The organism is Paenibacillus sp. EKM301P (assembly GCF_011800295.1).
GTDB lineage: Bacteria > Bacillota > Bacilli > Paenibacillales > Paenibacillaceae > Paenibacillus > Paenibacillus polymyxa.
The window spans coordinates 1-57,671 of record NZ_JAALFM010000001.1; the positions used below are offsets into that span (position 1 = coordinate 1).

Here is a 57,671-nt window from a genome sequence, read left to right on the forward strand (position 1 = left end):
GCATGCTCATTTTAACTATACCACATGATTTAGAATCACTTTACTGGTAATCTTGACAAGCTATTAGCTGGTATAGCTTAATGAAGCATCGTCAGACTATTACTTTGTTTTACAGTCTAGAACTTTAGACAATACAAATATGACCGCAAAGGCTTAAGCCTTTACGATCTTATTTACTTCTGCATTTTTAGTCCAATTTCACCTTCCTCGTTTCGTCCCCGTCCATAGTCGGTCGTGACAAAATCTAAGGTGCAATTGATCTTCAAACTGTTTGCTATGTTCGCAATTGCTCTGCGCCGCTTATCCGCGAATGTAGTAGCTTAAATACCCGGTATGTCTTTAGCGCTGGTCTTTAACTAGAGCGGTGTTGGCTGTCACATCTGCTGTCAGTTCTTGACCAGAAACTCGTTTGACAACCGATCCTTCCGCCGAAAGCAAATCATATGTAGTCATTCGGTTTTCCAACTGTTGAAGTGAGTATTCGTAATTTTTTATTACACCAATTAAGTCAGTATACTGTCATTCATCATTCATCATTCATCATTCATCATTCATCATTTATCATTTATCATTTCTTTATATGATGTGATTATTTGGTGAAATCGTTATTTTTGGCAGATGAATGTAAATCTAAGCACTATAATTACCTTACCACCATAGTTTGCATACGAAGATAAACAAACTAAGGAGGCTTTACTTTTGAAAAAATCTATTATCGCTTTGGCTGCTGGCACCGTTCTTCTTGGGGCATTGTCTGTACCGTCTTTAAGTTTTGCAGAACCAGTCCCAACTTCAGCAAATATTTCTTCTGAGTCACCATATACACCGCCTCAAGGGAACAAAAAATGGGTAAGTGGCATCAGAGGTGCAACGGTTAAAGAGGATATGAAATCGACAGTTCCAACTCAAAAATTTTACATGACAGGAGGCTTTGGAGGGAATATTTCTTTATATAAATGGCAACAAAAAGGCAACAATAAAGTATGCCCATTATATCAAGGCTACATTTACAAAATGTTCCCTTAATAATAAAATTAACCCTAAAGTAAGCACTTTTTTTTCATAGGTGCTTACTTTTTTTATCGTTGTTATCTACCATATTTAATCCTCACCTATCTATACTTACTACACCCACATATAACGGTACAGCGCATAGTATAGAGGTATAGGCTCTTACCATGGGGTGCCCTCCGCTATCTTTTGGAGTTGATTTACGTACATTTTATAAGTCTCGTCACTATAAGCAAGCACGGCAACTCTACCAACACGATGAATCTCAATATGATTAACTTTCATAAAAACGGAAACTCTGTTCTGTCATTGATGTTCCTCCTTAGAGATCAAAAACCAGAAGCTTAGGAAATTCTCTGCCGTCGTTGATTAACTCACGGTATGTTTTATAGACATGGTCATCCAGCTACTCGCACTCATCGCATCCATCTTAACAGCACGATACAGTTTCGTAATCAATCTCATTTTCCAAATGCTCGTAATAGGCTTGCTCCAGATTTTCAGTGACATTGTAATTCCGTCCAATCCTGTAGCATATTGAATGGTCGTTGCTCCCCATCTTAATTTACATGTTTTTCCACACTCATCCGCCATCTTGGCCCCATCCACTCTTTGCAGCATAAAAGAACATTTTACGGGCGTATACAATTAAAAATTCCTTTCCGCACTACTGTAAGTAGGGTGCCCGAATGCGTACCCGCCTTTTTTTTCATCCGTGGAGTATTTTTTAAAATCGAAATCAACATTTTCACAGAGGAAGAAACCTTTGTATCCGGCAGCATTACAACGATTGTTTCGATGAACATTGTATAAGGCTGTTTTCTCCTTCTTTACTCCCTATAGGCTAAAATATGTTTATTCTCACTGCCCTCAACAATGAATATGTTCTGCATAAACTATCAAAAAGGAGATGAGAACATGACTAGATTGTTAGATGCTCGAACATCTCAAAACGCAAGTTACGGTAATACGATCTCAATTCCCTTGCCAGCCAATACTGCTGTTGCCATCGCGGAGCTTGGTTTAGAAGTAACGGGTGCAGGGGAAAACATGCGTGTACAATTAACAGGGATAGCCGAGCTTGCATTTCCTACCACTCCACCATTTGACTCCGTAATTTCTTTTTCCATTGTTAGAGGCGATGTCGATTCGCTCGTTGCTTACGCCCTTTACTCCGTGAGTGTCTCCGAAGTAAACCCAAACGCTGTACAAGTTGTCACCATCAATGCATCCGATTACAATATCCCTCTACCACCATCCAATGAATTGGTATATACCTTATATATATTTTGCACAGCAGATGCTACCCGAATAGGAATGGAAAGCTTTAATGCTGTTGCTTATTCAGATTAAAATACTACCGTAACATGGAGGGCAAAGCCCTCTTATTTTTGTTTCATCTGCTCTTGGGGACAATGCTTTCTATCTGTCGTTCATTTTTGGTATAATTTACCCAAAGGAGGGTGATCAAATGGGGATCATGCTTATTCTTATTGCTATTATTTTTTTCTCGCTTGGTATTTTAAGTAAACGAAATCCCACTTGGGGATGGCGTGCAAACGAAGCCTGGAAGATCAAAGGTGACTCAGAACCAAGCGATGCTTACATTGATGACATGAAATTTAGGGGCTCTGTATCTATTCTCTTTGGGTTCTTCTTCTTAGCATGTGGACTTTTGGTTATCTTACTGTAAGCGCACTTCCTTAAACTTCAGAGCTCGACCAGCGAATGTAGTAGCAGTTCCATAACTGGCTTCATAGATTTCACACTTTTCTTTTTTTGTTTCTAAACACTTCTTCGCGCCCTGCTCGCGTTTGTATTCTTCCCAGTCTACTTCGTATTGTGGGGGAGTACTACGTAGTCCAAGAAAATGATGCATTACCCACAAAACAAAAAATCCCTCAACGCTTAGAGCGCCAAGGGATTCCACATTTTAGTAAAGCGTCAGATATTGATCACGTTCCCATTGATGTACTTGGGTGCGATACATATCCCATTCAATTTCCTTGAGCTCATAGAAGTAAGCCAGAGCATGATCACCCAGTGCATCAGAGATAACCTCGCTCCGAATAAGCTCAGACAAAGCTTCTTTCAGGTCTGCAGGCAGACTTGGAATGCCTTCTTCAATTCGCTCTTCCTCGGACATCACGTAGATGTTGCGATCAATTGGGGCTGGCAGAGCCATCTGACGTTTGATACCATCCAAACCTGCTCTCAGCATTACGGCCAGGGCTAGATAAGGATTCGCTGCCGGGTCAGGGTTCCGAACTTCAACGCGAGTGCTCAGGCCACGAGATGCGGGGATCCGAATCATCGGACTCCGATTGCTTGCAGACCAAGCGACATAACAAGGCGCTTCATAACCTGGTACGAGACGTTTGTAGGAATTTACTGTTGGATTCGTGATCGCTGCCATTGCACGTGCATGTTTAAGAATACCTGCCATATAGTGGCGAGCTGTCTGGCTTAATCCGAGTTCATCCGTCTCATCATAAAATACGTTTTCATTGTCCTTAAACAACGATTGGTTGCAGTGCATACCGGAACCATTCACGCCGAACAAAGGTTTTGGCATAAAGGTTGCATGCAAACCATGCTGACGAGCAATTGTCTTAACAACAAGCTTGAATGTTTGAATCTGATCGGCAGCCTTAACTGCATCTGCATATTTAAAGTCAATCTCATGCTGACCAGGTGCAACCTCATGGTGGGATGCTTCAATTTCGAAGCCCATTTCTTCAAGCTTAAGAACAATTTCACGACGGCAGTTCTCACCCAGATCCATTGGAGCCAGGTCAAAATATCCACCTTGGTCATTCAGTTCTGTGGTCGGGTCGCCTTTTTCATCGGTTTTGAACAAGAAGAATTCAGGTTCTGGTCCGACATTCATCGAAGTGTAGCCCAGTTCTTCGGCTTCTTTAAGTACACGTTTCAAGATTCCCCGCGGGTCACCTGCAAATGGAGAGCCGTCTGGCTTGTAAATATCGCAGATCAAACGAGCTACACGATCCGAAGTTACCCAAGGGAAAACAACCCAGGTATCCAAATCCGGATATAAGTACATGTCAGATTCTTCGATGCGTACGTAGCCTTCTATCGAAGAACCGTCAAACATCATTTTGTTATCTAACGCTTTTTCCAGCTGGCTAACCGGAATTTCAACGTTCTTAATGGTACCCAGCAAATCTGTGAACTGCAAACGAATAAAACGAACATTTTCTTCTTCCGCAATCCTAATGATATCTTCTCTGGTATAACTCACACTAACCTCTCCCTTTCTGTAACGACTATATGCAAATCGGCTGTATCATAAATGACATAAAAGACTTAAATGATGAGACCGTTTTTAAGTAAAATAACCTTATGCCAAAAGGTAAGTCCAAGCATTATCTATTGTTGAAAAATCGTGATAATTCGCCTTGGATCAAAGATACCTGTCCTGGTCTTTTGCCTGCAACAAGTTGTTGTTTCAACAAACGATGAAGCTGAGTATCGGACATTTCACGGCGTTTGACTTCCGTATCTGCAGTAATAACTGTAGCTTCCTCCGATTCCTTGGTAACCGGATTCATGACTTGTTTAATTCCTGCAATGTTAACACCCTTTTCGATCAACGCCTTAATTTCAAGCAGACGCTCTACGTCATTGAATGAAAAAAGACGTTGGTTACCTGATGTACGGGCAGGAACTATCAAATTATGCTGCTCATAATAACGAATCTGACGTGCTGACAAGTCCGTTAGCTTCATGACAATACCTATTGGAAATAAGGCCATATTTCTGCGAATTTCGTCGCCCATTTGTCATCAACCTTCCAGTGATCTATTATTCACCTTATTGTACATTTAGCTGATGCAAAGTGTCAATGATATGTTAGAAAAACTCACAATAATTTACGTTCTTTCATCGTTTGCAGAGCCATAAGTACTCCATATTTGACATGAGAGTAGGTTAAGCCCCCTTGCATGTAACCAATATAAGGCTCCCGAATCGGAGCATCTGCGGATAGTTCCAAGCTTCCACCTTGTATAAACGTACCTGCGGCCATAATAACCGGATGCTCATAACCCGGCATATCCCACGGCTCTGGCACCACATGGCTATCCACGGCGGCTGCGCGCTGAATGCCCTGTACAAAAGCAATTAGATGTTCTGGTCCGCTAAAAGAAATGGCCTGAATCAAATCCGTACGCTCTTCATGCCAAGCAGGTTTGGTCTCAAACCCCATTTCTTCAAAGACTGCAGCAGCGAATATGCTTCCTTTAACCGCTTGCCCCACCAATGTAGGAGCAAGGAATAGCCCCTGGTATATGCCCCGTGTAGTGCCTAGCATGGCTCCTACTTCTCCACCAATACCAGGTGCTGTTAATCGGTAGGATGCCAGCTCTACATATTGATGTTTACCGCAGATATATCCACCCGTTTCTGCAATACCTCCACCAGGATTTTTAATCAACGAACCTGCCATCAAATCGACACCGACCTGGGTAGGTTCCAGCTTCTCAGTAAATTCCCCGTAGCAATTGTCCACAAAGACAATAACATCAGGCTTTATCTTCTTCACTCGTGCCGTCATTTCTTCAATATCTGCCACACTAAAGGAAGCTCTCCAATCATAGCCGCGTGAGCGCTGGATACCGATCACTTTGGTGTTCGCATGGATTGCGGACTCCACCGCTTTCCAGTCCACCTTACCTTCTGCTGTCAGCGCTGTCTCTCCATAAGTAACACCAAAGTCCTGCAATGATCCTGTTCCATCGCCAGGCTTACCAATCACTTTGTGTAAGGTATCATAAGGTCGCCCTGTAATGTATAACAACTCATCCCCTGGACGCAGCACACCAAATAAAGCCGTAGCGATGGTATGCGTTCCCGAGGCAAAATGCGGACGCACCAACGCTGCCTCCGCACCGAACACATCTGCATAGACCTCTTCCAGCACTTCACGCCCCCGGTCATTGTAAGCATATCCCGTTGAACCTGCAAAATGAAAATCGCTCACTTGCTTGCGCTGGAAGGCCTGAATGACCTTCCACTGATTTGCATCCACAATATGATCTATGTGCTGGATACGTTCTTGTATTTTAAGTTCTACTAATTCCTGAATTTGCTGAATTTCCGGACTAAAAACTACCATTTACCTTCTTGACCCTCTCTCTTCCGCAGCCTTAGGCTAATCATGTTATATTGTTATTCAATTCGAACGATGAGCATTATCATCTTATGGACCCAAAAACATCATTAGATGTTAACTTTCTGTGAACTCACTAAGCGCATGACCATACTTTTCGTATTCTCCTCTTTGAATTTCTACCTCATAAATGACATCATTGCCATCATACTCTGTCAGCAGTACATCTCCAATTCGATAAAGCACCGATGTTAAATCCCCACGTTCCGCAGGAATACGAAATCTCAGTGTGTCACCGCTCAGATGCTCCTGAACCAGTTCGCGAATGCGTAGCAAATCTGCTTCATCAAAAGCACTGATTTTCAAATAGCCTTCCCCAGAAGGGAGCATTTCCAATTGCTCAGGGGTGCAAGCATCTTTTTTGTTAAACAATACGATCTGAGGCTTGTCCGCAGCCCCAAGCTGTTGCAGGATTGACTCTACAACTTTCATTTGTTCGTCACGCATGTCTGAGGAGGCGTCCACGACATGTAAAATGAGATGAGCCTCATTGACCTCCTCCAAAGTGGCCCGGAAAGAGGCTACCAAATCATGAGGCAAATTTTGAATAAATCCTACTGTATCTGTGAGAATAACTTCTTTTCCACTCGGCAGTTCCATTGTTCTAGAGGTAGGATCAAGCGTCGCAAATAATTGGTTCTCAATATATACATCGGCAGCTGTCAGTTGCTTCAACAGTGTTGATTTGCCGGCATTTGTATAGCCAACGAGTGCCACCTGCACGATGCCAGCCTTTTGTCTACGCTCCCTGTGTAAATACCGATGACGCGTCACTTCCTCAAGTTGGCGTTTCAGATCACTGATTCGGTCACGAATGTGACGACGATCCGTCTCTAGCTTGCTTTCACCAGGACCACGTGTTCCGATTCCGCCACCGAGCCGCGAAAGATTTTTACCGTGTCCAGACAGTCGAGGGAGTAAGTATGACAACTGCGCCAGTTCAACCTGGATAATACCTTCCCGTGTCTTTGCACGCTGAGCAAAAATGTCCAGAATTAACTGTGTCCGGTCAATTATTTTGAGATCCAGGCTCTCTTCAAGATTTCGTACTTGAGCTCCCGATAGCTCCTGATCAAAAATAGCTGTATTCGCTCCCAATTCTTCAGCAACTGCACGCAATTCATCTACTTTTCCTTTGCCAATAAACCATTTTGAGTCCTTGGATTCCCTATTCTGTGTGAGGACGCTCAGCACTTCAACTCCCGCTGTTTCAGCCAGCTTCACCAGTTCTTCCAACGAATATTCCGTATTGATGCCAGATCGTTTGACTTCATCCGTAATTAGACTGACCAGTACCGCCTTATCCTGCATTTCGGTTTGTGTATCATGAGTGGAGTTCGCCATATTGTTTGCTCCTTTATTTTCATGTCAACTCTCGAACAGAAACCGACCTGATGTCAGGCCGGCCCTCGTTCGATGTCATACAATTCGATATGATTCAGATTCCTATTATCGCCTATCTTTTGTCCATTTTCAAATCCTCTGGTCGCAACGTCATCAATTCCTGCTTGCCGGGTTGCCCACTCCTGTATTGATTAAGCAGCCTGACGGCTTGGTGCCGAATCGCTTTTTCAATCACATTACGAACATAACGTGCATTACTAAATGCATGGAGACTGTCATTCCGCTCATTTAGCAAATGCTCCTTCATTTTGAGTATAGACTGAGGCATGAGAATATAATCCCGTTCCTTAGCCATCATCTCCGAAATTTGAATGAGTTGATCCACAGTGTAGTCAGGAAAATCCAGTTGGATTGGAAAACGAGAGGGAAGACCAGGATTTGTCCGTAAAAAAAAGTCCATTTCTCCCGAATACCCTGCGAGGATCAAAATAAATTGGTTTTTTTGGTCTTCCATGGCCTTTACCAGGGTATCAATCGCTTCTTTTCCGAAATCCTTTTCCCCTCCACGTGCTAAACTGTAAGCCTCATCAATGAACAACACGCCGCCAAGAGATTTCTTTACCAGGTCCCGCGTTTTTTGTGCGGTGTGGCCGATATACTCACCTACCAGATCCGCTCTCTCCACCTCAATCAGATGGCCCTTGCTCAGTACCCCCATTTTTTGCAACATTTTAGCGATAATGCGGGCTACTGTCGTTTTCCCCGTACCTGGATTTCCTTTAAAAATCATGTGATATACGTGTGCGTTGCTCAACAGACCCGCATCAGTGCGCATGTGGGCGATTTGCAAAAAGGCATATACCTCAAATACCAGTTCTTTGATGTTATCCAAGCCGACGAGATGATCGAGTTCTTTCTGAATTTCCTGATAAAGACTGAGATACTGCGGTAGCGCCTGCGACTTGGTCGAAGCCACTGCTTCCGTCTCGTCCACAGTCACCGAAGCGATCGGCTCCGGGCTACGCAGCACGACATTGATTTGTCTGGAAGGTCTCTCCTCCGACCGCTTGCCCGCGGCGATTCCCCGTCCGTTCATGCATCCATCACCTCAACATTTCTTCAGGCACAGCTTACCCTATTAATGTATTCGGTCCAGCATGTCCTTATTAGCATAAAAGCAACGAGAACGCGTACAAAGCCTTCCCTCAATTCAGGCAATCCAAATTTGAGCACTGATCCACCACCGTTGTAGCGTCCATTTTGCGTAAGCCAATACTTCTCTTGATTGATGAATTGGCATATTCAGCACTTTGGATTCGGTCAGAGCCAGCTGGGGATGATCAAAATTCAAAAATTGAGCAATCTCCAACGCGCGAGGACCGTGATAGCTATGTGTGATGATTACGGTGGAGTGCCAGCCATATTCCTTCATGATACGCTGGCTGTAGAGCAAATTTTCGTAAGTACTGGTTGCCTGGTTTTCTAACACAATATGCTGTACAGGGACTCCTCTATCTACCAAGTAGCGTTGCATCCCCTCGGCCTCCGTATACGGAAAATCAGGTTGATCCAGTCCTCCACTTACAATTAGTCGCTGCACCATCCCGTTACGATATAACCGCAAGGCTTCTTCTAATCTCTCTTTTAAACCAGGACTGGGCTCAGCTCCCCACATAGAGGCACCTAGTACGATACCAATTTGTGCATGCTGAAGCGGAGTGGTAGAGGCAGCTGTATTCATATTCCATACTCGGATACCTGCCCATACCAATCCGACCAAAATGAAAATCATCAAACCAAGTATGAGACGCTTCGATACCATAAATATTTTCCCATTGCGACTTTGCCTGTTTTTTGGCTCATGGCGTTGGGTCCCAGTACTTTTAATCCACTGCAAAAATTTCACCGTTCTCTCTTGAAATCACCGTTATGAAACCATTCTGCCCGGTGTTTCAGCGACATTTTAAAATAGGGGAACATGTGAGCATCGATCTGATGTAGCAGGTCAGCCGCTGTTCGGTTAGCCAATTCTGCTTCTTGCGTAGAAATATGCCCCCGTTGTAGCGCCTCCTCCAGCTCATCCTCATCCACCAGAAAGATTTCACCGTTTTTAAGCACGACCACATCCAAATACAAATCATCAAACCAAGGAACTCCTTGATCGGTTACTCCTTGATTTCGGCAGGTATCAATGTACCATTCGACGATTTGCTCTCGATTGTCAAACATAGCAGTCACCACATAATGCTTACCTTTGGGATAATATTGCAACCAGGAATAACCTTTATCGGCTATGCAAAACGTATGACCACCATAACTTTTCCATAATGGCTCCTTGAGACTCAAAATAGTATACAGGGTCACATATCCTGTAAACGCATCACTTTCTACATACCGGCAAGCAAACTTGCGATTGGTGATTCTTCGCCAGTTGGCCCGGTCTCCGAATTTGCGCTTCATAAATGATGTTCCTCTCCAACATTGGTAAAACCAGCTTACCATATTTAAACTATACACTCAAAAATAACCCCTGTATTACAGCAAAAAAGGTATTTTCAGACTGTCAAAACAGTCCGAAAATACCTTTGATTTAAAACCAATATCATCTTACATAAAACATACTTGCTAATCCCGGTTGTGACGTCCACGATTGAAGTTGGAATGACCGTTGGATTTGCCTTCCTGATTTCCATCCATTATAGCACCTGTGGTAGATGCATCTGTATTTTCTGAATTGGTCATAGTATTTTCATCAGTTATACCTGAATCCGGTGTAGTCGTCTGACCATTCCCCTGATTTGTATCGTTTCCGTTACCAAAATTGTCGTTACTGTTTCCTGTACCTCCAGTACCATTTCCATTGTTAACTCCAGGAGACGTTGGAACTTGTTCAGAACCAGTACCGTTATCGGTGCCTCCAGGAAGTGTATTCCCCTGGTCCGTGCCATTCTGACCGTCTATATTCTCGCCATTATCCGGTACGGTTCCATCCTGATTAGGATCGTTTCCTGGCTGCGGATCTATCGGAGTAGTTTCTGCTGGAATTTCTACGCTAATCGTGTTGGAAGCTGCGGATTCTTTACCATCCGCTCCATAAGCTACGACATAGTATTGATACGTCTTTCCAGCTACAGGAGACGTATCTTCACCACTCGTGCCTCTCATCGCCTCCATAATCGTCCGGAAGCTTCCTTCGGAAGACTCTTTACGATAAACACGGTATTGTACATTGTCTCCCTCTGCCGCATTCCAAGACAACGATACAATTTGGGTATCCTGACTATACGACCCGCTCAGTCCGCTTGGAGCGGTGGCCTGAACTGGCTCTTCTGGCTTCTCCTCAACGGGTGGTTCATATCCCTTCGGCTCGCTAAATTGCGTCACTGGGTGTCCCTTGAGTGCTTCACCCATAACCCTTCCGAAGAAGGCTGCCGACTGGCCGCTGTAGTTTCTCAACATATGCTTGCTATCTGGCTTGTCATACCCCATCCATACCGCTCCGGTATATTCCGGCGTATAACCGACAAACCAAATGTCCCGGTTACCACTGTTGCCGCTGATTCCACTTTGGGTCGTACCCGTTTTACCAGCTACAGGCCAGTCGATACGTGCTTTGCGACCTGTACCGCTATTGACCACATTTTGCATCATTTTTGTCATTTCATAAGCCGTTTTCTCACTCATAACAGATTTGGATTCCTCATTATGAGTATAAACCACTTGATCATCACTATTGTTAATTTGCTTAATGGAGTAAGCTTTTTGGAATTGTCCTTTATTGGCAAAAGCGCTATAAGCCTGCGCCATTTCAAGAGTATTTGTTCCTTTGCTTAATCCCCCCAATGCGATAGCAAGCGAGTGATCATTTTTGTCCATCGGTATGCCTACGCTCTCGGCGAATTGAACCCCTTTTTCCACACCGATTTGGTTCAACAACCATACAGGTGGTATATTTTCAGACTTCGTAATGGCATCCATCATGCTGATGGTGGAAGAGTAACCATGCAAGTTTTTCGGACTGTATCCGTTAAAACTCTGCCGTTCGTTACTCAAAGGAGTATCTATCGTAAATTTACCGGATTCAAGAGCTGGCGCATAGGCTACAATCGGCTTAAAGGCCGATCCTGGCTGTCTGCGGCTCTGCGTCGCACGATTAAAGGTTCCCTTTTTGTAATCCCGTCCGGGTGCCATCGCGGCAATACCACCTGTCTGGTTATTGATAATAACCATTGAGGCTTGGACAGGCTGATCGTCGGGACTTTTTTCGAACATATCATCATCCGCCATCGCTTGATCCAACGCATTTTGAGCCTGAGCATCCATTGTCGTATGAATTTTATAACCGCCAATAATCAGATCATTGCCGCTGACTCCTGGCAAGGCATCCTCTGCCTCATCCATGACATATTCCATAAAATTTTGATACTTTTGTACTTTTTCCGGTTGTTTGTAATCGTAATTTATAGCTTTGGCTTCTTCCATTTCCTGCTTGCCAATCATTCCCTGCTCAAACATCAGCTGGAGAACCACAGCACGCCGGGCCTTTGAGTTTTCCGGGTTACTGATCGGATTATACTTGGAGGGTCCTTTCGGAATAGCCGCCAGTGTAGCGACTTGCCACAACTTTAATTCGTTTAGGTTTGACACTCCAAAATAGCCTTCCGACGCTGCCTTTATTCCAGAATATGAGCGTCCAAACCATATCCGATTCAGATATAGCGTAATAATTTCATCTTTAGTCAAATTCCGCTCCAGCGCCATTGCGATGGATACCTCTGTCGCTTTACGGAAAAAGGTTTTGTCACGTGTCAAAAACAAGTTTTTGGCCAACTGCTGAGTCAGCGTACTACCGCCCTCCACCGCAGAACGAGCAACGATATCCTTCACTGCCGCCCGACCGATAGACCAAATATCAACTCCCTGATGCTCCATAAAACGCTTATCCTCGGTTGCGATAAAAGCTTTTTTGAGCAACGGTGGAATTTCTTCACTTTTCACAGGATCACTTTTTTGCACAGACAGCTCACCCATGAGCACACCGTTGCGGTCATAAACCTTTGATGTCTCGTTCACAGTAATTTTGTCCTTGTTGGCTTTGTAGATTTTTTCGCCATTAACCATGACAAATAAATAACCACCAAGTGCGCAAAATATGGCTAATGCTGCTGTAATAAACAGCGTCCACCCAACTCGCTTACCTGTTATTTTCTTTTTCTTGCCCTTCGGCTTCTCTTTAGATGTGTTTCTATTGCGATTGCCGGATCTGGACAATGAATCGTTTGGCATTCCCCTGACTCCCTTTCGCGAATAATCATAATGTCGCCGAGCGTAAGCTTAAAGCTAGCTGTCGGCAGCATGAAAGTAAACGGAATGAAAAGAACAACCCTGATCAGGTTGCTCCCGGTCACATTCCTATACAGTTAGACGAGACGGACGCCTGAAAAGTTTCATTACCCGGGCGGCCGTCCAGCCGTAATCAGTTATCGCTAGCGTTATCTTGTTGTACAAGCGATACGTTGCGTTGCGGTGTGAAGGTGGAGATAGCATGCTTGTAGATCAGCTGTTGCTTCCCATCCGAATCAATAACGATTGTAAAATTGTCAAATGCTTTAATCGTTCCTCGCACCTGAAATCCATTGATGAGGTATACCGTCACAGGTATAGAATCCTTGCGCAATTGGTTCAGAAACGTATCTTGGATATTAATAGACTTGTTCATTTTAGCCGTACCCCCAATAATCATTTGGATTGTTTTGAAGTATATTCAAGGTCTGTCCGGAACTTTCCTGCTATAATTTCGTGTATTCGGGCTGCATGAGCAGAAAAATTTTCGAAATCAGTGACATCTACCCACTGGATATCCTTCATATGGCGAAACCACGAGAGCTGTCGCTTCGCAAAATGACGCGTATCCCGTTTTAGCCAAGTCACCGCCTCCTCCAAAGACACCTCTCCCCGCAGGTAGGAGGATATCTCTTTATAGCCTAGACCTTGCATGGAGATGGCATCGCTTCGCACTCCCCGTTCCATTAAGGAGGTTACCTCAGCAACAAGCCCTTGATCGAGCATCCCGTCAATTCGGTCTTCAATACGTTTATATAGCATTTGCCTATCCATTGTCAAACCTACGATGCAGAGTTGGTAGGGAGATTCCTTTTTTTGACTGGCAAGTTGAGAGCTAAGTGTTGTTCCGCTAACATGGTAAATTTCCAGTGCTCTCACGACTCGACGACGATCATTTGGGTGCAGACGAAGTGCACTTTCGGGATCAACTGCCTGTAGTCGCGCATGAAGCGCGTCGGCTCCATACTGATCAGCATAGTCAAGCTGTTCCTGACGAAAAGCTTCATCTGCCCCTACCTCAGAAAACTGGTATTCATAGCAAACCGATTCTACATACAAACCCGTTCCGCCTACGATGAAAGGTAGCTTTCCTCTAGATTGAATATCAGGTATGAGACGACGACAGTCTTCCTGAAATTGGGCTACTGAATATGGGTATTCAGGCTCATGAATATCGATTAAATGGTGCTTGATTCCTTTCATTTCCTGTTTGGAAATTTTGGCAGTTCCAATGTCCATATGACGGTATACCTGCATGGAATCCCCGGAAATAATTTCCGCGTCAAATTGTCGAGCCATTTCGATGCTTAGTTTCGTCTTGCCAACCGCAGTCGGGCCAACAAGAACAAGTAGTTTAGGCTTAGATGCCACTGTCAATATCAATCACTCCGTACACTGTTTTCGTTGTGCCCCGTTGCTCCACACGGAAGCCGAGGCGGGCAAACTCTCCGCTACCCCTTTTTTCTTTCAATACAATTGTTTTTCGTGCAACCCTTTTCGCATGAGCAATACTTTCTTCATTCAATGCATCTGGATTGGCCAATCCTCTCAATGGACCGATTGCACTGGAATCAAGCAACGGATCACGGAACATCGGGTCAAAATAAATAATATCTACACTGCGGTTCGGCAAACTACGCAAATAGTCCAGATGATGACCAAAACGAACGTCAATGTCGGAAAAGGCTCTATCTACTGCAGCATTACCGGAACGGTAATGTCTCATCCCATCCTTGATTAATGCATAGACAGGGAACGAACTCTCCACAGCTGTGACTTGTCCAGAACTTCCCGTTCCAATGGAAAATAAAAGTGAATCCGTACCTAGCCCGGCCGTGCAATCCAGCACGGTATCACCCGGGGTAAGTCGGGCAGCCGTCAACATCGGATCAGCCTCGCCCTTTAATACCCTTTTGGCTCGAATGAATCCCATGCTTGGATGAAAAACCATCGGTGGTTGTTCCGGACTAATCAGCCTCACCCCACCCTGCACCAGCACCAGAGCCTGACGGACTCTGTGAGCAGCGATTAGCTTAGCTACTGATATGCCACGACGTGGGGCGTACAGCACCCCAAGCTCGGCTGCAAGCAGCTTCGCGCGCTCCACAACCTCGTCCGAGGGAGAATCTCCTGTCGTGACCAGTAATTCAGCTTGTTTCTCACGAAGCATCATCTGCTTTTCTTCTTCACGTTTTTCCCAATCCTGCAACATATTTATACTCCCTTACATTACTCTTTTAAACAGCTTCTCCAAATCATATGTGGAAAAGGAAACAACGATGGGGCGCCCATGGGGGCAGGTATAGGGTTGTTTGCAGGCTGCCAAACGTTCTAACAGCACGACGGCCTGTCGGTCAGTCAGCTTCTGATTTGCTTTAATCGAAGCCCGGCAGGAGCACATGATTGAGGCTGCCTCCCGCAGTTTAGCTAGATCAATGGCTTTTTCCTCCAGCACCCATCCAGCCATTTCCTCAATGACATCCGCTTCTTCTCCTTTGGGGAGCCAGTACGGATATGAGCTGACACGGAAGGTTTGCCCGCCAAAATGTTCCAAATACACCCCCGCCTGTTCAAACCAATGCAACCTTGTTTTCAATTTTTCCGTTTCGGAAGGCGTAAATTCCAATGTAATTGGCAGTAACAACTCCTGTGATACTGATTCAGGATTGCCAAATTTTTCGTAATAAAATTCGTAATTGACCCGTTCATGGGCGGCATGCTGATCAATTAAATACAAGCCCTGGTCGTTCTGTGCAATCAGATAGGTTCCATGGTGCTGACCGATTAAATTCAGCTCAGGAAAAGTAGGCACCTCAGGGACTGCCCCCGACAACGCTGCTAATTGATCTGTATTCAGACGTTCCTGGTGCGGCTTCTGATCCGTGGATTTAGTAGTGTTGTCTGCAATGGGTGAAACAGAAGAACGGTAAGCAGCAGAAGCAGCCGTTTCCTGTATCCCTTCGCTGTACGAGGAAGAGACATCTGTTTCGGCATGATCTCCTGTGGATATCCGTGTAGTCGTCCCATCAGGAAGTGACACGCTCCCTCTATCATCACTCCCGTTGTTTTCTTCCACAAAATCTGCATCCAGTTCGTCATCACTGATACTTTGACGAGCGAGAGTGTTTGCCTGTCCATTGACTGAATGGCTCCTCTCCCTACTCGGATGTTGCTCACGCTCCTGGCTAATCTTCTTCTTCTCTTCATTACTGGTCAAGTGATTGGATTGTGTCGATTCCTGGACCTGCGGCGAAGCCATAGAAAGAGGTAGCGTTCGATTATGACCATTATCCGAAGAAGCATCTACTTCTGCACCATTTCCTTTCGAGAAATGAAACTGCTCCTGCACAAACGAGCCACTATCCTTACCGCCAATTTCGCGTTTAACTGCCTTCGGAATCAGCACTTGCTGCCCTAAAACAGCTTTTACCGAATCTTCAACCAACTGAAACAGTTCAGCTTCTTTACTGAACCTCACCTCCAGCTTGGCTGGATGGACGTTAACATCCACCAAAGAAGGATGCATGTCCAGTTGGATCACAGCCAGCGGATAACGATTGATCGGCAACAAAGTATGATACGCCTTGAGCAGTGCCTGATTGAGCCCATAGCTTCGCACAAATCGTCCATTCACTACTGTCGAAATTGCATTTCGATTCGATCTGGTCCACTCCGGGCGACTAACATAGCCGCTAATTCGGTAATCAAGACTCTCTCCTTCCACCATCAACATTGATTTTGCCGCAGAAGTTCCGTAAATAGCAGCTATCACTTGGAGCAAATCGCCATTTCCCAGCGTTTGCAGCAATGTATTGCCATTATGCCGCAATGTGAAGGCCACTTCCGGGTGCGAAAGCGCCATTCGGTACAATACATCCGAAATGTGCCCCAACTCCGTCTGGATTGTTTTCATATATTTTAGCCGTGCAGGTGTATTATAAAACAGATCGCGTACGGTAAAATCCGTCCCCTGCCTACCAGCAGCATCCTCGTGAAGTACCAGTTTACCGCCCTCAATCACCAGTTTACGGGCACGGCCGTCATCTCCTGCTGCTGTGAGCAGCTCTACTTTCGATACAGCCGCTATACTGGGCAATGCCTCTCCCCGGAAGCCGAGACTTGTGATTTGGAATAGGTCGCGGCCATGTCCGATTTTGCTTGTCGCGTGCCGATAAAATGCCGTTTCCACGTCTTCAGGCTCTATCCCACTGCCATTATCCGTCACCCGAATACTTTGCAGGCCGCCCTCTTCTACCCATACGTCTACTCGTGTACCGCCCGCATCAATCGCATTTTCCACCAGTTCCTTCACGACGGAGGCTGGACGTTCTACGACCTCACCGGCAGCAATCTGGTTCGCAATATGCTCATCTAGCACTCGAATTTTAGACATCCTTTTAACCTCCTCCTGACTTCAAAGTGTGATGAAAAATAAGCAAAATAATAATGCCTAATATTTTTAATTACAGACCATTGGCTTTATTTTTTAATTCATTTAACAATTGCATTGCCTGTAAGGGTGTCATGTTCATGACATCAGCATTTTTCACCTTCCGCAAAATTTGGCGCACGATCGGATTAGCTTCTACCGTCTCTGGGTGTGGCTTGGAGGGAGCAAGATCCTGCTCTCCGAAAATGGACAGCTGTACCACGTCAGAAGCTGATCGCTCCAACTCACCTGAATCTTCCACAATCTGTAAAGTATCTTCTTTTACCAGGGTGGCTTGCTGTGATCCAGACTGGACTTGTGGTGCTGTATCTCCGTTCGCTGACAATGTCTGGCCTACATATTTTGTGGTCATTGGAGAAATCTCTTCTGTCCCTGACGCTGTACGAAGATCAGTCCCTTCCTTCGCTCCCCCTACTGCCTCCGTGCCCGCCGTTACTTGAGCTGCCGCCTGTTCAAAACCATATAGCAGACCATTCGCTCGCTCAATAATGTTATTAGGCAAACCTGCAAGCCGGGCACAATAAATACCATAGCTACTACTCGCCGCGCCTGGTATGAGCTTGCGCAGGAAATTCACCTTATCGCCGCTTTCCTGCACAGCCATGGAGTAATTTCGCAGCGAAGACAGACCTTGCTCCAAATGGGCCAGCTCATGGAAATGCGTAGATACCAGCGCCTTACAACCAATCGTATCATGCACAAATTCGATGACCGCTTGTGCAATTGCCATCCCTTCGCTGGTGGACGTCCCTCGTCCCAGTTCATCAATAATAATCAAGCTTCGCGGAGTTGCCTTGTCCGTCATGACTTGAATATCCGCCATTTCGACCATAAACGTACTCTGCCCGCCGATGAGATCATCCGCAGCACCGATCCGTGTGAAAATGCGATCCAGCATCGGCACTTTAGCACGTGCAGCCGGGACAAAGCAGCCAATTTGAGCCATAATCGCAATGAGGGCAACCTGACGCATATACGTACTTTTCCCAGCCATATTCGGACCGGTGATGAGTAGAATATGCGCATCGGCTTCTTCCAACACTGTGTTGTTGGCGATAAAGCCACCATCTTTCATTACGGCCTCCACTACGGGGTGCCGTCCCTGTTCCACTACAAAATCATATCCTGTTGTCAGCTCAGGTTTCACGAATCCACGTTCCGCGCTAACCGTTGCCAGCGACTGATACACGTCGATTTCAGCAACTTGCTCTGCCAGCTTTTGCAAACGGGGAATTTCAGCGTTCAGTTTACCGCGAAGCTCGGAGAAAAGCGTGTACTCCAGATCCACCATTTTATCCTCAGCTTCCAGAATCAGCGATTCCTTTTCCTTCAATTCCGGTGTGATATACCGTTCTGCATTCGCCAACGTCTGTTTGCGTTCATATCGACCTTCCGGTAATGAAGCCAAATTGGATTTGGTCACCTCGATGTAATAACCAAACACTTTGTTGTATCCGATTTTGAGCGACCGAATGCCGGTTGCTACACGTTCCTTGGCCTCCAGCTCAGCGATCCAACGCTTACCGTTCACACTCGCTTCACGCAGTTCGTCCAGACGCTGATGGTAACCTTCCTTTATAAGCCCTCCATCTCTTACGGAAATCGGGGGTTCATCGGCCACTGCTTCCTCAATCAGCGTACACAGGTCTGTACAGCTGTCCAATGTTTGTGCAATCCGTCTCAGCGTATTCGATGGAGATTCAGCGCACAGCTCGCGTAAAGACGGAATTTGAGCCAGAGACAGCTTGAGAGCGATCAAATCTCGTGCATTAGCACTACCAAAAGCGATCCGTCCTACCAAACGCTCCAGGTCGTAAATCTCTTTAAGCTGAGCACGTACATCCTCGCGGAAAATAAACTGGTGATATAGCTTGTCTACCGCTTCTAACCGTTCCTCAATTAAATTGCTGCTCAATAACGGCTTGTCGATCCAGCGACGCAACAAACGTGCGCCCATGGATGTCTCTGTCCGATCCAACAGCCACAGCAGCGAGCCTTTCTTGGAGCGTTCACGCACCGTCTCCACCAGTTCCAGATTCCGGCGGGTAAATGGATCGAGAATCATAAAATGATTGGGCTCATAGACCGAGATTTGAGTCAGTTGACCTAACGATCTTTTTTGCGTTTCATTTAAGTAGGCAATCAGGCGCGATACGCAACGTCTGCGTTCCTCCGTAAGCCTTGCCCATGTGGCTTCACCGAATTGATCCCGTACCAGATCATCTTTAGATTTGTCCCAGGCCGTATACACAACACGCCGTCCAACAGGGGACATACGAGAGGTCACGAAATCGAGCAAATGACCATCCCCCAACATTTCGGACGGCTCATAAATGTTAATTTCATCTAATAGCCATTCTTTCGAATCAGGTACGGAAGTCACATAGAGTTCACCTGTCGACAAGTCGCATGCCGCCAGCGCCAGCATCCCGTCCGTCTCTGTGACACATACCATGTAGTTGTTGGATTTATCACCCAGCACTTTGCCCTCCATGACCGTACCCGGGGTCACCACACGGACGATATCCCGCCGCACCATTCCCTTCGTAGCTGAGGCTTCCTCCATTTGCTCACAGATGGCCACCTTATAACCCTTCTCAATAAGGCGTTGTATGTAATTTTCTGCTGAATGATAAGGCACGCCGCACATTGGAATTTTCTCCGCGACGCCACCCTCACGACCAGTCAGTGTAATTTCCAGCTCCTTGGATGCAAGAATCGCATCATCAAAAAACATCTCGTAAAAATCCCCTAGGCGGAAAAACAAAAATGCATCTTTAGCCTGCTCTTTTATAGATAAATATTGCTCGATCATCGGTGTATATTTAGACATACCGTTACCTAACCCCCACACTTTGTTCCGTTAATCTTATAATTATCTTTCATTATATCAAAAATGACAGTCGATAACATGAAACCCTCTCGGGTGTTGACACCTGATTTTACGAAAGCTTCCAGTACGGGCGCAAATCCCGTGTTTCATCCCATTGTTTTCCTTGGCGAAGGCTATCCAGCAGCGGCGCTATATAAGCTTCATATTGAGAATAGATCTCTAGTGAAACCATATCTAAAATAACTGGCTCCATATACTCTCTAAGTACAACCTGGTTTCCTTCATAAAAAGCTCTGTGAGCCTCTTCTTCTCCCAGCGGCCTACGCTGCAAACGTGAATATTGGGAAGCGATCAGAAACGCCATCCCAATCACACCTTTCGCCAGCTGTGGCGAGATTAGAAAACTAGGCAGTGTACGATATTCAAAGCCTCCGTAAGACTGACGGCGAAAATCGCCCAAATTGCCATAATGCGGTCTGCGCCGAGCTGAGCGCTTATCTTCTAGCAGCGCCAGAGGCAACGCCAAATAGTTATCTAGTGCCCTAAGTAGGGCACCATTTAGCGGAACACCGCTGAAATGCAGGTGTCCGCCCAGGGGAAAACCTGGCTGCGGCATTCCGCCCGCCTGCCAGATAAGCGTGCGGTCGTCAATACGTCGAGCTGCTGTTGCAAAAGCTTGGCGCAGATGCCTCAGCAGACGAGCCGGATCTTCGCTCGGGGCAGGACGAAGCTCAGCGACCGGATACAGCGTTCGCCCTCGGCGGGTAACGGCATCGCAGCCAGCTATGCCTAGTCGACCCAAAAATCTAGAAGCCGGAACAACCCTCCCCTCTGGCATACGAACCAGCACAAATTCGGGGTCCATTCCGATTAATAGTCGCGCGCTCCCTCGTTCTGCTGAAAGTTCTTCTCCCGGAGCATCCTCTTCACGAGCAGCAACTTCGTATAGCGTGGCCAAACGTCTATCGTTCAGCCAGGGCTGTGCCAAGACTTGGCGAACCTGACAATTGCGCTCTCCCAGCGGCGTCAGCACTACCTCACCACTGTCCAAACCGAGTGTATACAACGCACGTACAGCCAGCCGCTCCATCCGGACATAGAGCGGGGATTGAGAATCTAGTTCAGACAAATCATATGTGCTAACTTTGGTAGAACCTTCGAGGGCACGTCTACGGATTTCCAGTCCCCGCAGTTGATGGATTTGCACCGCGTAGCCGATCGCAAAATCTGCTGTACTCTCATCCAGCCAACGAACCGATATACCTGAACGCTCCAGTCTGCGCATTTTTTCATCATCCGTCATCTCTCTGAAGCGTTTGAGCGCCTGTCCCGGTTGCCGCATCATACTCCCCCTTACCGTTCTACGTACGGAATTTAACGATCCAAAACGACAAAAAAGGAGGGCCTTTGCCCCCTGCGCAATATCAGCCGGCGCAAAGAGTAAAGTGGCCCTCTTTTTGGTCACTCCTGTCAGAGCTCGTCGTCAATGAGGTCGGGGTCGAGCTCCTCATAGTCCCCCTCTTCCGCTCCAAAATCAAAGTCCTTGTCAAAATCGTCACTGCTGCCATACGGGAATACTTCTACAACAATCTTCGTTTCCGCCACCAGCTCCACCGCAAATTCCCGCTCGACCCGGATCATTACGCTGCCACCTCCAGAAGACACACTGGCCTCAACGCAACTTGGCTCCTGTGTAGCTTCGGCGGATACTTCCACTGTAGACGCCCGGTGCTTCGGATCAAGATACGAGAGCGGCACATTTTCTACGTACGACACCGTTTCCTTTGCCACATCGGTCTGCGAGTTTTTATCGTATGAATACCAAATATTGATATCATACGTCCCGATGACCTCAATGCCGTCTCCAGCCGCCACAGCTTCATACTGGTGGTTGATAATCCATGCTCCCAAAATACTGGTCGGATTATTCGGCGGAGTTACGGTATGGGTTACGGTAGAGAATCTGCGACCTTTACCACAGATCGCTTTGGTAATAATCTCTCTACGATTTTTATGACTTAATGCCATTCTTGAACCTCCTCCATACAATCAATCATTCCATACATATGTATGCAGGTTGTGGGCGAATGTTGAGTGAATAGGCGAAAAGGAAAAAATATTATTTGTATAAGCATATGCCGCCATGGCTTGAACTCATGCACGCCAATGTGTTACATGCTGCTCAACGATCTGTAAAAATTCGCTGAGAGCTGGCGATTTCCACTTTTTCGTATGATAAGCGACCTGAGTAGCCACCTGCTGTTCACTGTCATCCCAGGCTAGACGTGCCATTTTCCCTTCTCGCAACTCATTTTGTACCGTAACTAGCGGAAGCAGCGCAATACCCAGTCCAGCCATGACGCATTGCTTGATGGCTTCAATGCTCCAAAATTCCAGACTAGGGTCTGCAAAAATACCGTGTTTGTTTAAATACTGCTCAAAAAGGATTCGGTACGTACATCCAGCCTCCGTATGCAAAATGGTTTCGTCCTTCAAGTCGGCAGGCTCTACCTGTGTACAGGCAACCAGTGAATGCTTCAGAGGCGCAACCAGCGCCATCGGCTCATGAATAAGCGTGGTGATATTCAGTTCTCTATCCTCTGTCTCAGGTTGAAGCAAAAAAGCCAAATCCAGTTCACCGGAACGGATCAAATCACGTAATTCCCAGCATTCGCCGGGCTTAAGTACAATTTTGACCTTTGGGTACCGCTCTCTGTACTCACGGATCAAACTCGGCAAACGAAAAGCAGCCAGAGACTCTGGTGCTCCTATTTTTAGCGTCCCTGTTAATTCTGTTTCTGAACGAAGCGCATCCTTAGCCATAGCATGCATCTTGGAAATTTCCTGCGCATAGGGCAGCAGGCGTCGCCCGGCATCGGTCAGCATGATTTTCTTGCCAATGCGATCAAACAGCGGCGTACCCAATTCCGTCTCCAGTGTTTGAATTTGAGCAGTAATACTTGACTGCGCATAATCCAGTATACGCGCTGCTCGCGTAAAACTGCCTGCCTCCACCACATTTAAAAAAGTAAACAAATGCCGCGATTCCATAATCCGCTCCTTCAATCGATTTTTCCGATGCAAGCAATCGTAATATTCTGTTTTTCCGATAGATTGATTATCTGATAAGCTGGAGAAAATAACAAGAGAAAGAAGGCTTTTCTGCATGACGAATGAAAATAAACTTCAATCCACTATTGGTCTTCCACAGGCCATTGCGCTCTATATCGGAGCTGTGCTGGGTTCGGGGGTATTGATTGTGCCTGGCCTTGCCGCCCAAATGGCGGGCCCAGCATCGTTGCTGGCATGGGGATTCATGACCCTGCTTATTCTCCCAATGGCGCTTTCCATGGGGCTTCTATCTGCGAAATTTCCAAATGCCGGAGGGGTATCGCATTTTGTGACGTTGGCCTTTTCCCCACGTGCCGGTGCTTATATCGGGTGGTTTTTTCTCATGTCGGTTCCAATTGGGGCGCCTGTTGCCGCACTTACCGGAGCCGGCTATATGACCACAGCTATGGGCTGGGGAGAGGAAAGTCGCATACTGTTGGCCGCTGCTATGCTGGCGGTGGGCCTGATCATCAACTGGATCGGTATGAAGGTTGCCGGACGCATTCAGATTGCCGTCGTTATAGCCATCGTTGCCGTCCTGATATTCGCTATTGCCGCAGCACTCCCTCAGATGAAAACTGTTCACTTTACGCCGTTTGTTCCACATGGCTGGCTTTCTGTCGGCCAAGCAGCTGCGATTCTGTTCTGGTGCTTTATCGGCTGGGAGGCCGTGTCTCATATGTCAGAGGAATTTACCAATCCCGAGCGGTCTGCCGTTAGAGGTGTGATCATTGCAGCTGTCATTGTCGGTTTGCTTTATTTCCTTACTGCGCTTGCTACAGTGGGCACACAAAGTTACCTTGCAGGGGGTTCAGATGCTTCGCTCGTATGGGTGATTAGTCGGGCTATCGGTCCATGGGGTGCGATCATTGCGGGCTTGACGGGTATCTTTATTTGCACCGCTACTATTATTGCTTACGTGGGTGCCGCTTCACGAGTCGCTTATGCTTTATCCCGACAAGGACAGGCCTTTCGCTGGATGGGGATGTTATCCCAACGTTTCCATACACCCATCGGGGGCATTGCTTTTCTTAGTGTCTGCTTCGTGATCATTATGGTGTTGTACGGTAGCGGTGCAGTTTCACTCACCAACCTGATCCAATTCCCGAACGCCACCTTCATTCTGACCTATCTAGGAGGTTGTGCAGCAGGGATTAAGCTCCTACGCGGGAGTCGTTGGGGAGTGTCCATTAGTTGGATTTCCTTCATCTCCACGGCAGTTGTCTTTCCTTTTGTTGGGTGGGCTATGCTGTACCCTTGCCTGATCACAGCTGTTTTATGGATTACAGATCGAATTCGGCATAAAAGAACTTTTACTCATCCGACTTCTGCCATCACCGAACAAGAAGAGGCTACTGTCCATCATGGATAGTAGCCGCTCAAGGTCTTTACTCTAATTTTTCACTGGAGTAGGGGCCTTGTCCTTTTTAGCGATTTTCAAATACTGATGAAGCTCATGTGTAAGCTGCAATAATGCCGAACGGATCTCGAATTCCTCCCGTGTGGCAGGAAGCTCCATCGCTTTAAATTCTTCACGAACCTGCTCTAACAGCTTCTCAGTCTGCCCCGTATAATGTCCAGCCAAAACGTCGTTGCTAAGCTGGTCGAACAGCTCGGCCAAAAGCTTGGCCTGCGGCATATGCTGATACATTTGTGCGATCAACTGCATCATGTTTTGAATCGAATCCAGCTGTTCTTTGCGCATATAAAAATACACATTCCAGCCCTCTTGGGGACGAAGCATTTGATTCTCCAATGAACGCCCCGCCTCAGTGACCCCTTTGGTGATCACGCTGTCCGCTTCAATAACTTCCTTGCCATCCCATATGTATGCCGGACTACGCAGCGTGTTGGCCATATTTCTGAAAATAACAGAAAATGTCCGATCCACCTCCTGCCGGATTTGTTGCATTGTATTATCAGAACGCGGCATATAAGCTAAATTGACAACCATCGCAGAACCCAGTCCAATCACCAGCAGAGCCAGCTGGGTCAGCAGCACCTCCATATCAATCACACCGCCGCTGAATACTCGGAAAACTACGACTGAACCCGTGACAATGCCTTCCTTAAAGCCTACCCGTACAATGACCGGAAACGCCGTTAAAATATATAATGCAAGTACCCAATCATGGAATCCGAATACCACAAACAAAACACAAGCAAAAAGAAGTCCCACGACGGATGCAAAAAATCTAGCCGAAATGGTACGGAGACTTCTCTTGCGTGTGACATCCACCCCCAAAATTGCTAAAAGCCCTGCCGAGGTGGCTCCGTGAATGCCTACTCCCTCTGCAATAAGTACGGCCATTAATGCGGCAATAGCCGTTTTAATCGTACGAAAGCCCATGAAAAAATTCTGTCCTCTCTAGATGAAATCTGTTTTCTCATTTTCATAAATATTAAGTATTTCATTTTCATGGTACTTTATTTTCACGTTTTACACAAATATTCAGAAATTTAATAATTACCGATGAGGGCGACCCGAAAGCAGGCGGTGCTCCACATACACGACTGCCTGATACATCAGTGTAGCTACGACAGCAATGATCAACAAACTGGACATGACCAGCGTGAAATTGAATACCTGAAAACCATAAATAATCAAATAGCCTAAGCCATTTTTAGCCACCAAAAATTCACCCACAATCACGCCAACCCACGCCATGCCGACATTCACTTTTAGCGTAGAGACAATTGCGGGAAAGGATGCGGGCAAAATTACCTTTTGAAACGTATCACGACGTGATCCCCCAAACGTGCGAACCACTTTGATCAAATTCGAATCGACTTCCTGAAAGCTGTTGTACACCACAAGTGTCGTAATGATAACCGTAATGGAGAGGGTCGTCATCAGAATCGCGGTAAAACCTGCCCCAAACATGACGATAAAAATCGGGCCCAGCGCTACCTTGGGCATACTGTTAAACACGACCATATACGGGTCAAGCACCCTCGACAAAAACGGCGACCACCAAATAAGTACCGCCAGCAGTGTACCGAGCAGTGTGCCAAGCAAAAAACCTGCCATTGTTTCTCCAACAGTGACACCTACATGCCCCCATAATTCACCGCTGACCGCATCCTTGCCAATCTGTGTGAGAATTTTGCTAGGGTAGCTAAACAACAGTACATCAATCCACTTCAAACGACCTGCAATTTCCCACAATACAAATAAAAGCAGCAAAATAGCTGTCTGCACACCTGTTACTAACCACTTTTGCAAACGCCTGTTACGCAAATACGTCTGATGCAGTCCTTGAATCCATCGTTGCTCAAGCTGATCAGCTTCGTTCTTCATACGTTAACTCACTCCTTTGCTCCCGAAGCCTCCAGTTCCCCCCATATTTCATGAAAAAGCTCATTAAAGCCCGGCTGCTCGCGTGCATAAAAAGGCTGGGCTTCCCGGATGGAATCCGGAATTTCAAAGGTACGCCGAATATGACCAGGATTTCGCCCCATCACTATAACCCGGTCGCTGACTGCAATCGCCTCGGCCAAATCGTGCGTGACTAAAATCGCCGTTTTCTCTCGCTCCCGCAAGGTTTGCACAACAAGGTCCTCCAGCTGTAGCTTGGTTTGATAATCCAGCGCGGAGAACGGCTCATCCAGCAGCAGCAGTCCCGGATTAGTCGCCAGCGTCCGTACCAGCGCCACACGCTGGCGCATTCCTCCAGACAACTGGGATGGATGCAAATGCTCCTTTCCTCCCAGACCCATGCCTTCCAGCAATAACCGTGTACGCTCACGCGCAGCTTCATCTACTCTGTTGCTTAGTTCCAGACCTAACAATGCGTTATCCATGATCGTCCGCCACGGGAAGAGATAATCCTGCTGCAACATGTAACCGACCTCAGGGCTCGGGCCACTTACCGGCTGACCTTGCAGCATAACTTGACCTGCCGCTGGACGCAGCAGCCCGGCGATCATAGACAGGATCGTCGTTTTGCCACAGCCGCTTGGACCGACTAAACTGACAAACTCCCCTGTATTTACGGAAAAATCGATATTCTCAACCGCAAGTGAAGCTTCCCGATCTGTTACATACACATGGGTCACTTGCTCCATTCTCACCATCGGGATCGTCACATCCGCAGTGAGACCACTCTGTTCTTCCATCATGGTGAACCTCCAGCATCGACAGCTGTATCCGTAGCTTCAGTTGCGCTCTTTTTCACATCTGTCTCAGTATTCCCGATAGAGTTGGAGGAGATCGCCTGTTTTGCAAAGCTTGAGTTGACCAGCTTATCTAGTGCAACAGGGCTTTTCAGCTCACCTGCCGAGGCCATGACATCCTGTAAATTCTTCCATTCCTTTTCCTCAATCATCGGGTTCATAGCATAGGTACTCTGTTCCTTGTAGCGCTTGATACTACTCGTCAAAACAGCTAATTCTGTATCTTTAAAATAAGGCGTAATTGCTTCGGCGATCTGTTCAGGTGAATGCGCAGCAATCCACTGTTGTGCCCGATATATGGCATTTGTAAATTTCTGAGCGGCCTCGCTATTGGTGCTTAGATAGCTTTGCTTCGCCATATATACCGTATATGGCAACTCGCCACTCTCTACGCCGATGGAGGCAACCACCCTCCCCCGACCTTCCTTTTCAAAAATAGATGCCTGTGGCTCAAACAGCTGTACGTAATCCCCTGTACCTGAGCCAAAAGCAGAGGCGACATTGGCAAAATCAATATTTTGAATCAGCTTCAGATCCTTATGAGGATCAATGCCGTGTTTGCGAAGCGTAAATTCAAGTGACATTTGTGGCATTCCGCCCTTGCGTTGTCCCAAAAAATTTTGTTGTTTCAGCTTTTCCCAGTCAAAGCTATCCTGCGTCTGCCGTGCAAACAAAAAGGTTCCGTCCTTCTGTGTCAGCTGGGCGAAATTAATGATAGGGTCCTCTGCTCCTTGCTGATACACATAAATAGATGTTTCTGCGCCGATCAGCGCGATATCTGCCTGATTGGACAACAACGCCGTCATCGCCTTGTCTCCCCCAGGGATCGTAGCCAGCTGAACATCCAGTCCCTCCTGAGCAAACATCCCCTGGCTCAAGGCTACATACTGCGGCGCATAAAAGACCGTACGGGCTACCTCGCCAAGTCTGATCTCAATCGTTTGTTCCCCTTTGGGGGCACACCCACTGAGCAACAGTAATCCGAGTAGTGCCGCAGCCACCACTGCTTTGAAACGAGTGCCGTTTTTCATCCTTGTTCCCTCCCCACCTTTTTGCATCGTTGACTTCATATATTGTTATGCGGCTGTCGATATAATGGTTAATCGCACACAAAAACCCCGCATTTGCCTAAGAACGCGGGGTTTTTGTGTGTGATTATATAACAACTTCTAAATCACAGCTTGTATATGGATGTATATTTCTCTTCCAGATAGTCGGCGAGATAATCGGGATTCAGATCCTCACCTGTAATGGCTACAATCAACTCAGACGGCGTCCGACTCTTGCCGTAACGGTAAATCCGTTCAGTCAGCCATTGCTTAATCGGCTCCAGCTCACCAGCAGCAATCAGCTCATCCAGGTTCGGCAGCTCTTTGCGCAGAGTCGCCAAAATTTGCGCTGCATACATATTGCCAAGCGAGTACGAAGCAAAATAGCCAAAGTCACCACCGGACCAGTGAACGTCTTGAAGTACGCCCAGCCCATCGCTCGGGGGAAGAAGTCCCAGGTATTCTTTATATTTTGCATTCCATACCTCAGGGAGACGCTTTACATCCAGCTTTTCATTAAACAGCATTTTCTCAATTTCATAGCGGACAATAATATGTAAATTATATGTCAGCTCATCCGCTTCAATACGAATCAATGAATTTTCCACGCGGTTGACTGCCCGGTAAAATTGCTCAGCCGTGACCTTCGCCAAACGATCAGGAAAATGCTTTTGCAGATCATCGTAATACCGATCCCAGAAAGCACGACTGCGTCCGATTTTATTTTCCCACAAGCGGGACTGGGATTCATGTATCCCCATAGAGGTTCCTCCGGTCAGTAGTGATCCTGCTAGCTCAGGGGCAATATTTTGTTCGTACAGTGCATGCCCTCCTTCATGCAGGGAGCTGAAAATAGCACTGGTTACATCATCTTGCAAATAATGTGTTGTTATACGCACATCACCTGGATTTAACCCTGTCGCAAATGGATGCACACTCTCATCCAAACGACCTGCGTCAAAGTCATAACCCATCTGACCTAAAATGAACAGACTGAACTTTTCCTGCTGCTTTACATCAAATACACCGTCTAAAAAGCTTTTATCCGGCTGATTGGGTGAAGCCTGAATTTTAGACAATAGGGGTACAAGGCGCTTTTTGAGACGATCAAAGACCGCATCCAGCTTTTCAACCGTCATCCCTGGCTCATATTGATCCAAAAGTGTGTCGTACTCTGTATCCTTAACCCCCCAGTAACCGATAAACTCGCGCTTCATGTCTACGATTTTAGACAAGTACGGTTCGAATCCGGCAAAGTCGCTATGTTCCTTTGCTTCCTCCCACTTGCTTTCCGCCTGAGCCGCTAAAATGCTATACTCCCGGTAGCGGTCTGCCGGAACCGAACGATTTAGGTCATAATTTTTGCGACATTCCTCTACCAGTCTGCGATCATTGTCTTCCAGTTGCTCCAGCTTGTCTTTTGCGGCAAAAAATTGCAGCAACTGCCCCATTTCATCCGAGATCATCAGCTTGAACATTTCCGTGGACAGCATGCCCAACGTCTCCGACCGGATGTCAACGCCCTTACGTGGAGCGCCTGTCCGTAAATCCCAGTGCAGCAAGCCGACTGCTTCGCCGTAACCACTGATTTTGTGTGCAATTTCCTTTAAAGCCGTCCATTGATCCAACGTTTGTTGCTCCATAATTAGGGACACCTCTTTAACTTAAAATGGTTAAAATTTTTAGATACCTATACTTGATGATAATTATATTAAAAAGTATAATCAACACACAACATGTACGACCAGCTCCTAATACCTGGATCAAACGTTGGGCGGTACATATTAAACTTTATTAGAATCTGGAGGGAACAATCGTGGATCACATCCAAGAAATTTTAGAGTACAATCGTGTTTTCGTAGAAAACAAAGAATACGAGGCCTATAGAACAGGCAAGTTCCCTAATAAAAAAATGGTTATCATAACCTGTATGGATACGCGGCTAACGGAGTTGCTTCCCAAAGCCATGAACCTGCGTAACGGTGATGTCAAAATCATTAAAAATGCGGGTGCAATTATTTCACAGCCTTTTGGAAGTGTAATGCGTAGTGTGCTAGTCGCTCTATATGAGCTGGGAGCAGACGAAGTGCTCGTTGTAGGTCATTATGAATGCGGTATGGCTGCATTAAACGCTGATCACATGGTTAATGAAATGCTTGATCGCGGAATTTCGCAGGAAGTGCTGAGTACATTGGAGAATTCAGGTATTAAGCTGAATAAATGGTTAAAAGGTTTTGACAACATTGAAGAAGGGGTACAGACTACAGTGAAGCTTATTAAAAACCATCCCCTTCTCCCTCCGAATACGCCCGTTCATGGCATGGTAATACATCCAGATACAGGAGCGTTAACACTTGTTGTTGATGGGAATAACCAGTAAACACTATATCTAGTTACCGGGGTAGTTCAGGCGCGTACATACGTGCTTAAACTACCCTGTTTCTATGAAAAAAAGCACATATACATACAGAATGCCCCCAGCTAATTTTGGCTAACCTGTGAACGACCAGTGTGAAAGTTGTCAAACCATACAGTTTCAGTGTACACTTTTTATGAAGCCGCAGATGATCTGCCGCAGAGCTGTTACAACCGTCACTAAGATGGATGAAGGAGATAAGATATATGAATTTACTATCGTATGGTCTGTTGGGGCTACTCGCCAGAGAGGAATCCTCCGGCTATGATCTGATGCTGCGTATACAGCCTTTTTGGCAGGCCAAGCACAGTCAGATCTATCCGCTACTGGCCCGTATGGAGAGCAAGGAACTGCTAGCCTCCCGATGGATTCAGCAATCCGACAAGCCTGATAAAAAAATGTATACCATTACCGACAAGGGAATCCATATGCTTCAGCAATGGTCTCAGGAAACGTTAGCTGCTCCGGTTACACGGGACGAATTAAGCCTTCGATTATTCTGTCTCTGGTTGACGGACAAGACGAGTGCCAATCGTATGCTGGAAGAACGTAAACGTTATTTTATTCAGAAAATCCAGCATCTAGAGGATATACTGAACGACATTCCCGCAGAAAATTTACACTTTGGCAGTAAGAATTTCGGTGACTATATTTTAGTGCAAAAAGGGCTTTTAAATGCTAGAGCAGGCCTGGAATGGTGCCAAATGGTGCTGCGCATGCTGCTTGCCGGTGATGTCAGAGCAGACACGAATCCGTTTTTACTTAAACCCTAAAGCTGAACGTTTTTATCAATCCGTGTATGGGATTTATGTACGTTATCGTTTAATTTTTTAAAAATTAAAATTCTTTGAAACCCTTTTCCATGCTATATCGTATTACGGGTAAGCGGTTGTTTGACCTATAACACAAATTACTAAGGGGGATTATATTTACATGAAAAAGACATTCACTTTGAAAAATATGATGATGCTGATGATGGCTTTCACCCTACTCATTGCTATGATCGCACCATCTACAGCTGATGCAAGGCGTGGTGGCGGATTTAAATCCGGACCAAAATCATACCAATCTACACCAAGCAAAGCGAATGACAGCAGCGGCATCAATAAGTCTGATAGTGGAACTAAATCTAGTGCTACTACGGGCAACACAAGCAGAACCGGTGGGTTCCTTGGTGGCGGTGGTGGGTTCCTCAAAGGTATGATGCTGGGCGGCTTGGCAGGTATGCTCTTTGGCGGATTGTTCGGCAACATGGGTGCATTGGGTAGCTTGCTTGGTCTGGTCGTTAACGTTCTAGCTATTTATGTTCTGATTATGGTTGGTGTAGGTATCTACCGAGCTATCAAAAATCGCCGTAGACCAGATGATTCTCGTGGAGGACGTTACTAAGTTATGATTTTAAGCATGGATGAGATTGTCAATGCCATTTGCCTGCATATGGCTGAACGCAAGGGCGTACAACCAACCGATGTGGTTGTGGAGCTAAGCTGGGATGAAGATACAGGCTATACAGCCGAAGTTCATGTCCAGGGACGCAGTCAATATCTAGTGGAAGCTAATATGATAGAAGCGATTCTGAGATATCTTCATTCCGAATACAATATTCGTGCCTATCGCGAGCAGGTCAGATTGGATCTGGATGAAGAAATTACTGCTATTGTCCAAATTTAATTAAATTGCATAGGCAATCGTACAAACTTATTTCCAAACAGAAGAACCGCTCTTTGCCTGATGGCAAGGGCGGTTCTTTTTTTTCTCTTTTTTGTCTAATGGATCATCATGGTTGTATGCGGCACCCTTTCGAGCAAGCCGTTACCGTACATTTCCCGAAATGGCTGCTCTTCCATATGGATATAACCGATATAACAACCGCATTCTTTCATCCGGCACGGACGCTGGGCGCTCAGCCCCTCCAGACCGTCTCTGTACAGGTGTCCAATCACACGGCGATCCTGATAGCAGTGTTTTACTCGTCCGTCACCTTGGACGTAAAATACATCTTCTCCCGCGCGACATGCTCGCCCCTGGCTACTATAATCCTTTAAATTCCATTGGAAATAGGGATCTATCGCAGTTAATTCGGCAACCTCAGCATCCGTATAATAATGGGGGCGGTCCTTGTAGGCGTTGACCCACATATATACTTCTTTTGGAAGTTGCGCCCGCAAAGAACGAATAGCCGGGAACGCCTGTCTCAATCCAACTGTACCGACACTATAGGAAATGCCAAGTTCATATAGCTTCATAGCCTGCGATATAAAAGCTTGCTCTTTGGTTTCTCCAGGATGATATGTAGCCCACAGCGCAGCCGTCTCTGGATTTAGTTCTTTTGTCCAATCCAGCTTAGCCGAAAGGTTCGTCTGTACGGCCACTTTTTCCACATGCGCCATATGGGAGAACTCAATCATGGTCTTACGATACCAGGAATGAATCAAGGCTTCTCCATATGGATTAAAAAAAATGGAGAGCTGGTGCCCCAAAGCGCCCTGCTCTCGTACCCAATCAGCAAAACGTTCCAACTGCGCCCGATCCTTGTTCAACGTTTCCCGACTATCGACGTTTTTACTGAATGGGCAGTAAGGGCAAGAATAGTTGCATGAGGTCAGCGAACCACGATAATATAAGGTCGCTCTCATGCGCCTACATATCCTTCCATACGCTCACGTACTGATGTGGAAATCATCCAGTCCCCAATCGCATCGGAATAGGCCATTCCTTCCTCCGTAAGTCGAAGCGTACCCTCCTCGACCACAGCCATACCCGATTCTAGCAGCAGTGACATTCCTGTAAAATCGTCTTCCAGGGATACACCGAAGCGCTCTGCATAGGCGCATAGTTCCAATCCTTCCCGATGAAGAAGTGCCTTCAGGATAAAGCGTCGCTTACGCTCATCCGCATTTAAAATAAAGCCGTAGTCAGCCAGATCATGACGCTCCGCCGCCACATAATCCGCGATAATACTACGTGTGGCTGCTGTACTGACACCATACCGGCTGGCATAGTGTACATCGCGTGTATAAGAGCGTGCTCCGCACCCCAATCCAGCCATGCCCTCCTCCTGGCAACTGTAGGGCAAAAGCTCTTTGCTGGATGTACCCTCATTTTTAGCAAAACGGCGCATGGAATATTGTACATATCCTGCCTGTTTGAGCCGTTCACGCGCTACTTCATACAAGCTAAGGCGAATATCGTGATCCAGCCCGGTATAGCCGGGCTTTAAAATCGTATTTTCACGAATATATAACGGGTAAAGAAAGATCTCTCCTGGCGAATAAGACAGAGCTTCCTCCAGAGAATACAGCCAGGTTTCCACCGTTTGACCAGGCAGACCATAGATCAGATCCACGTTGAGCAAAGGAAAATTGTATTCTACCAGCCGCTCAAGTGCCTCTCTAACAAGCTTGGGCTTCTGAGGTCGGTATATGGCGGCACTTTCTGATTCTACAAAGCTCTGGATTCCCATGCTGACACGATCTGTACCGCGGCGTTTGAGCACTTCCAGCCTATCCTCAGTTACAGTGTCTGGAGAGGTTTCAACTGAAATAGAAGCTCGCTTGGGGTCCAATCCCATAATATTTTCCGCAATGTCAAATAAACGCTCCACCAAAGGAGCCTCCAATAAGGTCGGTGTACCACCGCCAATCGCAAAACGCGAAAAAGGCCGACCCTCCATAATTGGAGCCCATTGCCGAGCTTGTCTTTCTAGCGCATCCACATACTCCTTATGCACATCCTGACGCTTGTCCGGCAAAGTGAACAGGTTACAAAATCCACAGCGAGCTGCGCAAAACGGTATATGCATATACAAAAAATAGCTTTCCAACTCTTCTTTCTCCCACAATTCCTGCAATGGGAGCGGTGTATCGAACGAACGATAGGCCGTTTTATGCGGGTAAGAATACAGATAGGAGCGATAGGGAGCTTCTCGGATCGTACGTGCCCATTCTACAGGAGTATCCGGCCACTGAAATCTAGACGTTACTAAATTAGTGTCCATTCCCGGAGAAGTCTGGGTTGCTGGGCCCATTGGATGCAGGTGATTCAGATTCATGGCTTTCATTTCTGCTCCTTCCTCGCGCTGGATTGGATTGTTGATCATTTACCAGTGCAAACTACGTTTCTTTTTGTCCTACAGTATAAATTCGCGGTAAGGCACATTCCACACTACCTCATGCGCCAGGCGATGCCCTTCGTAGCCGTCTTCCCCATAAGCTGTACCATGATCGGAAAAAGCCATGTAAAACGTCTTGCCACGCTTCCGCAAAGCATCAAACAAGCGTCCAAGTTCACCATCCACATACCGCAAAGCTGCTCGTTGAGACTCTACTGAATCTTTTGAAGAGCCCTTTACAAAATAATGATTAGGCCCATGGATGGCTGATACATTCATAAACAAAAACAAGCGCTGTGCAGGGTCTGCCTTTTCTAACAGCTTCAAGGCATGATTCACCTGATGCTCTGTTGAACGGGGGTTGGTAACGCCAAAGTTCATGCGCCAGTAGCTCTCTTGAAAATATCCGGGCAGCACCTTGGCCAGCTTGTTCTTCTTCGTAAAAAAAATAACGCCGCCGATACAGATGGTCCGATAGCCCTCGTTCTCCAGCCCGGACACAATGTCTGGAGCATCGAACAGCCAGGTATGTGGATGCGTACGCAGTCCCGTATCTTTTGTGTGAAACAACCTGACATGTGAAGCCTTATCCGTATTGGCCGGAGTCGGTAAAAATCCGCCAAAAAAAGCATGGTGTGCAGCATATGTAAAGCTCCCTGGTGTATGGCGCTTTTCCCACGACCCGGAGCCGCATAAATTCGGACAGTTTTCTTCCTCCAGCTTGGCTACATCATAACGCAGGGTATCCAGCGTAATCATGACAATATCATGAGAGCCAACAATTTGATTCATATCAGTCATTATCTGTCTTTCCTTTCCAAAACTACGCTCCTATTAGCAAGGTGCAACATTTCCCATTCATATGGATTCCAACCCTGATGTTCAACCCGGTACAGTAAATCACCGAACGGATTAACATCCAATACGTAGGGACGAGCACCGTGAGCCGGAACAAGCACATCCAGTCCAGCAACCATCGACGCTGGAAAAACCCTCATGGCGGCTTTTGCAGTATGCTGAACCGATTCCACCGTACTTTGTGGTAGTCCGGCTTCCTCCAGCAAGAGTCGCTCATTACGCAAATGTAGATTTGTAATAGGGCTGTGGCTCAAACGTAAAACCGCATGACAAGCCTCTGATTCACACACGAGTTGACGCACATCATAAACACGTCCGTTCAAGGTCGCTTTGGGAATCCAGCGTTCCACATGTACCCCTTCCGAACATAGCCAGTTAAGGATGGCATGAATATCCTGCTTGTCTGTATAACGACGCAATCGTCCGGCATTATAGTACACTCGCTGTCCGTGTATGATCTCTGTTCCAATCGTAGTCACCGCCAGCTCTGCATGCGTTTTGGGATGTACCTGATAAGCCATGACACCAGAAGCGCCTGACCCGCAAAATATTTTCACAAATACGCGGTGAAACCCACTCTCTTTCATAGCTGCATGCAGATCAACAGCATCACGAAAAGCACCGCCTGAAGCTGTAAGCACAGGCGGGACCCTGATGTCTGCCTGGTCTAATACGGCGCTACAACGCCGTTTGTCAAACATGACGGCTACTTCCGCAGGATCGTTCATCCAGCGCGACGAAGGCCAGAGCCGATCTACTTCATGCCGCAGCCAAGCCAGCAGTCGGCAATAGCCCCGGAACCATTGTGCCGGGTGCCAAATGCGACCACGCTGTTCCTGCAAACGGCGCGCTTCTGCCGCTAGTATACCTGTGCCATGTGCCCATTCCGGCCATGGCAACAGAGAATCGTCTCCCTCGGCATCCGGGGCGCCCAGAGCAATCAACTCCCGCTCTACCTCAAAGTTTTCGCCCGGTGCATCCAGACGTAGCAGCGGGCCTCTGTCCACCCGACCTTTCAGTAATTGATCAATGCTCTCTTGCAATTGGACACTGCCATTCACGCTATCTTGCGCAGCTTGTGCAGCTATCCTGACCATCAGTTCGTTCAGACTGTGCTTCTCTCGAATGGCCCCCAACACATCTGTATAGGAAACCTCCAGAGCTGACGGAAGCATTAATCTGCTTCGTGCTTCCTGCAGCCCCGTAGTTCGACGATTCCCCGAATTACCGAACAAGATAAACGGCTCGTTGACATTACTATCCCACATCTTCATCATAGAGCCGCCTCACTTTTATTCTTTTTAATTTTAAAGTCAATCCGTTTTAGAAATCCATTGGAGCAAATTACTCTGTCAGTGATGGATAGCGCCAATCATCTTCTTCATCTGCTTCTTGTTGATCTTCTACGTTCACAGATAAACCTGAGTTTTTCCAGCGCCCCATCATTTCACTAGACATATAATGATAGCTCAAATCCAGATGTTTCAGTCCTTTTATACTTTCACTACCCAGCAACGCTTCTGCTCCTTGATCAGACAAAGTACCTTGTGAGAGATCCAGCACTTCCAGTTGTCCAATCACAGGGGCATTAGCAGCAGCAATGGCAATTTCATCCTGTATCTCACTATCTTTGAGTCCCAAGTATGTAAGTTTGGGAAAAGGATTGCTGTCCAAAAACGGTAAAATATCTTCCAGTTTACCGTCAAAACCATAATCCTCGACACCCAAATACAGCTCCAGCTTGCGCAGTTCAGGCAGTTCGGCATTACGGATTTGCTGAAGGACGCTCACAGGTAGACCGCCACAAATAATAACCAATTCTTGAAGATGATTATGGCGAAGGGGTTCCAAGCTCAGATCCTGGCTTCCTTTAATATGTAAGGATTCAAGCTTTGGAAACGCTTCTAACAGCGGGGACAGATTCGTTTGGTTAATCCATGATACCTCACACTCATCATATTCCATATCACCAATAAACAGCTTGCGCACCTTAGGAAATTGATCTTTTAGCTTCACTAACACGGGTATAAAATCATCTGGTGAATTTTCATAGGCGCCGCCCCAATCTCCAATGATCAGATCCGTAACTTGGGCACTCTCCGGCTTGGCTGCCAGTTCCTCAATAGATTTAGCCATCGTTTGGCCATTCTCATAAGCTTCATAATCTACAACCAATTTCACTTCCATCTCACAATTCCTCCGATCGCTTGTCTGAGATCTCGTAAACTATCTATTTCCAATTTAGTCTATCCTATTCTACCAATGTTCGTCAAAAAAAGTCCCAGATCGACATTAACCCTATGTAAAATGTGCAAATGAAATAAAAACAAGACAGCCCAATTGCGGGCTGCCTTGGAATGTATCCATAATAAATTTCTACTATTATAAAGAACGCAAGTTTAGTACCAAGTTATTGGGTAATTGTAATCGGTGAGTTATCGGACAGCAATGCCAGATTATTCACAATCACATTCTCTTCCTTGCTCAAGCCACTGGTAATGAGTGTTTGTGAGCCTGTCGTTTGAACAGTTTTCACTTCCTTGCGTTTCGCATGATCGCCGCTTACTACATATACATATTCTTTACCTTGATCCTTTTGAACTGCCGCAGTAGGAACAACAATGCCTTCTTGCGCATTGGCAGCGACAAAGCTGATATCAGCCAACATGCCGGATTTCAGTTTCATATCTGGATTGGCTACTGAGATTTTTACAGGATAACCTTTTCCGCTTGCATCCAACGGGCTTACATTTTTTACTGTACCTGTTGTTACAATGTTGGAGGCTGCAACACGAACCTGTACCTTGTCACCTGCTTTTACATTGTTGATCTGTTCCGCAGGGACATAAATCAATGTATTGACCGTACTCAGGTTAGCAATGACTAGCGCAGGAGACTGAGCGGATACCATTTCGCCCACTTCTGCATTTTTCGTACCCACAATACCATTGATCGGTGATGTAACAACGGTGTCATCCAATGCATCCTGAGCAATGTTTACATTCAGTTGTGCCTGCTTAAGAGATTGTTGGCTAGACTCGATGCCAGCCGTATTTTGAGATACTTTAAGCTGATTCTGCGCATTGCTGTAGCCGCTGTTAGCATTACTGTAGCTATTTTTTGCTGTATCATAGCTGTTACGGGCTGTAGTTAGAGCCTTTTGAGCAGCTATCAATTGGTCTTTTGCATTAGCCTGCGCATTTTGTGCATTATTATAAGCCGCTTCCGCATTCACAACTGCGGTTTTTGCTTGTTCTAATTGTGCTTGGGTGCTCGCACCAGCATCAAACAGACTTTGTGTACGTGTTACATTCTTTTGTGCATCTGCCAAAGCTTGCTGTGTTTGTTTCACCGTATTGGCTGCCGAGGAAACACCATGTGTCGCTTGTTCTACGGCTGTAGTTGCTTGATTAATAGCCCCCTGAGCCTGATTGATTGCGCTTTGGGATTGAATCACACCGCTCTTGGACTGCACTAAGCCCGAAGTTGCTTGAACCATCGTTGATTCATGGGATGCTTGAGCGGTACTTACGCCAGCTGCTGCGGCTGCTGCTGCGGCGCGAGCTTTTGCAACATTGTTACGCATATCCTTATCGTCAAGCTTGAACAGGACCTGGCCCTTTTTAACCTCAGAACCAATATCCACAGGCAGCTCAACCACTTTACCGCCTACTTTAGGCACAATATTGACGGTTTCCGAAGGTGTTACCGTACCTGTATAAATATTTCCCTGTCCGATAATCCCCTGCTGTGCTTGACTAATTTTAACTGGAACGACCATGTCCTGAGCCGCTCCGCTATTACTGGAGCAGCCTGCCAGCACTGCGCCGCCGAGGACTAAAGCCGCTAATGTACTTTCTACTCTCAATATTTTCATGATAATTCCCTTTCTTTCTGTCCGTGGAAATAATGTAAGCCATCCAGTCGATATTTTTGTGTTTCTCTTTATTAAGCTTCCGGCTGTGTCTTTGCTTTCTTCCTCTGAATAAACAAAAAGATGAGTGGAATCGTGCAAAACAGCGGTATAGATGAAATGAGGAACGTATCCCCAATTCCTCTCGATGTAGCATCCAGTGTGATTAAACTACTTATGGATGACATCCATGAGCTACCCAATGTTGCTTGTAGCGTATGAGCCGAGTCCTGCGTAATGGACTCCGAAATTTGCTGGGCATGAGCAGCTGAACGGCTTTGCATAATAGCGGTCAGTACCGCAATCGCCATAGATGCAGCCACAGTACGTACCAGATTGGACGCTGTAGACGCATTGGCTACCTTGCTCGGATGAACAGCATTCATGCCGACCGTGGACAATGGCATCATGCAAATACCAATTCCCAGACCTCGTAATGCCATTACGGTTTCCAACCAGGCATGCGAAGTATCTGGCGTAAGCTGATGAAGATGATAGGTCATAAAGCTGGTTAGTGTCAGGCCTACAAGTCCCAAAGGCACAATGCCGAACTTATCAAACAGCTTCCCGGCGATAGGCATCATGGCCGCCATGGCAATGGCCTGTGGAATGAGGATAATACCAGTATCAATCGGTGACACGCGCTGAATATTTTGCAAAAACAACGGTGTAAGGAACGTTCCTCCATACATCCCCATCATGACCAGACTGGAGGCGATAACACTAATCGTATATTTTGAATTTTTGAATAATGAAATTTCAATTACAGCATTATCCTTGCCGCTTTCTACATAGATGAGAAAGACAAGTGCCCAGAAAGAAATAAACAGCAGAGATACAATCCCAAAAGAAGTCCAGCCATCACGCTGGCCGTTTGTCAGTGCGTACAAGAGTGTTCCTGCACAGGTTGCCGCTAGTAAAAATCCTGGCAGATCAAACGGTTTCGGCGTTACCTTAGGCGGCTCCTTGATGAGAAGGATGACCATTAAAATGGCAAATAAAGCAACCGGCAGACTGACAATAAACAAGAAACGCCAGTTAAACCATTCAATTAAGTAGCCACTCAGCGTAGGCCCTACAGCTGGTGCGGCCATTGCGGCGATCCCCCATATACCAAGGGACATCCCGATTTGTTCACGCGGCATGATTTTGTAAATAATCGTCATACTCAGCGGCATAATGACACCGCCGCCCAGACCAGCCAGTACACGCGCTGCAATCAGGGAAGAATCACTCCATGCAAAAATACATATTCCTGTTCCCAGCGAGAACACGCTGAGCGCAAGAATCAAAAACTTTTTGTACCCGATACGCTGCTCCATATATCCGGTAATCGGGACGATTACGCCGGATGCAAGCGTGTAACCTGTAATAACCCACTGAATACGTGTCGTCGTTGACCCTAAATCCGTCGTCAATCGTGGAATGGCGACGTTGATCAGACTGTTGTTCAGAATGGCGACAAAGGCGCCTAAAACGATAGCAAAAAAGGCAAGCCAGCGTTCTTTGGAAGAATCTGTCGAAGGAGCAGCAGCAGTTTCATTGGCAGCCACATGGACCCCTCCTTTTTAAGATGTATGAATTTTTACTTCCACGTTCGTCCCAGGGATAAGCTTCATGTCCTTCGGCTTGTTCACAGCAATTTCTACAGGTACACGTTGAGTCACCTTATTAAAGTTACCACTTGTGTTCACAGCAGGAACGAGCGAAAACACTGCATTGGAAGCTTCGCCCACTTTACGAACCTTACCCTGAATGACCTGATCGCCTGCTGCATCAAGCGTAATGTCAACAAGCTGTCCTGGTTTAATACGGTTAATATCGGTTTCTTCAATATTCGTGGATACATACAGGTTGTTCATATCAACCATAGTCGCTACAGCACTACCCGGTGTTCCAATTTCGTGCTCTTTCGAATAAATCTTAATAACAGTTCCGTTAATCGGCGCACGCAGTACAGACTTGCTGATCATGCTTGCATCCAGTCCTGATACATCTTGCTCGGCAATCGGTTCATTGCGTTGCAGCACATCGCCTTCTTCAACATCAATGTGGCTAATCTCACCGGAGATTTGCGGCATTACCTTATACTGATCGGCTTGAATGCGCGCATCGTCACTTTTGACAAAGTGTGTTGCCTGATACCAATAATAGTAGCCAATAGCTCCACCACTCAGAATGAGCAGCACGATGAGAATCGGCAATACAGTTTTCTTACTCACTTGTTCCACCCCTGTTGTCCAAAAAATTTTTATTATTCAACGCTAATATTTTAAAATTGAAATATTAGGCCATTAAACCAAATGTAGAGCATAAATAAACACATGGCAGCAAGCCATGCACAAGACAGGACTTATTTATGTACGTAGGACAAGCTGATCCATAGTCCACAAACCGTCTTCATTATATTTAAATATTTTCATATAACTATTGTACATTGAAATATTATAGATATATTTATCTATTCAGGCAATATATATTTTCAGTTTTTTCAGAATTTTTTTTCACAAAAAAGAACCTTGTTTCCAAGGCTCTTTCATGAAAAGGGATAGTTTACATTTAAAGGTTCATACAATACTCCTAAGAGAAAAGCGTAGGTCCAACTGACCGATCCCTACAGTTTTTCGCCTCCCGCTCTTCCTTTTTGTCCTTATTCGCTCTGTTCTGCTGAGAAGCTTGCTGCCCCATACATCCCCTGCAACGACAGCGTTCTGCCGTACCATGCATATCCTCTCTGGAGTCTTTTAGTAGTCGTACGTAATCCAAAGATTGCTGTAAAGAAGCCGAACCAGGAAGAAAACGAACCTTCTTCCCTTCTAGCAGACAGTATACTTCGATAAGCTGAGGAAGAGCTCCAAATGCATAATAACAAAATACATTTGTTAAATGATGAAATGTACTAATAACGTTAGGGTTGTAGTCCACCATATACTTTTGAATCAGCAATGAATCCGCTTGTTCTGATTGTTGCCAGGCTGCCTGAATAATCAGCGAAATATCGACCTCCAACTCAGGTACCGCTGTACAAAATTGTTCATACAACATCACAGGCACCAATAAGTCATTATTTAAGGCACATATTTTTGACAACTCGCCTGACACTTTATTTTTGACATCCCAGTAATGGAACAAAAATTCAAAACTGTTCGACTGCTTAGGCCACCACTTCTCCAGCACATACTGAACAGGGACTTCTCGCCGTACCTCTACTTCCATTCCAAAGTATTCGTTCAGCGCATGCCCTATCGCATATTGAACCCTTTGCCGCCAATTCCAACCCTCACGCCCTCGTTTTCTCTGTGATTGATGGATTGACTGCGGAGTTCTCCACATCTCTTCAAGCTGATAGTCGTGCAGAAGAGGAAAGCCGCTTAAGCTATCGCTATTGCGCATACCTATCCCTCACTCTCTTCTCAGGACACTCCAATGCCAGCCTGCGCAAATTGTCTTCCGTAAGCTCGGCAATTCTCCTTCTCATCATCGAGTGGATTGAATTCAATCTTCAAACTCTCCTGAATGACTGATGCGCCGCGTTCTTTGACTTTTTCCTCTACCAAGTCCACTGCGCCACAGAATTGTGTATAAGATGTATCTCCACTGCCAAATACAGCAGTCTTTTTACCAGACAGATCAAGCTCGTCTAGTTCCTCGTAAAAATCTAAAAATTCATCAGGAAGCTCACCATCTCCCCATGTATATACACCCAACAGGAATCCGTCATATGCGAGCAATTCTTGCGCGCTGCAATCATACGAAGCCTTCAACTCTGCCTCATGCCCTGCCTGACGAACACCCTCGGCGATCAATTCCGCGATTTCCTCTGTATTACCGGTCATGCTAGCATAAGCAATCATGATTTTACCCAAGTTCATCCCTCACCTTTATTTGAAATATGGGATGCTTTCACTCCCTATTAATCAAATAATATTTGATAATGATTCTCATTGTCAAATAAAAATTTTAAGCATGAAATGTATTTTGTTAAACATATACGTAAAAAAGTCGCATTATATGCGACTGTTCACTATTAAAAAACTATGGATTGTTGTAAAATATTATGTACGTACAACCAATTCTTCTTTTCATAAATAGAATGAAAATCGGGAGAGTTGTACGTACAAGTGGGATTGATTTCATTTTAATATGAAAGCGCTCTAATTACAAGTGTATTCGAAAAAATATTTTTGCTCCTTCTAACTACTTACTTATTCATGGAATCATTCGATTGTTGCTAAGGTTTGTTGTACAATAGACTCCATGTGGGGATTTGCGCAGCTTGCTGCCTAAATCCCGAATTGACTGCTGAAGGATGGATTGTACATGTATGTAGCACAAGAGTGGAAAGACTATGAAGTAATGGATACAGGCGGTGGTGAAAAGCTGGAACGTTGGGGTAATATTGTCCTGCGTCGTCCCGATCCGCAAATCATATGGCCTTTGACCCAGGAAACAGCCGAATGGCGTAATGTTCATGGGCATTATCACCGCAGCTCTTCCGGGGGCGGCCAATGGGATATGAAAAAGCCTATCCCCGAGCGTTGGACGATTAGCTATGGACCGCTTAAATTCCACATTAAACCGACCAGCTTTAAGCATACTGGTCTTTTCCCAGAGCAAGCCGCCAACTGGAGCTGGATGATGGATAAAATTAAAGGCGCAGGTAGACCCATTTCCGTATTGAACCTGTTTGCATACACGGGAGGAGCCACTACTGCCGCAGCGTATGCCGGAGCCAGTGTAGTTCACGTGGATGCAGCCAAAGGTATGGTGCAGTGGGCAAAGGAAAACGTTCAATTGTCCGGTCTGGCTGACCGACCGGTACGCTTCATTACAGACGACGTGTTCAAGTTTGTGCAACGGGAACAACGTCGGGGCAACCGTTATGATGCCATTATTATGGACCCTCCTTCTTATGGACGCGGACCTAACGGAGAAACCTGGAAGCTTGAAGAAAGCTTATATCCATTTCTCGAATCCTGCATGAGCATCATTTCGGACCAACCCTTGTTTATGCTGATCAACTCCTACACGACAGGTATTTCACCTACTGTATTGCGTAACATGCTGAGCATGACGATGCAACAAAAGTATGGCGGACAAATTAGCGCCGGTGAAATCGGATTGCCGATCACACGCTCTGGATTGAATTTGCCTTGTGGTATTCTCGGACGCTGGGAGGCTTAATTCCTCTTATGAATCAAGATGAACTTACTCGGCAAGAGCATGCACAGCCGAATATTCCCGTCCTATATGAGGACAATCATGTCCTGGCGGTTGTAAAGCCTGTCAATGTTCCGACACAGGAGGATGCCAGCGGCGATCCCGATCTGCTGTCTTTACTCAAGGAAGATCTGAAAATCAGACACAATAAGCCTGGTAACGTCTTTTTGGGTTTAGTGCACAGGCTGGATCGACCTGTAGGTGGAGCCATGATTTTTGCTAAAACGTCCAAAGCAGCTTCTCGTTTGTCAGAATCGGTTCGAAGCCGTCATTTTTACAAGCTGTATACAGCTGTTCTGAATGGCGTTCCTGAGGCTCTCCAAGGCCGTCTAACCCATTACCTGCTTAAGGACAGCCGTACCAACACGGTCAAAACGGTTCGACCCGGCACGGCTGGTGCCAAGGAAGCCATTTTGGAATACCAGGTTGTCGGGCAAACTGCTGGACTCAGTCTTGTGAAAATTAAGCTGCACACCGGACGCTCGCACCAAATTCGTGTACAGATGCAGGCAATCGGCTGTCCCCTCTATGGGGACCAAAAATATGGCGGTAATCTGAGCCGCCCCGGTCAACAACTGGCCCTCTGGTCCTTGCTCGCTGGAGCACCGCATCCGGTCAGCAAGGAAGCAATGAGCTTCCACTCACTGCCTCCTGTCCAATTTCCTTGGAGTGAGTGGCCCTTGTCGCTTTATGATACAATGATTACTTCGGATAATTGAGTAGACTTACCACTAAGAACCCGCACTGCATGTAAACAAACATGCAATGCGGGTTCTCTTTTTGCACAGAAATCAAATGAAAATGTATCCATGCTTATGATGAGGAAGCCATGGTCTTCCCCTTCTCGCTGTTCACCAGCTGTTGACGGGCACGAGCGTTTTGTGCATTCGTATTTTTGATAAAAAACGCCAATACCAAAGCTGTCACGCTCAATAGTGTTGCAATGATAAATGCCGAGTTAATACCGTAGATCGTAGCTTGATTGCTAGCAGCCAGCATTCCCGCTTTGTCCGTAACGTTCAGTCCCTCGGATGCAACCATCGTGGTCAAACGATTGCTGGTTTGAGTAGACATCACCGTCACTAGAATTGCTGTCCCAATCGAGCCCGAAATCATACGTAGCGTATTGCCCATCGCCGTACCATGGGCATTTAATCGTTGTGGAAGCTGATTCAGTCCGGCCGTTTGGATCGGCATCATCAGCAATGACATCCCGAACATTCGTACCGTATAATTGATTAACAGTGTCATATAGGTGGTTGATTCGGTTAAACGTGTAAATTCCCAAGTCGTTACAGTCATGATCAACAACCCAATTACAGACAGCCAGCGCGCTCCAATTCGGTCAAAAATAGCCCCCGTCACAGGAGACATGACCCCCATCAGAATCGCTCCTGGTAACATTAGCATACCAGACTGGAGCGGTGTAAATCCGCGAATATTTTGCAAATAAATTGGAAGCAATATCATACCGGCGTACAGAGCCATCGTCACAATAACATTAATGATTGTCGTCAAGCTGTACACATCGTATTTAAAGATACGAAACTCCAGCATAGGCTCATCTACCTTCAGTTGTCGGACAATAAATAAAATAAGCGCAATCGTCCCGACGATGAGTGTAGACAGGACTGGAATACTCCCCCAACCCGATGTTCCAGCATCACTAAAGCCGTATAACAGCCCACCAAAACCGAGTGTAGACAAAATAACACTGAGAATGTCCAGCTTAGGCTTGGACTGCTCGGTTACATTTTTCAGAAAAATAAATCCGATCACAATCGAAATCACGGAAATCGGCAAGATGATCCAGAACAATACTCGCCAGTCATAGTGCTGGACTATATAACCAGATAAGGTTGGTCCAATGGCTGGAGCAAACCCCATCGCAAGTCCCAGCGTTCCCATTGCACGGCCACGACGCTCTATTGGGTAGATGTTCAAGATAACGACCATCATTAATGGCATCATAATCCCTGCACCCGCAGCCTGAATAAGCCGACCGATCAGCAATATACTAAAACTCGGCGCTATTGCACATAACAGCGTGCCGATTGAAAAAATAGTCATTGCACTAATAAACAATTTACGAGTAGAGAAACGGGCAATCAGGAATGCGGTCACCGGGATCAATACCCCGTTCACGAGCATAAAGCCTGTGCTAAGCCACTGAGCTATATTGGCATCTACATTCAGATCACTCATCATTTTCGGTAAAGCCACACTTATCAATGTCTGGTTTAAAATTGCAACAATTGCGCCAATCAACAGAGCGGCCACAATGGGTGCTCTGCGGACATTACCTGGTAGTGTCATTTGAGGACTGCTCAAGTTGATTCATTCCCTTCGGTGTTAATTTCATGATCATTTGTTTATGAACATCCAAGAGCAACTCTAGCTGCTCCTTCGGGATATCCAGAATTGGCAAGACGCGCTCCATCCACATGGAGTCTACCTTTTGCATTATATCTTTTCCTTCTGGCGTAAGCGTCAGTACTAAAGATCTGCGATCATGCTCATGCCGTCCGCGAGCGATATATCCCGCCTTGGTCAAGCGGTCAACCACCCCGCTCATAGAGCTGCTTCCCACATGAGCTATCTCTGCCAGCTCGGATAACCCAATATTGGGGCGTTTATTCAGAATGGCCAAAGCCATGTGCTGAATGGCCGTTAGATCCAAATGCTGCTCCTCGTTCCAGAAAGCATAAAATATCGTCTTGTTAACCTCCCTTACCGATTGAATAATCCGATACACCTCTAGTCTGTCTTCCTCTCTGTCGCTCACTAGAACCATCCTTCTTCCCCATACATATTCATTACCCATATACATAAACTAGTAACTATTTGTATACGAATTGTTATTTATTTATAACTATTATTTTATCATCTCTTATGTAAATGTCAACATTCCCCCAAACACTACCTATACTTGGGACACAAAAAAGCGCGGAAATGATACCAGGATCGGCATCTATCCGCGCATTTCTATTCCCTTAGAAAGCTAATCTGCTGTGTACAGCTACATTCCATGTATCCACTAATTAGCTATTCTGCTCGCTCTATTTGTTCCTTTATTCCCTCATCTTCACTGGCTGATACAGCCGCTTTCGTCTTCATTGTAATTTTCCCCAACAAATAAACCAGCAAATTCTGATTGTGCTGAGATATTCGGTTAAGCGCAGAACCCAGAAAATCGTCGCGAATTTGCAATCCGCGCTCCACTTCTTCTCTGCCTTGATCTGAAATAACAATCCATACAATTCTACGGTCCTTTACGTCTCTGAACCGGGTGACCAGTCGATTCCGCTCCATCCGGTCCAATAGCATCGTAACTGCCGCAGGTGTGGTGGCGAGATATGGGATTAGTTGAGACGGCTTCATGCGTCCGTATTCGTTCAGAACCTCCAGCACCGTGAGTTGAGCCTCCGTTAGTGATGGAGCTAGTTGCTGCTCCATATGAACCTTGTAATCCTTAGCCATTCTGGACCAGATTTTTGCAAATTCGGTCGTTTGCATTTTGCCTCACTCCTTTGAATAACAGGGTCAGTAAAAGCATCAAAGTTACCATATGGGCCACCGTCCGGATTGTATTTCATCACATTAAATTTTCGCCATTTCTCCTCAGTTTCCTGCCGTTTTTGGAGCATCAAATGAAAAGGGGAAGGAAGTCTCACTTCGGATTTGGAGACAGGTCAAGGTTCGACAGCATGACGGCAAAAAGGTCCTCATTCGTGCTGGAATGGCACGTGAGGACCCCTCTTTTTCGAGCTAAAAAACGCTTGACTTTACAATTATTCTACTGTCTGCGAACTCTGAGGCTCACTACGCGGCAGCACATTTACAATTTCGTCCTTCTTCTCCACCGGAGCCAGCAGTTTGCCTGTATCCTTGCGATCGGATAAAGGAGCTTTTTCCGAAAGGAAGGACATCGTCTGTCCTTCTGATGTGATGACAAATAATTGAACAGCTTCACGACAGTAGAAAGCAGCCACAATTCGAGTTCCGTTCGAACGCACCCGCTTGCCTTCCTTGAATTCGAAGGTGCTGATTCCTTTACCGCCTCTTCCCTGAGAAGGATAATCCAGCAGAAGCGTACGCTTACCATAACCGGATTCGGTTAGTACCAGCACCTCTCCTTCGTCTTCTTCTACCCATAGTGCTGCGACAATTTCATCGCCTTCCGCCAGTTGTATACCTTTGACCCCCGCTGAAACGCGGCCCATGGCATTAACCTCTTGCTCCTTGAAGCGTATGCTCATCCCCGCACGGGTAATCAACATAATATCTTTGCTATTGTCGCTTAATGTTACTGATAATATCTCATCGTCGCCAGCCACCTTGCAGGCTGCTACAGCACTGGAACGCTTTGTGGCATATTCTGTAAGTTCCGTTCGTTTGACTTGCCCTTTCTTTGTTACAAACACCAGGCTTTTGCCGATTTCCTCTATATTTTTGATCGGAATAACACTTACGATTCGATCTTCCTTCGATAGCGAAATGACATTGACGATTGGAGTGCCCGGCTCTTTCCACTTATACTCCGGTATCTGATGCACAGGCAGCAAAAAGTATTGTCCACGCTGGGTGAAGACGAGCAGCACATCGAGTGTATTCACGTCAAGGAACTGAGTAATGTAGTCCCCTTCTTTAACTCCGGAATTTGAACGATCCCCGCCAGAACGAGTGAACGACAGCATACTCGTACGTTTCACATAGCCATCTTTCGAGAGAGTTAGCAATACATCCTCTGCCGCAACCATGACCTCCAGATTTACCTTAATCTCTTCTACTTCACCCTGTATTTCCGAACGACGGTCAATGCCGTACTTTTCACGAATTTCCAGCAACTCTTTGCGGATCAGACTGATCAGCTTGCGGTCACTTTCCAGAATAGAACGGTATTGAGTAATTTTCTTCTGAATGTCAGCAAGTTCTTTTTCGAGGGTGGTAATTTCAAGATTCGTAAGACGGTACAATTGCAGAGTCAAAATGGAATCCGCCTGCCGTTCACTAAAGCCAAACATCCATTGCAAATTATTTTGTGCATCCTGACGATTTTTGGAAGCTTTAATAGCCGCGATGACTTCATCCAGAATGTTCAGCGCCTTGACCAAACCTTCCAGTACATGTGCGCGGTCCTCCGCCTTTTCCAGCTCAAACTTAATGCGATTTGTGACAACTTCACGCTGGTGAGCAATATACGCTTCTAAAATGGATTTTAGTCCAAGCTGGTGCGGCGCTTTGTTTACGATGGCTACCATATTGAAGTTATAAGCCACCTGGAGATCGGTTTTTTTCAGCAGATATGCCAAAATACCTTCCGCATCCGCTTCCTTCTTCAGCTCGACAACAATACGCAGGCCATTTCGTCCACTCTCGTCACGAACTTCGGCAATCCCTTCTACCTTTTTCTCCAGACGGATGTTCTCCATAGCGGTTACGAGCCTGGATTTAACAACCTGGTATGGAATCTCTGTAATAACCAGTTGCTGCTTGCCTCCACGCAAAGACTGAATTTCCGTTTTGGAACGGATATAAATGCGTCCTTTGCCTGTTCTGTATGCATCCTTGATGCCTTCGCCACCCATAATGAGTCCGCCAGTCGGAAAATCTGGGCCTTTTATAAAGGTCATAATCTCTTCCAGTTCGATCTGCGGCTTTTCCATCACTGCGATGGTGGCGTCAATCACCTCACGCAAGCTATGAGTTGGAATTTCCGTTGCAAACCCCGCTGAAATCCCGCTAGATCCGTTTACCAACAGATTAGGATAACGGGAGGGCAGCACGACGGGTTCCTTTGCCGAGTTATCAAAGTTATCCTTGAACAAAACCGTACGTTTTTCGATATCACGTAGCATTTCCATTGCAATCGGAGACAAACGTGCCTCCGTGTAACGCATAGCTGCCGCAGGATCGTCGTCCTGAGAACCCCAGTTGCCGTGGCCATCCACCAGTACGTGGCTCATTTTCCAAGGCTGCGCCATCCGTACCATCCCATCGTAAATAGATGAATCACCGTGAGGATGGTAATTACCCATAACGTCCCCAACGGTTTTGGCGGATTTGCGATACGCTTTTTCCGGGGTATTACCCGAATCGTACATCGCGTACAGAATCCGGCGTTGTACGGGCTTTAATCCATCCCGTACATCAGGGATCGCCCGATCCTGAATTATATATTTGGAATATCGGCCAAAGCGGTCACCGACCATTTCCTCCAGATAAGCTGGCAAAAATTGCTCCGATAAGCTCATGTCTACACCTCATTTAATAGCACTACTCTACGTATTCCGTGAAATCCACGTTTTCCACGATCCAGCGCTTACGCGGATCCACCTTATCACCCATCAATGTGGACACACGGCGTTCAGCTTTGGCAGCATCCTCAATCTGAACGCGCAACAGGGTGCGTGACTCGGGATTCATTGTCGTTTCCCATAACTGATCAGGGTTCATCTCCCCGAGTCCTTTATAACGTTGAAGCTCGAAATTCCGTCCAAACTCTTTTAAGTAATTATCAAGCTGCTCGTCAGTCCAGGCATAACGAACCGTTTCGAGCTTACCCGACTTGCGGGTTATTTTATACAATGGCGGCTGAGCAATAAATATGCGTCCTGCATCAATGAGTTCTTTCATATACCGATAAAAGAACGTCAACAACAGTACTTGAATGTGCGCGCCATCCGTATCTGCATCGGTCATAATGATGATTTTGGAATAATTGCTGTCTTCCAGCGTGAACTCTGTTCCTACCCCCGCGCCAATCGCTGCCGTAATAGCACGGTACTCATCATTTTTCATAATATCCGCCAACTTTGATTTTTCCGGATTCATCGGCTTGCCCTTTAGTGGCAAAATCGCCTGAATTTTGGAATCCCGTCCCTGTTTGGCCGATCCTCCAGCCGAATCGCCTTCCACGATAAATAACTCATTACGTGTAAAATCCTTAGACTGCGCAGGCGACAGTTTGCCATTCAAATTAGAACTTTCACTACGTTTCTTGCCAGAACGCATTTCGTCCCGAGCCTTACGTGCAGCTTCACGCGCTTTGGATGCTTGAACTGCCTTTCTGATCAAGGTTTGCGCTATCTGTGGATTTTCCTCCAAAAAGCGCTGCATTTGTTCAGACACGATGGCATCCACTGTACTACGCGCCGAAGCACTACCCAGCTGATCTTTTGTCTGACCGACAAATTCAACCTCGGCCATCTTGACACTGATTACAGCCATCATACCTTCACGTAGATCGTTGCCCTCCAGGTTTTTATCCTTTTCCTTCAACATCGCTGTTTTGCGTGCATAGTCGTTCATGATACGAGTGTAAGCGGTTTTGAAGCCTGTTTCATGCGTACCCCCGCCACGTGTCGGAATGGAGTTAACGAACGAAGCAATCGTCTCTGTGTAGCCGGCATTGTATTGGATGGCAATCTCCACTTCAATGTCTTCTTTCTCGGCATTAAAATGAATGACATCATGCAGTACATCCTTGCCCTCATTCAAAAAAGAAACAAACTGACTTGCTCCACCCTCATAAAAATATTCATCTGACTTTCCGCTGCGTTCGTCTTTAAGCTGAATACGAAGGCCGGAATTCAGAAAAGCAATTTCCTGAAGACGCTCAGCCAGCGTATCATAGTTAAAATGAATTCCTGACTGAAAAACGCGAATATCCGGTTTAAATGTAATTTTCGAACCCGTCTTGTTAGTATTGCCCAGCACTTCAAGGCCTGTGGTCGGTTCACCGACATGCTCCACGCCCTTCTTGTCCTGCCAATATTCAAACCGCTGACGGTGAATCTTGCCGTCCCGGTAGATTTCCACTTCAAGCCATTCCGAAAGAGCGTTCGTTACAGACGCACCTACCCCATGCAGACCCCCGGACTTTTTATATCCCGAACCGCCAAACTTACCTCCGGCGTGCAAAATGGTGAATACAACTTGAGGCGTAGGGATTCCCATTTTGTGCATTCCCGTAGGAATACCGCGCCCGTTGTCTGATACTGTTACAGAACCGTCCTTATGCATTGTGATATCAATGCGAGAGCAAAACTTGGCAAGATGTTCATCCACCGCGTTGTCTACAATTTCCCATACCAAATGATGCAGTCCCGAAGAACTGGTGCTCCCGATGTACATGCCCGGCCGTTTGCGAACTGCCACAAGCCCTTCGAGCACTTGAATGTCGTCCGCGCCATATTCTGAAGCTCCGTTCTGTGTACTGGAAGCTCCCGCAGACAAGTCGATTTTGTCGACCATTCATGCTCCCCCTTTGTCTAATCATAACCGTGTTTTGCCTTATTCTTGATGGTTTTCACCAAAAATGCAAACAGATGTTTTCTTTTACCTTGTCCATTTTAATTCAATATATCCCGTTTCGTAAAGACGGCGAATGAAGCAATCAACGCCGCAGCCCCCCAAATGCCCAGTACAACTAAAGAAAATGGCAGGGTCATTCCCTCAATCGGGGCAGGGCTTCCAGATAAATAATCGGTTAATCCGAGGTTAACCATAAATAAATATTTGGCGCTTTGCCATGATGAAGCCATGTTGGTCAGTATAGTGCCCGAAATGAGCGCAGCCATCATGACCACAATACTTGCTGCTGTACTACGTACCAGAACAGATACCATAAAGGCTAATGAAGCAACCACAAGACTGACAAACCAAATCAATCCGGCTTGCAGCATCAGGTAATGCCATTGTGGAATGGCATGTACAGCAGACAAATCCACCGTCGATCCAACAATTTGAAAGCCGGTAAATACCGGAACATTAAAACCACGAAAACCAAAAAACAAGCCTGATATGAGATAACTTATGACAAATACGGCCAAAATGATGAGCGAAACGAACATATACAGTGTCAGCAGCTTGCTCAGCAGTATTTTCCACCGCCTGACCGGCCGAGTTAGCAACATTTTTATCGTGCCTGTTGTCCGTTCTCCTGAAACCAGGTCCGAAGCAATAGCCATGATCAACAACGGAACGAACAGATTTATGGAATTATCCATAAACTCTCTGGTAAAAGTGACGCCACTCGGCTCATTAGGATTCACGTCATTTTCCAGATAATATTGCATCTGTTGCACAAAGACCCGGCGGTAGGTCTTCCATTCCTCGGGAACCCTATCGCTGCCGAGCGAGTTTTGGTTATCAGTAATGGCCTGACGCAGTTCCAGACGCCAATCGTTACCGAATTTTTCGCGATTGTTTTCTGCCACTTTCATCTGAGCGTACGTAAAAATCGGCACAAGCACAAGCAAAACAAGTAAAATGACATAAAATCGTTTCTTCTTGATAATTTTCAGGGTTTCATTTTGTACGAGCGGTAAAATATTATTCAAGTATCTCACCTTCCGTCATTTTCAGGAATAGTTGCTCCAGTGTAGGATTGATTTTGGTTACACCTTTAACGGAAATACCGGAAGCTGTCATGTGTGCGACCAGCTCCGCAATATGCTCTTCGTCCATTTCTGTAAAAATAGCATCGACTCCGCTACCTGCAACAATGCTGTCATCAATTAATTCATCGGCGTTCGTAATGATTTGCACATACGGAGAATTTTGCAATAGGGCAAGGCCCTGATCGCGGGGCTCCAGCTGCCAGACAGCCATGTGCGAGTGAGTCTCAACCAGTTCCCGTACCCCACCAACAGCTAGCACCTTGCCCCGACTTATAATTGCCACACGATCACATAGCAGCTGGATCTCGCTAAGCAAATGGCTGGAAACAAATACAGCCATGCCTTCGGCCGCTAACAAACGGATAAAAGCTCTCATCTCTTTGATTCCCTTGGGGTCTAGTCCGTTCGTCGGCTCATCCAAAATGAGTAGCTTCGGTCTGCCGAGCAAGGCTTGAGCTATACCAAGACGCTGACGCATCCCCAGTGAATATGTACTTACCTTATCATGGATGCGACGATCGAGCCGAACCAACTCAACCACCTCGCGAATGCGCTGTTCATCTACACCAGGCTGCATCCGGGCAAAATGCTCTAAATTTTCCCATCCTGTTAGGTAGCTGTACACCTCTGGATTTTCCACAATAGAACCAACATGCCGTAAAGCCTGCTCAGGGTCACGATTTACATTATGACCGCATACGGTTATTGTCCCTTTAGTAGGCTTAATTAAATCGACCAGCATACGAATAGTCGTCGTTTTTCCAGCTCCATTGGGGCCGAGAAACCCGAAAATTTCACCTGCACGAACGTCGAATGTTACATCATGAATGATCATTTTGCGTTTAATACGTTTCTTAACATGCTGAACAGAGAGCACGATTTCATTATTGCTGTCGTCTCTGTCTGCGCTACCAACCTGATTGGAGGAGTGAAGACTGGACACTGCATCTGTGGATGCCGAATCTTGGGTCACGCCAGCCTCGGTCTTGTCAGCAGATTGGATGCTCATTACTTGTTCCCTCCCTTTTTCGCTTCTGCAGGTTGGCTACTTGTAGACTGTTGTTTAGGATTTACATGATCGGTATCCTTCGTCGCGGTAACAGCAAACCCTTGTGCGATACGTTCAGCGATGGCCTGATAGCCCTGTCCGTTGGGATGAAAATGATCGGATGATAAATAGACGGGCAAATTTTGCTCGAATAAATCGAAAGTTGGAACCAGCGTCATGTTACTGTTTTGGTTGGTAATTGCCATGGCCGCCATATTCCATTCGGTTACCACAAGATTACCGGGAATTTTCATTTCCTGCAGATCACTGAATGGATTATACAATCCAACATAGACAATTTTAGCATTCGGATTGATTTTTCCTACCTTTGTCAGCACCTTTTGCAAACGTTTGGCTGCATCAGGCAGAGCTTTGCGCAAACCACTGAGTGTAGGTGGCTCTTTGCCGGTTTGAGCCGCCTGCGCGCCCTGAAATAAATCATTACCGCCAATCGAAACTATAATCACATTAGCCTTCTTCAGTACATAAGACACACCAGGCTCATCCAGCTTGGTTAATAGTCCTTGAGTCGTCAGTCCATTAATCCCCAGATTATTTATGAGCTGAGCTTTATGTCCTTCCTGATTATTTAACAAAGTCACCGACCGGCGCACAAAACCACTTCCGGAGTCATCCCCCGTTCCTTTGGCTAGCGAATCGCCAATGGCAGCTACGCGCAACTCTCCCGTCTGAGCAGTAGCCGATGGTGCAGTTTGTGTCTGCGATGAACCGGATTGTACAGGTTGAGTACTTACCAATGGCTCTGGAGCCGTGATACTTCGTACTGCTGCAATAAATCCGTACAATAATAGCAGTGTGGCGGCAATGGAAACGGAACCGACAGACCGCCAAATCCATTTTGATGAATTCACTCGTGTTCCCTCCTGATAGCTTGGTGAAATAAACATAAAGCTTCTCCTGTCATTTTGCAAATAAACCGTTCTGGTTCAAGCGAAAATCAAGGTTTAGTATCCCTTATAAATTTCCATAAACATACTGAAAAAGGATGGAAAACTCCCATCCTTCTGTCATACTTTTTGTGCGAATATCCCTTCTTATCATCAGCAGTCAGACGAAAGAAACTATTTGCTATCAGGGATGAAACTTCTAATCCATTGTCCAAAACTACCCGGATTTCGGCTTTGAATCAGTACCGTTCCTTCACCGCGAAAACGACATACAAGAGCTTCCCCACTCGTTACGCTGGACAACCAGCCTTTAGATGCCTTTTCAATTCTATAATCCATATAATCCGGCCATGCCACTAGATGAGCATTATCAATAATACGCTCCTCTCCTGGCGCGATATAAATGGGGTGAATGGCTCCATATGAGGATAGGAATACTGTGCCGCGGCCACTGATTTCTACAATAAAAAAACCTTCACCGGAGAATAAACCTTTCATCAGGTTTTGCATTTTGGTACTAACCTCAATCCCTTCCGTACAGGCCAAAAAACCGTCCTTTTGGACCAACAGCCTGTACGTGCCATCCAGTTCCACTGCTTGTACATCACCTATGCTTGCAGGGGCTAGCAGTACTTCAGCGGGTCCCCGGGCTGCTCTCAGCTCTTGAAAAAAGAATTTTTCTCCGCTCAGCATTCTGCCTAAACCACGTAACAGCCCACCGTCTACCGTCCCCTTTATATCTACACTGGAAGACATGGAAACCATCGCTCCCATTTCTGCTTTAATGGTTTCTCCGGGGTTCAACTGCACCTTAAGCATAGCAAAAGCACCTTCATGCACGATTTCGTAGCTCATTTGTTCACCTAGCTTTCCAAAAGTAGTCTGTTATCCATTCAGCTTACTGTCATCATACTATAAGCACGTCCCTTATGTCTTTTCTGGTATAGAGCAATGGTTTATGCCTGAAGTGACATGAGCGACATAAAAAGACCCGCTGAACGTTGTCAGCGGGTCTTTACATTACGTACGTCACTATCTTTTTATAAACAGAAATGACGTTTAGAACGTTTTCTCTATCAACTTAGTTACGTGTGAACTCTTGTACCCAATATCCATTGTAGTAAGCCACACCGATTTGTGTATATTCTGCCTTCAAGATATTTTCACGATGTCCCTGGCTATTCATCCAGGCCTTCATCACTTCTTGTGGTGTTTTTTGTCCCATTGCAATATTCTCACCCGCATACGTATAAGTTACACCGAATTTTTTCATCATATCAAAGGG

Annotated in this window: 52 protein-coding genes and 1 pseudogene (1 of these 53 running past the window's edge); 10 read left to right on the forward strand and 43 right to left on the reverse strand. The window is 46.1% G+C overall.

Features of this window, described 5'->3' with window-relative positions; translation table 11 throughout:
- Nucleotides 1-173: 173 nt before the first annotated feature.
- A pseudogene (locus tag HFD99_RS26030) lies at nucleotides 174-519 on the reverse strand (hypothetical protein); the annotation flags it as partial.
- A 180-nt stretch (nucleotides 520-699) separates the two neighbouring features.
- Here HFD99_RS26030 and HFD99_RS00010 point away from each other — a divergent pair.
- Complete coding sequence (locus HFD99_RS00010) at nucleotides 700-1,026, forward strand: hypothetical protein (protein WP_031461613.1); 327 nt, start codon at nucleotides 700-702, stop codon at nucleotides 1,024-1,026.
- Between the two features lie 354 nt (nucleotides 1,027-1,380).
- Here the strand turns inward: HFD99_RS00010 and HFD99_RS00015 are convergent, their stop codons facing one another.
- A complete protein-coding gene (locus HFD99_RS00015; RefSeq protein ID WP_123797315.1) occupies nucleotides 1,381-1,632 on the reverse strand; it encodes a hypothetical protein in 252 nt (83 codons plus the stop codon).
- Nucleotides 1,633-1,929: 297 nt separating this feature from the next.
- Here HFD99_RS00015 and HFD99_RS00020 point away from each other — a divergent pair, with 297 nt between their 5' ends.
- Complete coding sequence (locus HFD99_RS00020) at nucleotides 1,930-2,364, forward strand: hypothetical protein (protein ID WP_025365068.1); 435 nt, start codon at nucleotides 1,930-1,932, stop codon at nucleotides 2,362-2,364.
- A gap of 118 nt (nucleotides 2,365-2,482) precedes the next feature.
- The gene (locus HFD99_RS00025; RefSeq protein ID WP_016821990.1) at nucleotides 2,483-2,704 is read left to right on the forward strand and encodes a DUF6199 family natural product biosynthesis protein; all 222 of its coding nucleotides are present in this window, start codon (nucleotides 2,483-2,485) and stop codon (nucleotides 2,702-2,704) included.
- Nucleotides 2,705-2,944: 240 nt separating this feature from the next.
- Here HFD99_RS00025 and glnA read toward each other — a convergent pair whose 3' ends face one another.
- The 16 genes from glnA to HFD99_RS00105 form a co-directional block, all read right to left on the reverse strand.
- Nucleotides 2,945-4,273 (reverse strand): type I glutamate--ammonia ligase, encoded by a 1,329-nt coding sequence (gene glnA / locus HFD99_RS00030; protein ID WP_016822091.1) that lies wholly within the window; start codon nucleotides 4,271-4,273, stop codon nucleotides 2,945-2,947.
- A gap of 124 nt (nucleotides 4,274-4,397) precedes the next feature.
- Nucleotides 4,398-4,811: a MerR family transcriptional regulator gene (locus tag HFD99_RS00035; protein ID WP_016822092.1), complete on the reverse strand. Its 414-nt coding sequence runs from the start codon at nucleotides 4,809-4,811 to the stop codon at nucleotides 4,398-4,400.
- Between the two features lie 83 nt (nucleotides 4,812-4,894).
- The gene (locus tag HFD99_RS00040; RefSeq protein ID WP_031461616.1) at nucleotides 4,895-6,148 is read right to left on the reverse strand and encodes a methionine gamma-lyase family protein; all 1,254 of its coding nucleotides are present in this window, start codon (nucleotides 6,146-6,148) and stop codon (nucleotides 4,895-4,897) included.
- A 111-nt stretch (nucleotides 6,149-6,259) separates the two neighbouring features.
- Nucleotides 6,260-7,546 (reverse strand): GTPase HflX, encoded by a 1,287-nt coding sequence (gene hflX, locus HFD99_RS00045; protein WP_123797316.1) that lies wholly within the window; start codon nucleotides 7,544-7,546, stop codon nucleotides 6,260-6,262.
- A gap of 112 nt (nucleotides 7,547-7,658) precedes the next feature.
- Nucleotides 7,659-8,642, reverse strand: a complete 984-nt coding sequence (locus tag HFD99_RS00050) for an AAA family ATPase (protein ID WP_016822094.1) — start codon at nucleotides 8,640-8,642, stop codon at nucleotides 7,659-7,661.
- Nucleotides 8,643-8,756: 114 nt separating this feature from the next.
- Nucleotides 8,757-9,452, reverse strand: coding sequence for a YdcF family protein (locus tag HFD99_RS00055; RefSeq protein ID WP_123797317.1), 696 nt, complete (start codon nucleotides 9,450-9,452; stop codon nucleotides 8,757-8,759).
- Nucleotides 9,449-10,006 carry a DUF402 domain-containing protein gene (locus HFD99_RS00060; protein ID WP_013371544.1) on the reverse strand — a complete coding sequence of 186 codons (558 nt, stop codon included), beginning with the start codon at nucleotides 10,004-10,006 and terminating at the stop codon, nucleotides 9,449-9,451. Before HFD99_RS00060 ends, HFD99_RS00055 begins: the two co-directional genes overlap by 4 nt.
- 165 nt (nucleotides 10,007-10,171) lie before the next feature.
- On the reverse strand, nucleotides 10,172-12,832 hold the full coding sequence (locus HFD99_RS00065) for a PBP1A family penicillin-binding protein (protein ID WP_123797318.1): 2,661 nt from the start codon (nucleotides 12,830-12,832) through the stop codon (nucleotides 10,172-10,174).
- A 190-nt stretch (nucleotides 12,833-13,022) separates the two neighbouring features.
- Nucleotides 13,023-13,265 (reverse strand): RNA chaperone Hfq, encoded by a 243-nt coding sequence (gene hfq, locus HFD99_RS00070; protein WP_013371546.1) that lies wholly within the window; start codon nucleotides 13,263-13,265, stop codon nucleotides 13,023-13,025.
- A gap of 20 nt (nucleotides 13,266-13,285) precedes the next feature.
- A complete protein-coding gene (miaA, locus tag HFD99_RS00075; RefSeq protein ID WP_117289586.1) occupies nucleotides 13,286-14,266 on the reverse strand; it encodes a tRNA (adenosine(37)-N6)-dimethylallyltransferase MiaA in 981 nt (326 codons plus the stop codon).
- The gene (locus tag HFD99_RS00080) at nucleotides 14,250-15,101 is read right to left on the reverse strand and encodes a class I SAM-dependent methyltransferase (protein ID WP_019687796.1); all 852 of its coding nucleotides are present in this window, start codon (nucleotides 15,099-15,101) and stop codon (nucleotides 14,250-14,252) included. The genes miaA and HFD99_RS00080 overlap by 17 nt, the downstream gene beginning before the upstream one ends.
- Nucleotides 15,102-15,113: 12 nt before the next feature.
- Nucleotides 15,114-17,282: a DNA mismatch repair endonuclease MutL gene (gene mutL / locus HFD99_RS00085; protein WP_039276085.1), complete on the reverse strand. Its 2,169-nt coding sequence runs from the start codon at nucleotides 17,280-17,282 to the stop codon at nucleotides 15,114-15,116.
- A 70-nt stretch (nucleotides 17,283-17,352) separates the two neighbouring features.
- On the reverse strand, nucleotides 17,353-20,172 hold the full coding sequence (gene mutS, locus HFD99_RS00090; protein ID WP_167440712.1) for a DNA mismatch repair protein MutS: 2,820 nt from the start codon (nucleotides 20,170-20,172) through the stop codon (nucleotides 17,353-17,355).
- 109 nt (nucleotides 20,173-20,281) lie between these two features.
- The gene (locus HFD99_RS00095; RefSeq protein WP_123797319.1) at nucleotides 20,282-21,517 is read right to left on the reverse strand and encodes a putative amidoligase domain-containing protein; all 1,236 of its coding nucleotides are present in this window, start codon (nucleotides 21,515-21,517) and stop codon (nucleotides 20,282-20,284) included.
- A 125-nt stretch (nucleotides 21,518-21,642) separates the two neighbouring features.
- Complete coding sequence (locus tag HFD99_RS00100) at nucleotides 21,643-22,200, reverse strand: outer spore coat protein CotE (RefSeq protein ID WP_013371552.1); 558 nt, start codon at nucleotides 22,198-22,200, stop codon at nucleotides 21,643-21,645.
- 126 nt (nucleotides 22,201-22,326) lie between these two features.
- Complete coding sequence (locus HFD99_RS00105) at nucleotides 22,327-23,223, reverse strand: LysR family transcriptional regulator (protein WP_025365075.1); 897 nt, start codon at nucleotides 23,221-23,223, stop codon at nucleotides 22,327-22,329.
- A gap of 115 nt (nucleotides 23,224-23,338) precedes the next feature.
- Between HFD99_RS00105 and HFD99_RS00110 the strand changes: the two genes are divergently transcribed.
- A complete protein-coding gene (locus HFD99_RS00110) occupies nucleotides 23,339-24,655 on the forward strand; it encodes an amino acid permease (protein WP_017427608.1) in 1,317 nt (438 codons plus the stop codon).
- A 21-nt stretch (nucleotides 24,656-24,676) separates the two neighbouring features.
- On the opposite strand, the gene HFD99_RS00115 is transcribed toward HFD99_RS00110, so the two are convergent.
- The 5 genes from HFD99_RS00115 to HFD99_RS00135 all read right to left on the reverse strand — a co-directional run bounded on the left by HFD99_RS00115 (nucleotide 24,677) and on the right by HFD99_RS00135 (nucleotide 30,151).
- On the reverse strand, nucleotides 24,677-25,633 hold the full coding sequence (locus HFD99_RS00115) for an aromatic acid exporter family protein (RefSeq protein ID WP_013371555.1): 957 nt from the start codon (nucleotides 25,631-25,633) through the stop codon (nucleotides 24,677-24,679).
- 117 nt (nucleotides 25,634-25,750) lie between these two features.
- Nucleotides 25,751-26,584 carry an ABC transporter permease gene (locus HFD99_RS00120; RefSeq protein ID WP_016822103.1) on the reverse strand — a complete coding sequence of 278 codons (834 nt, stop codon included), beginning with the start codon at nucleotides 26,582-26,584 and terminating at the stop codon, nucleotides 25,751-25,753.
- Between the two features lie 8 nt (nucleotides 26,585-26,592).
- Nucleotides 26,593-27,405, reverse strand: a complete 813-nt coding sequence (locus HFD99_RS00125) for an ABC transporter ATP-binding protein (protein ID WP_016822104.1) — start codon at nucleotides 27,403-27,405, stop codon at nucleotides 26,593-26,595.
- The gene (locus tag HFD99_RS00130; RefSeq protein ID WP_017427607.1) at nucleotides 27,402-28,490 is read right to left on the reverse strand and encodes an ABC transporter substrate-binding protein; all 1,089 of its coding nucleotides are present in this window, start codon (nucleotides 28,488-28,490) and stop codon (nucleotides 27,402-27,404) included. The genes HFD99_RS00125 and HFD99_RS00130 overlap by 4 nt, the downstream gene beginning before the upstream one ends.
- A gap of 143 nt (nucleotides 28,491-28,633) precedes the next feature.
- Entirely contained in the window at nucleotides 28,634-30,151 is a 1,518-nt protein-coding gene (locus HFD99_RS00135) for a carboxypeptidase M32 (protein ID WP_117289592.1), read from the reverse strand.
- Between the two features lie 173 nt (nucleotides 30,152-30,324).
- Between HFD99_RS00135 and HFD99_RS00140 the strand changes: the two genes are divergently transcribed.
- From HFD99_RS00140 to HFD99_RS00155, 4 genes are all read left to right on the forward strand, one after another.
- A complete protein-coding gene (locus HFD99_RS00140; protein ID WP_016822107.1) occupies nucleotides 30,325-30,888 on the forward strand; it encodes a beta-class carbonic anhydrase in 564 nt (187 codons plus the stop codon).
- A gap of 242 nt (nucleotides 30,889-31,130) precedes the next feature.
- Entirely contained in the window at nucleotides 31,131-31,697 is a 567-nt protein-coding gene (locus tag HFD99_RS00145) for a PadR family transcriptional regulator (RefSeq protein ID WP_016822108.1), read from the forward strand.
- Nucleotides 31,698-31,857: 160 nt separating this feature from the next.
- The gene (locus HFD99_RS00150; protein ID WP_016822109.1) at nucleotides 31,858-32,313 is read left to right on the forward strand and encodes a hypothetical protein; all 456 of its coding nucleotides are present in this window, start codon (nucleotides 31,858-31,860) and stop codon (nucleotides 32,311-32,313) included.
- Nucleotides 32,314-32,316: 3 nt separating this feature from the next.
- Nucleotides 32,317-32,595, forward strand: a complete 279-nt coding sequence (locus HFD99_RS00155) for a YxcD family protein (protein ID WP_016822110.1) — start codon at nucleotides 32,317-32,319, stop codon at nucleotides 32,593-32,595.
- Between the two features lie 95 nt (nucleotides 32,596-32,690).
- Here the strand turns inward: HFD99_RS00155 and HFD99_RS00160 are convergent, their stop codons facing one another.
- From HFD99_RS00160 to HFD99_RS00205, 10 genes are all read right to left on the reverse strand, one after another.
- Nucleotides 32,691-33,560 carry an STM4011 family radical SAM protein gene (locus tag HFD99_RS00160; protein ID WP_117289594.1) on the reverse strand — a complete coding sequence of 290 codons (870 nt, stop codon included), beginning with the start codon at nucleotides 33,558-33,560 and terminating at the stop codon, nucleotides 32,691-32,693.
- Nucleotides 33,557-34,984: an STM4012 family radical SAM protein gene (locus tag HFD99_RS00165; protein ID WP_117289596.1), complete on the reverse strand. Its 1,428-nt coding sequence runs from the start codon at nucleotides 34,982-34,984 to the stop codon at nucleotides 33,557-33,559. The genes HFD99_RS00160 and HFD99_RS00165 overlap by 4 nt, the downstream gene beginning before the upstream one ends.
- Nucleotides 34,985-35,053: 69 nt before the next feature.
- Nucleotides 35,054-35,836 (reverse strand): STM4013/SEN3800 family hydrolase, encoded by a 783-nt coding sequence (locus HFD99_RS00170; RefSeq protein ID WP_117289598.1) that lies wholly within the window; start codon nucleotides 35,834-35,836, stop codon nucleotides 35,054-35,056.
- Nucleotides 35,836-37,170 carry an STM4014 family protein gene (locus HFD99_RS00175; protein ID WP_117289600.1) on the reverse strand — a complete coding sequence of 445 codons (1,335 nt, stop codon included), beginning with the start codon at nucleotides 37,168-37,170 and terminating at the stop codon, nucleotides 35,836-35,838. The genes HFD99_RS00170 and HFD99_RS00175 overlap by 1 nt, the downstream gene beginning before the upstream one ends.
- Before the next feature lie 67 nt (nucleotides 37,171-37,237).
- On the reverse strand, nucleotides 37,238-38,080 hold the full coding sequence (locus HFD99_RS00180; RefSeq protein ID WP_090890245.1) for an STM4015 family protein: 843 nt from the start codon (nucleotides 38,078-38,080) through the stop codon (nucleotides 37,238-37,240).
- A 223-nt stretch (nucleotides 38,081-38,303) separates the two neighbouring features.
- Nucleotides 38,304-39,770: an efflux RND transporter periplasmic adaptor subunit gene (locus HFD99_RS00185; protein ID WP_016822116.1), complete on the reverse strand. Its 1,467-nt coding sequence runs from the start codon at nucleotides 39,768-39,770 to the stop codon at nucleotides 38,304-38,306.
- Nucleotides 39,771-39,841: 71 nt separating this feature from the next.
- Nucleotides 39,842-41,359: a DHA2 family efflux MFS transporter permease subunit gene (locus HFD99_RS00190; protein ID WP_016822117.1), complete on the reverse strand. Its 1,518-nt coding sequence runs from the start codon at nucleotides 41,357-41,359 to the stop codon at nucleotides 39,842-39,844.
- A gap of 15 nt (nucleotides 41,360-41,374) precedes the next feature.
- Nucleotides 41,375-42,028: an HlyD family secretion protein gene (locus HFD99_RS00195; RefSeq protein WP_013371571.1), complete on the reverse strand. Its 654-nt coding sequence runs from the start codon at nucleotides 42,026-42,028 to the stop codon at nucleotides 41,375-41,377.
- A gap of 358 nt (nucleotides 42,029-42,386) precedes the next feature.
- Nucleotides 42,387-43,199, reverse strand: coding sequence for a hypothetical protein (locus HFD99_RS00200; RefSeq protein ID WP_123797320.1), 813 nt, complete (start codon nucleotides 43,197-43,199; stop codon nucleotides 42,387-42,389).
- Nucleotides 43,200-43,219: 20 nt separating this feature from the next.
- Nucleotides 43,220-43,678, reverse strand: coding sequence for a flavodoxin (locus HFD99_RS00205; RefSeq protein WP_016822119.1), 459 nt, complete (start codon nucleotides 43,676-43,678; stop codon nucleotides 43,220-43,222).
- Between the two features lie 448 nt (nucleotides 43,679-44,126).
- Here HFD99_RS00205 and HFD99_RS00210 point away from each other — a divergent pair, with 448 nt between their 5' ends.
- Entirely contained in the window at nucleotides 44,127-44,990 is an 864-nt protein-coding gene (locus HFD99_RS00210) for a class I SAM-dependent methyltransferase (protein WP_013371574.1), read from the forward strand.
- Nucleotides 44,991-44,998: 8 nt separating this feature from the next.
- Entirely contained in the window at nucleotides 44,999-45,745 is a 747-nt protein-coding gene (locus HFD99_RS00215) for an RluA family pseudouridine synthase (RefSeq protein WP_016822120.1), read from the forward strand.
- Nucleotides 45,746-45,839: 94 nt separating this feature from the next.
- Here the strand turns inward: HFD99_RS00215 and HFD99_RS00220 are convergent, their stop codons facing one another.
- The 10 genes from HFD99_RS00220 to HFD99_RS00265 all read right to left on the reverse strand — a co-directional run.
- Nucleotides 45,840-47,342, reverse strand: a complete 1,503-nt coding sequence (locus HFD99_RS00220; protein ID WP_016822121.1) for a DHA2 family efflux MFS transporter permease subunit — start codon at nucleotides 47,340-47,342, stop codon at nucleotides 45,840-45,842.
- Entirely contained in the window at nucleotides 47,326-47,811 is a 486-nt protein-coding gene (locus HFD99_RS00225) for a MarR family winged helix-turn-helix transcriptional regulator (protein ID WP_016822122.1), read from the reverse strand. Before HFD99_RS00225 ends, HFD99_RS00220 begins: the two co-directional genes overlap by 17 nt.
- A gap of 260 nt (nucleotides 47,812-48,071) precedes the next feature.
- Nucleotides 48,072-48,542 (reverse strand): MarR family winged helix-turn-helix transcriptional regulator, encoded by a 471-nt coding sequence (locus HFD99_RS00230; protein WP_123797321.1) that lies wholly within the window; start codon nucleotides 48,540-48,542, stop codon nucleotides 48,072-48,074.
- A 275-nt stretch (nucleotides 48,543-48,817) separates the two neighbouring features.
- A complete protein-coding gene (gyrA, locus tag HFD99_RS00235; protein WP_123797322.1) occupies nucleotides 48,818-51,280 on the reverse strand; it encodes a DNA gyrase subunit A in 2,463 nt (820 codons plus the stop codon).
- Nucleotides 51,281-51,302: 22 nt separating this feature from the next.
- A complete protein-coding gene (parE, locus tag HFD99_RS00240) occupies nucleotides 51,303-53,282 on the reverse strand; it encodes a DNA topoisomerase IV subunit B (RefSeq protein ID WP_017427592.1) in 1,980 nt (659 codons plus the stop codon).
- Between the two features lie 98 nt (nucleotides 53,283-53,380).
- Nucleotides 53,381-54,370, reverse strand: coding sequence for an ABC transporter permease (locus HFD99_RS00245; protein WP_025365085.1), 990 nt, complete (start codon nucleotides 54,368-54,370; stop codon nucleotides 53,381-53,383).
- A complete protein-coding gene (locus HFD99_RS00250) occupies nucleotides 54,363-55,439 on the reverse strand; it encodes an ABC transporter ATP-binding protein (protein ID WP_025365086.1) in 1,077 nt (358 codons plus the stop codon). Before HFD99_RS00250 ends, HFD99_RS00245 begins: the two co-directional genes overlap by 8 nt.
- Nucleotides 55,439-56,386, reverse strand: a complete 948-nt coding sequence (locus HFD99_RS00255; RefSeq protein ID WP_039269055.1) for a GDSL-type esterase/lipase family protein — start codon at nucleotides 56,384-56,386, stop codon at nucleotides 55,439-55,441. The genes HFD99_RS00250 and HFD99_RS00255 overlap by 1 nt, the downstream gene beginning before the upstream one ends.
- A 174-nt stretch (nucleotides 56,387-56,560) precedes the next feature.
- Complete coding sequence (locus HFD99_RS00260; RefSeq protein ID WP_016822128.1) at nucleotides 56,561-57,241, reverse strand: TIGR00266 family protein; 681 nt, start codon at nucleotides 57,239-57,241, stop codon at nucleotides 56,561-56,563.
- 226 nt (nucleotides 57,242-57,467) lie between these two features.
- A protein-coding gene (locus HFD99_RS00265) for a CAP domain-containing protein (protein ID WP_016822129.1) crosses the window boundary here: on the reverse strand, nucleotides 57,468-57,671 show its final stretch. 534 nt of this gene lie beyond the right edge of the window; the window shows 204 of its 738 coding nt (coding positions 535-738); the start codon falls outside the window, past its right edge — the gene reads right to left on this strand; it ends in the stop codon at nucleotides 57,468-57,470.

What these genes read in the sequence shown, in the direction of transcription:
- HFD99_RS00115 (WP_013371555.1), bottom strand. Translation starts at nt 25,633, where the DNA reads ATGGGCTTTCGTACGATTAAAACGGCTATTGCCGCATTAATGGCCGTA.
- HFD99_RS00020 (WP_025365068.1), top strand. Translation starts at nt 1,930, where the DNA reads ATGACTAGATTGTTAGATGCTCGAACATCTCAAAACGCAAGTTACGGT.
- HFD99_RS00150 (WP_016822109.1), top strand. Translation starts at nt 31,858, where the DNA reads ATGAAAAAGACATTCACTTTGAAAAATATGATGATGCTGATGATGGCT.
- HFD99_RS00080 (WP_019687796.1), bottom strand. Translation starts at nt 15,101, where the DNA reads ATGTTGCAGGATTGGGAAAAACGTGAAGAAGAAAAGCAGATGATGCTT.
- hfq (WP_013371546.1), bottom strand. Translation starts at nt 13,265, where the DNA reads ATGAACAAGTCTATTAATATCCAAGATACGTTTCTGAACCAATTGCGC.
- HFD99_RS00250 (WP_025365086.1), bottom strand. Translation starts at nt 55,439, where the DNA reads ATGAGCATCCAATCTGCTGACAAGACCGAGGCTGGCGTGACCCAAGAT.
- mutL (WP_039276085.1), bottom strand. Translation starts at nt 17,282, where the DNA reads ATGTCTAAAATTCGAGTGCTAGATGAGCATATTGCGAACCAGATTGCT.
- hflX (WP_123797316.1), bottom strand. Translation starts at nt 7,546, where the DNA reads ATGGCGAACTCCACTCATGATACACAAACCGAAATGCAGGATAAGGCG.
- HFD99_RS00145 (WP_016822108.1), top strand. Translation starts at nt 31,131, where the DNA reads ATGAATTTACTATCGTATGGTCTGTTGGGGCTACTCGCCAGAGAGGAA.
- HFD99_RS00180 (WP_090890245.1), bottom strand. Translation starts at nt 38,080, where the DNA reads ATGGAAGTGAAATTGGTTGTAGATTATGAAGCTTATGAGAATGGCCAA.
- HFD99_RS00035 (WP_016822092.1), bottom strand. Translation starts at nt 4,811, where the DNA reads ATGGGCGACGAAATTCGCAGAAATATGGCCTTATTTCCAATAGGTATT.
- HFD99_RS00215 (WP_016822120.1), top strand. Translation starts at nt 44,999, where the DNA reads ATGAATCAAGATGAACTTACTCGGCAAGAGCATGCACAGCCGAATATT.
- HFD99_RS00060 (WP_013371544.1), bottom strand. Translation starts at nt 10,006, where the DNA reads ATGAAGCGCAAATTCGGAGACCGGGCCAACTGGCGAAGAATCACCAAT.
- HFD99_RS00220 (WP_016822121.1), bottom strand. Translation starts at nt 47,342, where the DNA reads ATGACACTACCAGGTAATGTCCGCAGAGCACCCATTGTGGCCGCTCTG.
- parE (WP_017427592.1), bottom strand. Translation starts at nt 53,282, where the DNA reads ATGGTCGACAAAATCGACTTGTCTGCGGGAGCTTCCAGTACACAGAAC.
- HFD99_RS00135 (WP_117289592.1), bottom strand. Translation starts at nt 30,151, where the DNA reads ATGGAGCAACAAACGTTGGATCAATGGACGGCTTTAAAGGAAATTGCA.
- HFD99_RS00130 (WP_017427607.1), bottom strand. Translation starts at nt 28,490, where the DNA reads ATGAAAAACGGCACTCGTTTCAAAGCAGTGGTGGCTGCGGCACTACTC.
- HFD99_RS00120 (WP_016822103.1), bottom strand. Translation starts at nt 26,584, where the DNA reads ATGAAGAACGAAGCTGATCAGCTTGAGCAACGATGGATTCAAGGACTG.
- HFD99_RS00165 (WP_117289596.1), bottom strand. Translation starts at nt 34,984, where the DNA reads ATGAAAGCCATGAATCTGAATCACCTGCATCCAATGGGCCCAGCAACC.
- HFD99_RS00260 (WP_016822128.1), bottom strand. Translation starts at nt 57,241, where the DNA reads ATGAGCTACGAAATCGTGCATGAAGGTGCTTTTGCTATGCTTAAGGTG.
- HFD99_RS00025 (WP_016821990.1), top strand. Translation starts at nt 2,483, where the DNA reads ATGGGGATCATGCTTATTCTTATTGCTATTATTTTTTTCTCGCTTGGT.
- HFD99_RS00100 (WP_013371552.1), bottom strand. Translation starts at nt 22,200, where the DNA reads ATGGCATTAAGTCATAAAAATCGTAGAGAGATTATTACCAAAGCGATC.
- HFD99_RS00065 (WP_123797318.1), bottom strand. Translation starts at nt 12,832, where the DNA reads ATGCCAAACGATTCATTGTCCAGATCCGGCAATCGCAATAGAAACACA.
- HFD99_RS00200 (WP_123797320.1), bottom strand. Translation starts at nt 43,199, where the DNA reads ATGCGCAATAGCGATAGCTTAAGCGGCTTTCCTCTTCTGCACGACTAT.
- HFD99_RS00110 (WP_017427608.1), top strand. Translation starts at nt 23,339, where the DNA reads ATGACGAATGAAAATAAACTTCAATCCACTATTGGTCTTCCACAGGCC.
- HFD99_RS00255 (WP_039269055.1), bottom strand. Translation starts at nt 56,386, where the DNA reads ATGTTTATTTCACCAAGCTATCAGGAGGGAACACGAGTGAATTCATCA.
- HFD99_RS00050 (WP_016822094.1), bottom strand. Translation starts at nt 8,642, where the DNA reads ATGAACGGACGGGGAATCGCCGCGGGCAAGCGGTCGGAGGAGAGACCT.
- HFD99_RS00125 (WP_016822104.1), bottom strand. Translation starts at nt 27,405, where the DNA reads ATGATGGAAGAACAGAGTGGTCTCACTGCGGATGTGACGATCCCGATG.
- HFD99_RS00015 (WP_123797315.1), bottom strand. Translation starts at nt 1,632, where the DNA reads ATGCTGCAAAGAGTGGATGGGGCCAAGATGGCGGATGAGTGTGGAAAA.
- HFD99_RS00155 (WP_016822110.1), top strand. Translation starts at nt 32,317, where the DNA reads ATGATTTTAAGCATGGATGAGATTGTCAATGCCATTTGCCTGCATATG.
- HFD99_RS00040 (WP_031461616.1), bottom strand. Translation starts at nt 6,148, where the DNA reads ATGGTAGTTTTTAGTCCGGAAATTCAGCAAATTCAGGAATTAGTAGAA.
- HFD99_RS00185 (WP_016822116.1), bottom strand. Translation starts at nt 39,770, where the DNA reads ATGAAAATATTGAGAGTAGAAAGTACATTAGCGGCTTTAGTCCTCGGC.
- mutS (WP_167440712.1), bottom strand. Translation starts at nt 20,172, where the DNA reads ATGTCTAAATATACACCGATGATCGAGCAATATTTATCTATAAAAGAG.
- HFD99_RS00210 (WP_013371574.1), top strand. Translation starts at nt 44,127, where the DNA reads ATGTATGTAGCACAAGAGTGGAAAGACTATGAAGTAATGGATACAGGC.
- HFD99_RS00160 (WP_117289594.1), bottom strand. Translation starts at nt 33,560, where the DNA reads ATGAGAGCGACCTTATATTATCGTGGTTCGCTGACCTCATGCAACTAT.
- gyrA (WP_123797322.1), bottom strand. Translation starts at nt 51,280, where the DNA reads ATGAGCTTATCGGAGCAATTTTTGCCAGCTTATCTGGAGGAAATGGTC.
- HFD99_RS00105 (WP_025365075.1), bottom strand. Translation starts at nt 23,223, where the DNA reads ATGGAATCGCGGCATTTGTTTACTTTTTTAAATGTGGTGGAGGCAGGC.
- HFD99_RS00205 (WP_016822119.1), bottom strand. Translation starts at nt 43,678, where the DNA reads ATGAACTTGGGTAAAATCATGATTGCTTATGCTAGCATGACCGGTAAT.
- HFD99_RS00230 (WP_123797321.1), bottom strand. Translation starts at nt 48,542, where the DNA reads ATGCAAACGACCGAATTTGCAAAAATCTGGTCCAGAATGGCTAAGGAT.
- HFD99_RS00170 (WP_117289598.1), bottom strand. Translation starts at nt 35,836, where the DNA reads ATGACTGATATGAATCAAATTGTTGGCTCTCATGATATTGTCATGATT.
- HFD99_RS00175 (WP_117289600.1), bottom strand. Translation starts at nt 37,170, where the DNA reads ATGATGAAGATGTGGGATAGTAATGTCAACGAGCCGTTTATCTTGTTC.
- HFD99_RS00095 (WP_123797319.1), bottom strand. Translation starts at nt 21,517, where the DNA reads ATGATGCGGCAACCGGGACAGGCGCTCAAACGCTTCAGAGAGATGACG.